41 protein-coding genes are annotated in these 44,091 nt (G+C 66.8%); 28 read left to right on the top strand and 13 right to left on the bottom strand.

Annotated elements, in window-relative coordinates:
• Window positions 1–56: 56 nt before the first annotated feature.
• Window positions 57–476 carry a VOC family protein gene (locus tag APY03_RS21870; RefSeq protein WP_068679981.1) on the top strand — a complete coding sequence of 140 codons (420 nt, stop codon included), beginning with the start codon at window positions 57–59 and terminating at the stop codon, window positions 474–476.
• Complete coding sequence (locus APY03_RS21865) at window positions 473–2,860, top strand: ATP-binding cassette domain-containing protein (protein WP_068679979.1); 2,388 nt, start codon at window positions 473–475, stop codon at window positions 2,858–2,860. Before APY03_RS21870 ends, APY03_RS21865 begins: the two co-directional genes overlap by 4 nt.
• Before the next feature lie 52 nt (window positions 2,861–2,912).
• Here APY03_RS21865 and APY03_RS21860 read toward each other — a convergent pair whose 3' ends face one another.
• Window positions 2,913–3,461 (bottom strand): DUF3455 domain-containing protein, encoded by a 549-nt coding sequence (locus tag APY03_RS21860; RefSeq protein WP_068679977.1) that lies wholly within the window; start codon window positions 3,459–3,461, stop codon window positions 2,913–2,915.
• Window positions 3,462–3,683: 222 nt separating this feature from the next.
• Here APY03_RS21860 and APY03_RS21855 point away from each other — a divergent pair, with 222 nt between their 5' ends.
• Entirely contained in the window at window positions 3,684–4,442 is a 759-nt protein-coding gene (locus APY03_RS21855; RefSeq protein ID WP_068680338.1) for an SGNH/GDSL hydrolase family protein, read from the top strand.
• 26 nt (window positions 4,443–4,468) lie between these two features.
• Here APY03_RS21855 and APY03_RS21850 read toward each other — a convergent pair whose 3' ends face one another.
• On the bottom strand, window positions 4,469–4,978 hold the full coding sequence (locus APY03_RS21850) for an Lrp/AsnC family transcriptional regulator (protein WP_068679975.1): 510 nt from the start codon (window positions 4,976–4,978) through the stop codon (window positions 4,469–4,471).
• 175 nt (window positions 4,979–5,153) lie between these two features.
• Between APY03_RS21850 and APY03_RS21845 the strand changes: the two genes are divergently transcribed.
• Entirely contained in the window at window positions 5,154–6,170 is a 1,017-nt protein-coding gene (locus APY03_RS21845; RefSeq protein WP_068679973.1) for a 1-aminocyclopropane-1-carboxylate deaminase, read from the top strand.
• A gap of 60 nt (window positions 6,171–6,230) precedes the next feature.
• Here the strand turns inward: APY03_RS21845 and opgC are convergent, their stop codons facing one another.
• Complete coding sequence (gene opgC / locus APY03_RS21840) at window positions 6,231–7,370, bottom strand: OpgC domain-containing protein (protein ID WP_068679971.1); 1,140 nt, start codon at window positions 7,368–7,370, stop codon at window positions 6,231–6,233.
• A 40-nt stretch (window positions 7,371–7,410) separates the two neighbouring features.
• Entirely contained in the window at window positions 7,411–8,652 is a 1,242-nt protein-coding gene (locus APY03_RS21835; RefSeq protein WP_068679969.1) for a glycosyltransferase family 4 protein, read from the bottom strand.
• 86 nt (window positions 8,653–8,738) lie between these two features.
• Between APY03_RS21835 and APY03_RS21830 the strand changes: the two genes are divergently transcribed.
• The 9 genes from APY03_RS21830 (at window position 8,739) to APY03_RS21790 (ending at window position 23,237) form a co-directional block, all read left to right on the top strand.
• Window positions 8,739–14,705, top strand: a complete 5,967-nt coding sequence (locus APY03_RS21830) for an alpha-2-macroglobulin family protein (RefSeq protein ID WP_068679967.1) — start codon at window positions 8,739–8,741, stop codon at window positions 14,703–14,705.
• A gap of 371 nt (window positions 14,706–15,076) precedes the next feature.
• Window positions 15,077–16,810 carry a type IV-A pilus assembly ATPase PilB gene (gene pilB / locus APY03_RS21825; protein WP_068679965.1) on the top strand — a complete coding sequence of 578 codons (1,734 nt, stop codon included), beginning with the start codon at window positions 15,077–15,079 and terminating at the stop codon, window positions 16,808–16,810.
• 15 nt (window positions 16,811–16,825) lie between these two features.
• The gene (locus APY03_RS21820; protein ID WP_068679963.1) at window positions 16,826–18,049 is read left to right on the top strand and encodes a type II secretion system F family protein; all 1,224 of its coding nucleotides are present in this window, start codon (window positions 16,826–16,828) and stop codon (window positions 18,047–18,049) included.
• On the top strand, window positions 18,049–19,014 hold the full coding sequence (locus tag APY03_RS21815) for a prepilin peptidase (RefSeq protein ID WP_068679961.1): 966 nt from the start codon (window positions 18,049–18,051) through the stop codon (window positions 19,012–19,014). The genes APY03_RS21820 and APY03_RS21815 overlap by 1 nt, the downstream gene beginning before the upstream one ends.
• Window positions 18,972–19,610 carry a dephospho-CoA kinase gene (coaE, locus tag APY03_RS21810; RefSeq protein WP_068679959.1) on the top strand — a complete coding sequence of 213 codons (639 nt, stop codon included), beginning with the start codon at window positions 18,972–18,974 and terminating at the stop codon, window positions 19,608–19,610. The genes APY03_RS21815 and coaE overlap by 43 nt, the downstream gene beginning before the upstream one ends.
• 87 nt (window positions 19,611–19,697) lie before the next feature.
• Window positions 19,698–21,191 carry an MBOAT family O-acyltransferase gene (locus tag APY03_RS21805; RefSeq protein ID WP_068679957.1) on the top strand — a complete coding sequence of 498 codons (1,494 nt, stop codon included), beginning with the start codon at window positions 19,698–19,700 and terminating at the stop codon, window positions 21,189–21,191.
• A 10-nt stretch (window positions 21,192–21,201) separates the two neighbouring features.
• On the top strand, window positions 21,202–22,218 hold the full coding sequence (locus APY03_RS21800; RefSeq protein WP_068679955.1) for an HAD family hydrolase: 1,017 nt from the start codon (window positions 21,202–21,204) through the stop codon (window positions 22,216–22,218).
• Window positions 22,219–22,255: 37 nt separating this feature from the next.
• The gene (gene zapD, locus APY03_RS21795) at window positions 22,256–23,011 is read left to right on the top strand and encodes a cell division protein ZapD (RefSeq protein ID WP_068679953.1); all 756 of its coding nucleotides are present in this window, start codon (window positions 22,256–22,258) and stop codon (window positions 23,009–23,011) included.
• 10 nt (window positions 23,012–23,021) lie between these two features.
• The gene (locus APY03_RS21790; protein WP_068679951.1) at window positions 23,022–23,237 is read left to right on the top strand and encodes a DNA gyrase inhibitor YacG; all 216 of its coding nucleotides are present in this window, start codon (window positions 23,022–23,024) and stop codon (window positions 23,235–23,237) included.
• Here the strand turns inward: APY03_RS21790 and APY03_RS21785 are convergent.
• The 4 genes from APY03_RS21785 to secA form a co-directional block, all read right to left on the bottom strand.
• Window positions 23,231–23,656: an NUDIX domain-containing protein gene (locus tag APY03_RS21785; RefSeq protein ID WP_068679949.1), complete on the bottom strand. Its 426-nt coding sequence runs from the start codon at window positions 23,654–23,656 to the stop codon at window positions 23,231–23,233. The two genes, APY03_RS21790 and APY03_RS21785, sit on opposite strands and share 7 nt — an antisense overlap.
• An 8-nt stretch (window positions 23,657–23,664) precedes the next feature.
• Window positions 23,665–24,534, bottom strand: coding sequence for an ATP-binding protein (locus tag APY03_RS21780; RefSeq protein WP_068679946.1), 870 nt, complete (start codon window positions 24,532–24,534; stop codon window positions 23,665–23,667).
• A gap of 122 nt (window positions 24,535–24,656) precedes the next feature.
• Entirely contained in the window at window positions 24,657–25,886 is a 1,230-nt protein-coding gene (argJ, locus tag APY03_RS21775; protein WP_068679944.1) for a bifunctional glutamate N-acetyltransferase/amino-acid acetyltransferase ArgJ, read from the bottom strand.
• 23 nt (window positions 25,887–25,909) lie between these two features.
• Window positions 25,910–28,696 carry a preprotein translocase subunit SecA gene (gene secA / locus APY03_RS21770; RefSeq protein ID WP_068679943.1) on the bottom strand — a complete coding sequence of 929 codons (2,787 nt, stop codon included), beginning with the start codon at window positions 28,694–28,696 and terminating at the stop codon, window positions 25,910–25,912.
• Window positions 28,697–28,873: 177 nt separating this feature from the next.
• Here secA and APY03_RS21765 point away from each other — a divergent pair, with 177 nt between their 5' ends.
• From APY03_RS21765 to APY03_RS21755, 3 genes are all read left to right on the top strand, one after another.
• Complete coding sequence (locus APY03_RS21765) at window positions 28,874–29,179, top strand: hypothetical protein (RefSeq protein ID WP_068679941.1); 306 nt, start codon at window positions 28,874–28,876, stop codon at window positions 29,177–29,179.
• Between the two features lie 11 nt (window positions 29,180–29,190).
• Complete coding sequence (locus tag APY03_RS21760) at window positions 29,191–30,024, top strand: alpha/beta hydrolase (RefSeq protein WP_068679939.1); 834 nt, start codon at window positions 29,191–29,193, stop codon at window positions 30,022–30,024.
• 74 nt (window positions 30,025–30,098) lie between these two features.
• Window positions 30,099–30,938 carry a hypothetical protein gene (locus APY03_RS21755; protein WP_068679937.1) on the top strand — a complete coding sequence of 280 codons (840 nt, stop codon included), beginning with the start codon at window positions 30,099–30,101 and terminating at the stop codon, window positions 30,936–30,938.
• Here the strand turns inward: APY03_RS21755 and APY03_RS21750 are convergent.
• Genes APY03_RS21750 through APY03_RS21740 form a run of 3 tightly spaced genes read right to left on the bottom strand, consistent with a single transcriptional unit; the run spans window position 30,829 to window position 33,467 of the window.
• Window positions 30,829–31,488 (bottom strand): hypothetical protein, encoded by a 660-nt coding sequence (locus APY03_RS21750; RefSeq protein ID WP_068679935.1) that lies wholly within the window; start codon window positions 31,486–31,488, stop codon window positions 30,829–30,831. The two genes, APY03_RS21755 and APY03_RS21750, sit on opposite strands and share 110 nt — an antisense overlap.
• A gap of 16 nt (window positions 31,489–31,504) precedes the next feature.
• Window positions 31,505–32,200, bottom strand: a complete 696-nt coding sequence (locus APY03_RS21745; protein ID WP_083944501.1) for a Vgb family protein — start codon at window positions 32,198–32,200, stop codon at window positions 31,505–31,507.
• 46 nt (window positions 32,201–32,246) lie between these two features.
• Window positions 32,247–33,467 (bottom strand): DNA-binding protein, encoded by a 1,221-nt coding sequence (locus APY03_RS21740; RefSeq protein WP_068679933.1) that lies wholly within the window; start codon window positions 33,465–33,467, stop codon window positions 32,247–32,249.
• Window positions 33,468–33,552: 85 nt separating this feature from the next.
• On the opposite strand from APY03_RS21740, the gene APY03_RS21735 reads away from it, so the two are divergent.
• The 12 genes from APY03_RS21735 (at window position 33,553) to APY03_RS21680 (ending at window position 41,090) form a co-directional block, all read left to right on the top strand.
• The gene (locus APY03_RS21735; RefSeq protein ID WP_068679931.1) at window positions 33,553–34,992 is read left to right on the top strand and encodes an MBL fold metallo-hydrolase; all 1,440 of its coding nucleotides are present in this window, start codon (window positions 33,553–33,555) and stop codon (window positions 34,990–34,992) included.
• On the top strand, window positions 34,989–35,519 hold the full coding sequence (locus APY03_RS21730) for a YeeE/YedE thiosulfate transporter family protein (RefSeq protein ID WP_068679929.1): 531 nt from the start codon (window positions 34,989–34,991) through the stop codon (window positions 35,517–35,519). Before APY03_RS21735 ends, APY03_RS21730 begins: the two co-directional genes overlap by 4 nt.
• Window positions 35,519–36,091, top strand: a complete 573-nt coding sequence (locus APY03_RS21725; protein WP_068679927.1) for a DUF6691 family protein — start codon at window positions 35,519–35,521, stop codon at window positions 36,089–36,091. Before APY03_RS21730 ends, APY03_RS21725 begins: the two co-directional genes overlap by 1 nt.
• Window positions 36,092–36,241: 150 nt before the next feature.
• Entirely contained in the window at window positions 36,242–37,459 is a 1,218-nt protein-coding gene (locus APY03_RS21720) for a tyrosine-type recombinase/integrase (protein WP_068679925.1), read from the top strand.
• A 105-nt stretch (window positions 37,460–37,564) separates the two neighbouring features.
• Window positions 37,565–37,768: a hypothetical protein gene (locus tag APY03_RS21715; RefSeq protein ID WP_068679923.1), complete on the top strand. Its 204-nt coding sequence runs from the start codon at window positions 37,565–37,567 to the stop codon at window positions 37,766–37,768.
• A gap of 101 nt (window positions 37,769–37,869) precedes the next feature.
• The gene (locus APY03_RS21710; RefSeq protein WP_146039655.1) at window positions 37,870–38,637 is read left to right on the top strand and encodes a hypothetical protein; all 768 of its coding nucleotides are present in this window, start codon (window positions 37,870–37,872) and stop codon (window positions 38,635–38,637) included.
• A gap of 58 nt (window positions 38,638–38,695) precedes the next feature.
• Window positions 38,696–38,917, top strand: a complete 222-nt coding sequence (locus tag APY03_RS21705; protein ID WP_068679919.1) for a helix-turn-helix transcriptional regulator — start codon at window positions 38,696–38,698, stop codon at window positions 38,915–38,917.
• On the top strand, window positions 38,917–39,336 hold the full coding sequence (locus APY03_RS21700) for a hypothetical protein (protein ID WP_068679917.1): 420 nt from the start codon (window positions 38,917–38,919) through the stop codon (window positions 39,334–39,336). The genes APY03_RS21705 and APY03_RS21700 overlap by 1 nt, the downstream gene beginning before the upstream one ends.
• Window positions 39,336–40,097 (top strand): hypothetical protein, encoded by a 762-nt coding sequence (locus APY03_RS21695; protein WP_068679915.1) that lies wholly within the window; start codon window positions 39,336–39,338, stop codon window positions 40,095–40,097. The genes APY03_RS21700 and APY03_RS21695 overlap by 1 nt, the downstream gene beginning before the upstream one ends.
• Window positions 40,094–40,339 (top strand): hypothetical protein, encoded by a 246-nt coding sequence (locus tag APY03_RS21690; RefSeq protein ID WP_068679913.1) that lies wholly within the window; start codon window positions 40,094–40,096, stop codon window positions 40,337–40,339. Before APY03_RS21695 ends, APY03_RS21690 begins: the two co-directional genes overlap by 4 nt.
• 234 nt (window positions 40,340–40,573) lie before the next feature.
• Complete coding sequence (locus APY03_RS21685; protein WP_068679911.1) at window positions 40,574–40,807, top strand: hypothetical protein; 234 nt, start codon at window positions 40,574–40,576, stop codon at window positions 40,805–40,807.
• Window positions 40,808–40,937: 130 nt separating this feature from the next.
• A complete protein-coding gene (locus APY03_RS21680) occupies window positions 40,938–41,090 on the top strand; it encodes a hypothetical protein (RefSeq protein WP_162487167.1) in 153 nt (50 codons plus the stop codon).
• Window positions 41,091–41,801: 711 nt separating this feature from the next.
• Here the strand turns inward: APY03_RS21680 and APY03_RS21675 are convergent.
• Both APY03_RS21675 and APY03_RS21670 read right to left on the bottom strand, forming a co-directional pair.
• A complete protein-coding gene (locus tag APY03_RS21675; RefSeq protein WP_146039653.1) occupies window positions 41,802–42,272 on the bottom strand; it encodes a hypothetical protein in 471 nt (156 codons plus the stop codon).
• A gap of 514 nt (window positions 42,273–42,786) precedes the next feature.
• On the bottom strand, window positions 42,787–44,091 hold a 1,305-nt coding region (locus APY03_RS21670; RefSeq protein ID WP_232324368.1), incomplete at its 5' end, for a hypothetical protein.

Below are 44,091 nucleotides of genomic sequence, written 5' to 3'. Positions count from 1 at the left end.
GCGAGCCGCCATAGACTGGCGGCCACCAGATACCCTCATGCAAAGAGACTGACGTCATGGACATCACCATCCACTCGAGCTTCCTGCCGCACAACGACCCGGAAGCATCCCTGGCCTTCTATCGCGACACCCTCGGTTTCGAGGTTCGCAACGACGTGGGCTACAACGGCATGCGCTGGATCACGGTGGGCCCCGCAGGGCAGCCCGGCACCTCCATCGTCCTGTACCCGCCGGCTGCCAGCCCCGGCATCACCGACGACGAGCGTCGCACCATCGCCGAGATGATGGCCAAGGGCACCTTCGCCACGCTCCTCCTCGCGACCCACGACCTCGATGGCGCGTTCGAACGGCTGCAGGCCGGCGGCGCAGAGGTCGTCCAGGAACCGGCCGAGCAGCCGTACGGCGTTCGCGACTGCGCCTTCCGCGATCCCGCGGGCAGCCTGGTACGCCTGCAGGAGCTGCGCTCGGCACAATGAGCAGGACCAAGAAAACCGACACCCGGTCTCCTGCGCCACCCGCCGCCGACAGCCACGACCTGATCCGCGTGCACGGCGCGCGCGTGAACAACCTGAAGGACGTCAGCATCGACATCCCGAAGCGGCGGCTCACGGTGTTCACCGGCATTTCCGGCTCGGGCAAGAGCTCACTGGTGTTCGGCACGATCGCCGCGGAATCCCAGCGGCTGATCAACGAGACCTACAGCGTCTTCGTGCAGGGCTTCATGCCGGCGCTGGCGCGGCCAGAGGTCGACGTGCTCGAAGGGCTGACGACCGCGATCATCGTCGACCAGGAGCGGATGGGCGCCAACGCCCGCTCGACGGTCGGCACTGCCACTGACGCCAACGCACTGCTGCGCATCCTCTTCAGCCGGTGCGGGAAGCCGCACGTCGGCTCGCCCAACGCGTTCGCCTTCAACGTCCCCTCGGTCCGGGCAAGCGGCGCGATCACGATCGAGCGCGGTGCCGGCAAGACCGTGAAGCAGAGCTTCAGCCGCACCGGCGGCATGTGTCCGCGCTGCGAGGGCATGGGCTCGGTCACCGACTTCGACATGGCCGCGCTCTACGACGACAGCAAGTCGCTCAACGAGGGCGCGCTCATCATCCCCGGCTACAGCATGGACGGCTGGTACGGCCGCATCTTCCGCGGCTGCGGTTTCTTCGACCCGGACAAGCCGATCCGAAAGTTCACCAGGAGAGAACTGCACGACCTGCTCCACAAGGAGCCGACCAAGATCAAGGTCGACGGCATCAACCTCACCTACCAGGGCGTCATCCCGCAGATCCAGAAGTCCTTCCTGTCCAAGGATGTCGATGCGCTGCAGCCGCACGTCCGCGCATTCGTGGAGCGGGTGGTGACATTCAGCACCTGTCCCGAGTGCGGCGGCACCCGGCTCAGCGAAGCCGCCCGGTCCTCGAGAATCAAGAAGATCAACATCGCCGACGCCTGTGCGATGCAGATCAGCGACCTGGCCGAATGGGTGCGCTGCTTCGACGAGCCTTCGGTGGCGCCACTGCTCGCCGCGCTGGCTCGGACGCTCGACTCGTTCGTGGAAATCGGGCTGGGCTACCTCTCGCTGGACCGGTCGTCGGGCACGCTGTCGGGCGGCGAGGCGCAACGCGTCAAGATGATCCGCCACCTCGGCTCCGCGCTCACCGATGTCACCTACGTCTTCGACGAGCCCACCACGGGCCTGCACCCGCACGACATCCAGCGGATGAACGAGCTGCTGCTGCGGCTGCGCGACAAGGGCAACACGGTGCTCGTCGTGGAGCACAAGCCGGAGACGATCGCGATCGCCGACCACGTCGTCGACCTCGGCCCCGGCGCGGGGACGGCGGGCGGCACCGTGTGCTTCGAAGGCAGTGTCGAGGGGCTGCGGACCAGCGGCACACTCACCGGCCGGCATTTCGACGACCGTGCCTCCCTGAAGCAGAAGGTGCGCAAGCCCACGGGCGTGCTTTCGATCCGCGGCGCGGCGACGCACAACCTGCGCGATGTCGACGTTGACATCCCTCTCGGGGTGCTGGTCGTCGTCACCGGCGTTGCGGGCTCCGGCAAGAGTTCGCTCGTGCACGGGTCGATTCCCGCCGGCGCAGGCGTCGTGACCATCGACCAGGCCCCTATCCGCGGCTCGCGACGCAGCAACCCCGCGACGTACACCGGACTGCTCGACCCGATCCGCACAGCTTTCGCGAAGGCCAACGGCGTGAAGCCGGCGCTGTTCAGCGCCAACTCCGAGGGCGCCTGCCCCAACTGCAACGGCGCCGGCGTCATCTACACCGACCTGGGCGCCATGGCCGGCATCGCCACCCCCTGCGAGGAGTGCGAGGGGAAGCGGTTCCTGGCATCGGTGCTGGAGCACCATCTCGGCGGCCGCGACATCAGCGAGGTGCTCGCGATGCCGGTGGCCGAGGCCAGGCAATTCTTCGGCGCCGGGAAGGCGCGCACGCCAGCCGCGCATGCCATTCTCGAACGGCTGGAGGATGTGGGCCTGGGCTACCTCGGCCTCGGCCAACCGCTGACCGCGCTGTCCGGCGGCGAGCGGCAGCGGCTCAAGCTGGCGACCCACATGGCCGAGAAGGGCGGCATCTACGTGCTCGACGAGCCGACCGCCGGCCTGCACCTCGCCGACGTCGAGCAGCTGCTGGGCCTGCTCGACCGGCTTGTCGATGCCGGCAAGTCGGTCATCGTCGTGGAGCACCACCAGGCGGTCATGGCGCACGCGGACTGGATCGTCGACCTGGGCCCCGGCGCTGGCCACGACGGCGGCCGGATCGTCTTCGAGGGCACGCCGGCCGACCTCGTCGCGGGGCGCTCGACGCTCACCGGCAAGCACCTGGCGGCCTACGTCGCTGGCTGACCGGGGCCGCAGCGCAACCTGCAAAGCGATGCGCGGCGCCGTGCAAAACCGCTCACATCGCGCGATAAAAGATGTAGTCGGCTCGGTACTTCACCACCTGCTTCTGCCCCGCCGACGCGGCGCCGCAAGCCGCGACCGGCGCCGTGCCGCCCTGCGTGGCCACGCGCTGGATGTAGCTCATCCCCTGCATCGCACCGCTGCCCGTCGCCGGGTTGGCCTTCACCAGCTGGTAGGGGATGTTGCCGCTGCCATTGGGCGCGACCGCGACCTGGTTGCCCGTGAGCCTGGAGCCGTCCATGCTTTCCCAGGTAGCCGGCGGGCCGTAGTACCTGCCGACCTGTCTGCCGCCGCGGTCCATGAGACGGGCGTCCGGGCCGACGAAGACCCATTCGTGCTGCCCGGGCGCGTTGGCCTTGGCGCGGCACTCGTAGGTGATGTCGCCGGCGCCGACCGTTTCCAGCGAGACCTGGTGGCCGGCGGGCACCTTGACGGCGTCGGGGAGGCTGGCTTGCGAATACGCCATGGGCTTGTTCATGCCCATGCCGGAGCAAGCGGCGAGGCTGGCGGCGGCTGCGAGGAGGGCGAGGATGCGCAAGGTCATGGTCGGTTCCTTTCGTATGAGTACCGGGTTCAGAAATGTTGGCGGACGCTGCTGTTGACGGAATGGCGACCCCACCTCTGTACGTCGCGCGAACGCAATTGGATTCAGCGAAATGCCGCGGTCATCGGACTCGCTGCAGCGCCGTTAACATCCTGCGACGCGCCGGCCGGGACTCGACCGCACGATGCAATCGAAGCTCTTCCCTCGTATTCCATGGTTGTGATGAACGTTGCTCCCGCCGTCAGGGCGGCTCGCCGGCTCCTGCTGCCGATCGCGCTCTTGATCGCTGCGGGCGCCTCGCAGGCCCAGACCACCGAAGCTGCGCCCTCCCCCGCCTACGTCGCGGCGCAGGCACGCTGGCGGGCCGAGCTCGCGGCCTTCGACGCCGCCGACCGGCAGCAGTGGCCCAGCGAAGGCGGCGTGGTCTTCGTCGGCAGCTCCAGCATCCGCTTCTGGACCGGGCTGGCGCAGGACTTCCGGCAGCTGCCGGTGGTCATCAACCGCGGGTTCGGCGGCTCGACCATGGCCGACTGCAGCTTCTTCGCACCCGAGCTCGTGCTGCGCTACAAGCCGCGCCACGTGCTGGTCTATGCGGGCGACAACGACCTGGCAGAGGGCCGCACGCCCATCGAGGTGCTGGAGAGCTTCGCGCGGTTCGCCAACGCAGTGCGCGAGGCCTTGCCGGAGACCCGCATCAGCTTTATCTCGATCAAGCCGAGTCCTTCGCGCGAGAAGCTTCTGCCGCAGGTGCGAGAGACCAACGACATCGTCGCGGCCTACCTGCGGCGCTTGCCCAACAGCGACTACATCGACGTCTTCACCCCCATGATGGGTGCGGACGGGCGACCGCGCGGCGAACTGTTCCTTCGCGACCAGCTGCATCTGAATGACGAGGGCTACCGGCTGTGGCGGGCGGTCATCGCCGGGCATCTGCCGAGCGCCGTACAGGCGGACATTCGACAAGCGCGGCCCTTCAACTGAGCGGACAGGGCAACTTGCGCCGGTTCCTACAGCGGCAACTGCGTTGTCGACAGCACCTGCTTGAGCACCATGAAGCTGCGAACCTGCCGGACACCGGGCAGGTACAGGAGCTGCTCGGCGTGCAGCCGGTTGTAGCTCTCGTTGTCCTTGGTCCGCACGAGCATGAAGTAGTCGAACTCACCTGTCACCACGTGGCATTCGAGACAGCCTGATACTTTCTGAACCGCCTTCTCGAAGGCCAGGAACGAGTCGGGGGTCGACCGGTCCAGCACCAGTCCGATCAGGACGAGCATGCCCGCGTCGAGGGCCCGCGGATTGAGCAGTGCCACGATGCCCTGGATCAAGCCCATCTTCTTCAGCCGATCCACCCGGCGCAGGCAAGCGGGTGCACTGAGGTTGACCTTGGCCGCCAAGGCCACGTTGGAGATGGATGCATCGCGCTGCAGGGCTTTCAGGATCGCGCGGTCCGTGCGGTCCAGATCCTCCTTGACCGATGGGGCGGGTGCGTTCTTGCGGGTCAGTCTTGTGGTCGCCAATGTGTCCTCCGAGAAGCAAACGTTTATTGCTTCAAACGTCATTTCGACGAAATTCCTCTATTGAATTGTTGCACTTCCTCGATCCGTGAAGCTGAAGAATCCCCTGATTTTGCAATCCTGTTTCCATGCATGATTTCTAGAATCGGTCTCAGCAAACCGCACGGAGCCCTTCAACATGAATCTGCAGAAATTCCCTCGCTATCCACTCACCTTCGGCCCCACGCCCATCCGGCCGCTCAAGCGGCTCAGTGCCCATCTCGGCGGCAAGGTGGACCTCTTCGCAAAACGCGAGGACTGCAACAGCGGCCTTGCCTTCGGCGGCAATAAGACGCGCAAGCTCGAATACATCGTCCCCGAGGCGATCGAGGGCGGGTACGACACCCTGGTTTCCATCGGCGGCATCCAGTCGAACCAGACCCGGCAGGTCGCGGCCGTCGCGGCACACCTCGGGCTCAAGTGCGTGCTGGTCCAGGAGAACTGGGTCAACTACTCCGACGCCGTGTACGACCGGGTCGGCAACATCGAGATGTCGCGCATCATGGGCGCCGATGTCCGCCTGGACACAGCCGGCTTCGACATCGGAATCCGCAAGAGCTGGGAGGACGCGATGGCGCAGGTGCGCGCATCCGGGGGCAAGCCCTTTCCCATCCCGGCCGGTTGCTCGGAGCATCCGAAAGGCGGACCGGGCTTCGTTTCCTTCGCCGAGGAAGTTCGCCAGCAGGAGGCTGAACTCGGCTTCAAGTTCGACTACATCGTGACCTGCTCGGTCACGGGCAGCACGCAGGCCGGCATGGTCGTGGGCTTCGCCGCCGATGGCCGGTCTCGGCGCGTCATCGGCATCGATGCATCGGCCAAGCCCCAGCAGACCTTCGAGCAAGTCTTGCGCATCGCCAGGTCGACGGCTGAGCTCGTCGGACTCGGCCGGCCCATCACGGCAGACGACGTCGTGCTGGACACACGCTTCGGAGGACCCGAATACGGTCTGCCGAACGACGGCACGCTCGAAGCCATCCGCCTGTGCGCGCGGCTGGAAGGCGTGCTGACCGATCCGGTGTACGAGGGCAAGTCCATGCACGGAATGATCGAGAAGGTGCGCCTGGGCGAGTTTCCAGCCGGCTCGAAGGTGCTCTACGCCCACCTCGGGGGCGTCCCGGCCCTCAACGCCTACAGCTTCATCTTCCGCAATGGCTGAGCACCATGGCACCCGAAGCCCGCCTTCAGGTCATGCCGGTGCCGCCATGTCTCCCGCTCATCAAGTCGATTCGACGACACGAGGTCCGCGTTCGCGCGCCACGCGATCCCACCACAGCGCCATTCGTGCGACGCCATAGAGCGCAGCGAACACCACCGCCAGCAGCAGCACATCGCCCCACCACGGCCTTGCGGTCTGGCTGTCCCCGTAGAAGGCCAGCACCAGCAGCACCGCCACCAGGTGCGCACAGAACACAGGCAGCGAGGCCGACCCCATGTCCTCCAGCGCATGCAGTCGCGGCAGGCGCCGAATGAGCGCAGGCCCGAAGCGCACCGCGACGATGCCCAGGACCACCAGGTTGACGATGCGCAGCGGCCCGAGCTGCCACTTGTCGAACAGCAGGTTCAGCGCTTCGTCGCCGCCGAAAGGCGCCTGGCCGTTGATGCCATGGTGCCGCCACCAGAGCCCGTAGAGCGCCGCTCCCACTGCGAGCACCACCAGCCACCTTGGAAAGCGGAAGGGCTCGGCATCGGGCGCATGCCGGCTGGCGCCCATCCACAGGCCCGCGAACCACAGGAACTGCCACGCGAAAGCATTGAACGCACCCATCTCGCGGAACGGAACCGGGAGATTCAGGTAGTGCACCGCCAGTCCGTACAGCCACTCGCTGAAGCCGAACTGGGCCAGCCCCCACAACACGGCGCTCGCCGCCATCACGCCCATCCAGCCATGGCGCAGCGCGAAGGCCAGCACCCAGGGGCTCATCAGCATGAAGAAGATGTACATCGGCAGGATGTCGAGCAGCGCGGGCTCGTACACCAGCAGCAGCGCATAGCCGAAGCCCTCGAGCGGGTGCGCGAGGTAGAAGGACAGCAGGTTCTTCACCGCCGCCTGGTCGATGCGCAAGCCGACGCGGGTGATGATGGTAAAGAGGAAAAGGAGTGTGGCGGCTTGCGCCAGGTAGACCTTGAGCGCGCGCCGCCAGAAGGCCCGGCGCATGGCATCGACGCCCTGGCGGTCGCTGATGCGGGTGTAGACCAGGCCGGCGACAAAGGCCGAGAGCAGCACGAAGCCCTCGGCCGCGGAGACGAAGCCGAAGGGCTGCCCCAGCGGATCGGTGAAGCGCGTGGGCAGGTGCGTGAAGGTCATCAGCACGAGCATGAGCCCGCGCAGTGCGTCGATTTCCCAGTAGCGCTTCATCGGAGCTCGGCACCCGGCATGGACGCGGGTGCATTCGGTGCTACGCCAGCTTGCGGATGGCGTCGATCACGACCTCGCTGTATTTCTTCCAGGTGTAGCTGGCCGCATGCTGCACGGCCGCCTCGCTCATCGCCGGGAGTTCCTGCCGGTTCTGGTTGAACCAGGCGAGCTTCTCCGCGATCTTCTCCGGCGAGCGGATCGGCACCAGGAAGCCGGTCTTGCCCTCGATCACCAGGTCGTCGCCACCGGTGTTGGGCGTGATCACGATCGGCAGGCCCTGGCTCATGGCCTCCTGCATCACCAGCGCGCGTCCTTCGTAGAGCGAGGGCAGGCAGAACACGTCGCAGCTGCGCATCAGGGCCAGCACCTCGGGATGCGGGCGCCCCTTCTCGTGCGTGAAGTCGGCGTACTGGCCGCGGTAGAAGGCGGGCTCGTCGAGCAGCGAGCCCATCACGACCAGTTCGATGTTCTCGCCCTTGAGCAGGTGCATGGCCTGGAACAGGTCGCCCAGCCCCTTGCGCTGCCCCATCGAGCCCACGAAGAGCACGCGCAGCGGCTTCGAGGGGTCGACCGTCTTGCGCGAAGCCGCGGCCGCCGGCAGCGGCGAGCCGAAGGGCGACAGCACCCGCGCCTTCTGCCCGGCCCAGTCCGGCAGCGAATCGGCCACGAAGCGGCTGGGTACTACCACCAGGTCGGCCAGTTCCAGTTCGCGCGCCTTGCGCTCCAGCTTGGCCGGCGAGTCGGACATGCCGCCGCCCATGGCCCCCACCCAGGCCGGCAAGCGCTCCACCTCCTCTTCCATCAGCTTGCGGCCCACTTCCCAATAGGAGATCGGCAGGTCGTACACGCATTTCACGCCCAGGGCCTTGGCGGCCTGGAAGGTGTCGAGAGCGGAGTCCTCGTAGGTGTAGACGGCGCCGATGCCGAAGCGCTGGTGCAGCCGCGGCAGCGCGCGGGCGCTGAAGCGGTCGAAGTCCTGCAGCACGCCGTCGATGGACGCGAAGCCCTCTTCGTGCCGCAGCCAGTAGTTCCAGCCGGCACGGGAGCAGACGGCCCGCGCCAGTTCGCGCCAGGGGTGTTGCAGGATCTTCTCGCGCGGGATGTTGAAGCGGCGACGCAGCAGGTCGCGGCTCAGGCCCTGGGGAACGAGCTTCAGGGCCACGTTGTCCGGCTCGACCGCCACCGTGGTCGCGAAACGCGCGAGCATGCCGGCGGCCTCCAGCCCGTCGAGCATGGCGCGCACGTTCTGGTTGCCCGCGGGGTGGCTGAACAGCAGTTTCATATCGATCGATCATAGTGGACGCCTATGGCGCGCCGGAGTTGCGCTACGCTGCGCCCGCAAAGGAGAAGCTGTTGAAAACGAGAACAATGACGCGGACCTTCGCTGCCATCGCGCTGAGCCTGTGCGCCGTCGGCGCGCATGCGCTGCAGATCGCCAGCCTCACGCCGCAAGGTGAAGTGGCTCGGATCCGCCAGGTGGTCGCGAAGTTCGACCAGCCGGCCGTCAATTTCGGCGATCCCAAGGCGCCCGCGCCGCTGGCGGTGAGCTGCAGCGACGCGCAGGCCGGCAAGGGCAACGGCCGATGGACCGGCGAAAAGCAGTGGGTCTGGGATTTCGAGAACGACCTGCCGCCGGGTGTGCGCTGCACGGTCACGCGGGTTGCAGGCTTCAGGTCGGCCTCGGGCGCCGAGCTTGCCGGGCCCGAGCGCTACCAGTTCTCAAGCGGCGGCCCTTTCGTGCGGGGCTGGCAGCCGAGCTACGGCAAGATCGACGAAGAGCAGCAGTTCATGCTCGAGCTCAACGGCCCGGCCACACTGGAGAGCGTGCGCGCGAACATCTGGTGCCAGGCCGGCGGCGTCGGCGAGCGCATCCCTGTCCGGCTGGTCGAAGGCGAGCAGCGTCAGGCCTTGCTCAGGGCCTTCGGCCGCGACAAGGAGGCCGAGAAGACGCCGCTGCGCTTCGTCACGCTGCAGTGCAACCGGCGGCTGAGCCCGGGCGGGCGCCTGCAGCTGGTCTACGGCAAGGGCGTGGCCACGCCCTCCGGAGTCGCCAACGCCGTCGAGCGGCGCCTGAACTTCGAGGTGCGCGAGCCCTTCGCCGTCTCCTTCAGCTGCGAACGCGAGAACGCGCAGTCGGCCTGCCTGCCGCTCAAGCCGCTGGTGCTGCGGTTCAACTCGCCGGTGGCTCGCAAGCTGGCAGCGCAGATCACGCTGGAGGGTGGCGGCAAGACCATCAAGCCCAAGTTCGACGACGAGAGCACTCCCAGGGACGATGACGCTGTCCTCGATTCGGCGAGCTTCCCGCCGCCCTTCGCAGAGCAGACGCCCTTCACGATCGCGCTGCCGGCCGGGTTCCAGGACGCATCGGGCCGCGCGCTGGCGTCGCCCGACAGTTTTCCGCTGAAGGTCGCGACCGGCGCCATGCCGCCGCTGGCCAAGTTCGCCGCCTCGCCATTCGGTGTGGTCGAGCGCCTGGCCGAGCCGGGCGGCACGGCGCTGATGCCGGTCACGGTGCGCCGCGTCGAGCTGGCACTGCAGGTGCAGGCGCTGACGCCCGGCAAGGTCAGCGACATGAATCCGAGGACCGACGCGGACATCATCGCCTGGTTCCGCAAGGTGCGGCGCTACGACAGCAACTACACGATCCCGCGCACGCAGGCGGCGCACGACGTGAAGGGCGCACTGCCCAAGGCGATCGACAAGGACGATCGCGAGAACGTCCAGACCCGCATGGTGTCGCTGCTCGGCGGCCAGTCCGGCGTGAAGACGCTCGACATGCCCAAGTCCGAAGGCGGTGACCCGCGGCCCTTCGAGGTGATCGGCATCCCGCTCACGCCCGGCTTCCATGTGCTCGAGATCGCCTCGCAGAAGCTGGGCGGCACGCTGCTCGACGAGCGCTACGGCGGCGGCCGCACGATGTACGTGCGCACCACGGCGCTGGCCACCAACCTGGCAGTGCATTTCAAGCTGGGTCGCGAGAACGCGCTGGCCTGGGTCACAACGCTCGACAAGGGCAAGGTGGTTGCCAATGCGGCGGTGCGGGTCTCCGACTGCAACGGCAGGGAGATCGCTGCCGGCGCCACCGACACGCGCGGGCTGGTGCGCCTGGCCGGCATCCCGCCCACCCCGCCGAGCTGCTCCAGCGAGGAAGACTACAGCGGCGATGCCTACTTCGTGAGCGCCCGCGCCAAGGACGAGGCCGGCGTGGAAGACCTCGCCTTCACCTGGAGCGACTGGCAGCGCGGCATCGAGCCCTGGCGCTTCAACGTGCCCACCAGCCTGGAGCCCGAGCCCGACCGCGTGGCCCACACGGTGTTCGACCGCACCCTGCTGCGCGCCGGCGAGACGGTGTCGATGAAGCACCTGATCCGCACCCAGACGAGCGAGGGCTTCGGCCTGCCGAAGACCCTGCCCGACACGCTGGTCGTGACGCATGTGGGCAGCGGCCAGCAGTACACCCAGCCGCTCCCATGGCGCAGGACCACGACCGGCGGGCAGAGCGGTGAGAGCACTTTCGCGATCCCGCCGGCGGCCAAGCTGGGCGTGTACCAGGTCGAGCTGCGCAGCGGCAAGCGCAGCAGCGGCGGCGACAGCGAAGACGGCGGCGAGCGCAGCTACGGCTCCGGGCAGTTCCGGGTCGAGGAGTTCCGCCTGCCGGTGCTCGAGGGCCGCATCGCGCCTGCGGAGAAGAAGCCCCTGGTGGCCGCGAACTCACTGCCCACCGACGTGCAGATCAACTACGTCGCCGGCGGCGGCGCCGTCAACCTGCCGGTGCGCGTGTCGGCGGCGGTGCGGGCCAAGAGCCTGTTCTTCGCCGACTTCGACAGCTTCAGCTTCGCCCCGCCGCGCAAGGAGGGGCTGGCGGCAGGCGATGCCGAGGAATCGGATTCCGCGTCGCACGAGCTGCGTGTGGTGGCCGACAAACTGCCGTTGACGCTCGACAAGGCCGGCGCCGGCAAGCTCACCATCGAGAAGATCCCGCTGGCCAAGGCGACGCCGCGCGAGTTGCTGCTCGAAGCCACCTACGCCGATCCCAACGGCGAGGTGCAGACGCTGCGCAGCGTGCAGACGCTGTGGCCGGCAGCGGTGATCGCCGGGATCAAGACCGAGGGCTGGGTGTCCACCGGCCAGAAGCTGAAGTTCCAGGCCCTCGCCCTGGACCTCGCGGGCAAGCCGCAGGAGGGCGTGACGCTCAACGTGCGCGCCGTCGCGCGCATCACCACCACCAGCCGCAAGCGCATGGTGGGCGGCTTCTACACCTACGACAACAGGACCGAGGTGAAGGAGATCGGCACCGTCTGCAGCGGCAAGAGCGACGCTCGCGGCCTGCTGCTGTGCGAGGCCGAGCTCAAGGAGTCCGGCCAGGTCGAGCTGATCGCCAGCGCCACCGATGCCGAAGGGCGCGACAGCCGCGCAGCGAGCTCGGTCTACGTCACCCGGCAAGGCGAGCTGTGGTTCGGCGGCGAGGACCACGACCGCATCGACGTGCTGCCCGAGAAGAAGAACTACCAGCCTGGCGAGACTGCCCGGTTCCAGGTGCGCAGCCCGTTCCGCTTCGCGACGGCGCTCGTGTCGGTCGAGCGCGAAGGCGTGATCGAGACGCAGGTCGTGCGGCTGGACGGCAAGGACCCGACGGTCACGCTGCAGGTCAAGCCCGAATGGGGACCCAACGCCTACGTGAGCGTGCTCGCACTGCGTGGGCGGCTGCGCGAGGTGCCCTGGTACAGCTTCTTCACCTGGGGCTTCAAGGCGCCGCGCGAATGGTGGACCGCCTTCTGGCACGAGGGCAAGGAATACGTCGCGCCGACGGCGCTGGTCGATCTGAGCAAGCCGGCCTTCCGGCTCGGGCTGGCCGAGATCCGCGTCGGCACGCAGGCCCATCAGCTCGACGTGAAGGTGGCGAGCGACAAGCCCAGCTACCCGGTGCGTGGCCAGGCGCTGGTCACTGTCTCGGCCCGGCTGCCCGACGGCAGGCCCGCCGCCGGCGCCGAGGTGGCGCTGGCCGCGGTCGACCAGGCCCTGCTGGAGCTGATGCCCAACGACAGCTGGAAGCTGCTCGAGGCGATGCTGCAGCGGCGCAGCTGGGGCGTCTCCACGTCAACCGCACAGATGGAAGTCGTGGGCAGGCGGCACTACGGCCGCAAGGCGGTGCCGGCCGGCGGCGGCGGCGGGAAGGGCCAGACACGCGAGCTGCTCGACACCCTGCTCCTGTGGAACCCGGCGCTGGTGCTCGACGCCGAAGGCCGGGCCCAGGTGACGGTGCCCCTCAACGACGCGCTGACCACATTCAGGATCGTCGCGGTGGCGGATGCGGGCACCGGCCTCTTCGGCACCGGCCAGGCGTCGATCCAGGCCACGCAGGACCTGCAGATCATCAGCGGCCTGCCGCCGCTGGTGCGCGAGGAAGACCAGTTCCGCGCCCAGATCACCCTGCGCAACACCACGCAGAAGGCGATGAAGGTGGAGGCGGCGCCGCGCGCCACGCTGTTGACGCTCGAGCCGAAGACGGTCGACATCCCGGGCGGCGAGGCCCGCGAGCTGGCCTGGACGGTGACCGCCCCGGCCCAGCTGGCGCAGACGCGCGCCGAGGCGCTCCTGTGGGAAATCGAGGCGAAGGACCAGATCGGCGGCGCGCGCGATGCGCTCAAGGTGCGCCAGCGCATCGTGCCCGCGGTGCCGCTCACGGTGCAGCAGGCCACGCTGGTGCAGCTCGACGGCCCCTTCACCCTCGACGTCGCGCCGCCGGCCGACGCCCTGCCCGGCCGCGGAGGGCTCAAGCTCTCGCTGCAGCCGCGCCTCGCGGAGGGACTGACGGGCGTGCGCGACTGGTTCGCCGCCTACCCCTACGCCTGCCTGGAGCAGAAGACCAGCAAGTCCATCGGCCTGCGCGACGGCAAGGCCTGGCAGGCCGTGGTCGCGCAGCTGCCCGGCTACCTGGACGGCGACGGCCTGGCCAATTACTTCCCGCCGCGCGATGGCGAGGCCAACCGCGGGAGCGACATCCTGACGGCCCATCTGCTTGCCGCGGCCCACGAGGCGGCCGCGCTCGATCCGGCCTTCGCGCTGCCCGATGCAGCACGCGCGCGGATGGAACAGGGCCTGATCGCCTTCGTCGAAGGCCGCATCCAGCGCGAGTTCTGGAGCCCGCGCAAGGACCTGGACGTGCGCAAGCTCGCGGCCCTGGAAGCGCTCTCGCGCTACGGCAAGGTGCAGGGCCGCATGACCGGCAGCATCGCCATCGCGCCCAACCAGTGGCCGACCAGCGCGGTGGTCGACTGGCTCAACATCCTCAAGCGCGTGCCCGACGTGCCGCAGCGCCAGCAGCGGCTGGAAGAGGCGAACCACGTGCTGAAGGCCCGCCTGAGCTACCAGGGCACGAAGCTGATCTTCAGCACCGAGCGCGACGACTACTGGTGGTGGCTGATGGCCAACGGCGACGTCAACACCGCGCGCCTGCTGCTGACGGTGCTGGACGATCCAGCCTGGAAGGAGGACATCGGGCGGTTGGCCAGCGGCTTCATCGGGCGCCAGCAGAAAGGCGCCTGGCACACGACCACGGCCAATCTGTGGGGCGGCCTGGCGCTCGAGAAGTTCTCCAGGCAGTTCGAGAACACGCCGGTCGCCGGCATCACCGCCGCCAACGTCGGCAATGCCAAGGCGCAGGTGGACTGGAGCAAGGTCGAGCGCGTCAAGACCAGCGACCCGGCCGGCGCGCCGAACCAGACGACCGCCTTCGGCGCCCCCGCCGGCCCCGGCGCCCTGCACAACAACGGCATGTTCCTCCCCTGGCCGGCCGGCACCCCCGCCGCGCGCGACACGCTGCTGGTCACCCAGAGCGGCAGCGGCAAGCCGTGGCTCACGGTGCAGTCGGTCGCGGCGGTCCAGCTCAAGGCGCCTTTCGCCGCCGGCTATGCGATCAGGAAGACCGTGACGCCGGTGGAGCAGGCGGTCAAGGGCGTCTACACGCGCGGCGACGTGCTGCGGGTGAGCCTGGAGGTCAGCGCCAGCGCGGACATGACCTGGGTCGCGATCACCGACCCGGTCCCCGCAGGCGCCATCATCCTGGGCAGTGGCCTGGGCCGCGATTCTCAGATCGCGACGCAGGGCGAGAAGCGTTCCGGCCCCGGCCAGCCAGCCTTCGAGGAGCGCAGCTTCGAGGCCTTCCGCAGCTACTACGAATTCCTGCCCAAGGGCGTGGCGAAGATGGAGTACACGGTGCGGCTGAACAACGCCGGCGACTTCGCGCTGCCGCCCAGCCGCGTCGAGGCTCTCTATGCGCCGGAAATGTTCGGCGAGTTGCCCAACGAGCGCCTGAAGGTGGAAGCAGGCAGGTAGCTCGCATACGGCAATGCGGCGGCCCCGATGCGCCGCCGCCACGGGGCAAGCACCGGCCCCTGCAGAGCGAGGGCTTTGCGCTGTTTGGGCCTAAACTGGCGCCTCGCTCATACGCTGGAAGAAGGTCGGAGATCTGGGAAAGGGGCCCCGAGCGCCTGGTTTCGATTTTCCGGGGAGGCTGCCAGCATCGGCCGTGCCGATCGCACCTTCCCGGAAAATTCAGTCGATCGATCCGATGTGTCGCATTTCGACACGCGCTTCCCGCTGTAAACGCAAAATGCTGCGCGCTCCGGTCCAAATGGAGCGGTTTACAGCCCCGGGGCGATCAGCGATGATCGTTAAGCTTTTTCACGTCTTGTTACATTCACTGAATGGCCGCTGCTGACCCTCTCGCCAAAGAAAGCGCATCGATCGCCCTGCCCGGGCTGGCGCGCGCCTTGATCTCCGCCGGCAAGTTGCCGGCGAAGACCGCGGAGGAGATCTATCAGAAGTCCCTCAGCGGGCGCAGCAGCTTCATCGCCGAGCTGACCGGCACGGGCGCGGTTTCCGCGGCGGATCTCGCCCACACCCTGTCGAGTGCCTTCGGCGCCCCCCTGCTCGACCTCGACGCGGTCGATTCCCAGCGCCTGCCCAAGGACCTGCTCGACTCCAAGCTGTGCCAAGCCTACCGGGTGGTGGTGCTGAGCAAGCGCAACAATCGTCTCATTGTCGCAACAGCCGACCCCTCGGACCAGCAGGCGGCGGAAAAAATAAAGTTCGCGTCGCAGATGGGCGTGGATTGGGTCGTTGCCGAGTACGACAAGCTCTCGCGCATGATCGAGGCAGCGGCGGTGAGCGCCGCCGAAACCATCGACAGCATCGTCGGCGCCGAGTTCGAGTTCGACGACTCCTCGATCGCCGAGACCGCCGACGCGAACGAAGCGGCGATTGCCGAAGTCGAGGACGCGCCGGTCGTCCGCTTCCTGCACAAGATGCTGCTCGACGCCTTCAGCATGCGCGCGTCGGACATCCACTTCGAGCCCTACGAGCACCAGTACCGCGTGCGCTTCCGGATCGACGGCGAGCTGCGCGAGGTCGCCACGCCGCCCACCGTCATCAAGGACAAGCTGGCCTCGCGCATCAAGGTGATTTCGCGGCTGGACATCTCCGAGAAGCGCGTGCCGCAGGACGGCCGCATGAAGCTCAAGATCGGCCCCGACCGGGTGATCGACTTCCGCGTCAGCACCCTGCCCACGCTGTTCGGCGAGAAGATCGTGGTGCGTATCCTCGACCCGAGCAGTGCGCGCCTGGGGATCGATGCGCTTGGCTACGACGCCGACGAGAAAGAGCGGCTGATGCAGGCCATCGGCCGTCCCTACGGCATGGTTCTTGTCACCGGGCCGACGGGCTCGGGCAAGACGGTTTCGCTCTACACCTGCCTGAACCTGCTGAACAAGCCGGGCGTCAACATCGCCACGGCGGAGGACCCGTCCGAAATCAACCTGCCCGGGGTCAACCAGGTCAACGTCAACGACAAGGCGGGGCTGACCTTCGCAACCGCGCTGCGCGCCTTCCTGCGCCAGGACCCGGACATCATCATGGTCGGCGAAATCCGCGACCTTGAAACCGCCGACATCGCGATCAAGGCCGCGCAGACCGGCCACCTGGTGCTGTCGACCCTCCACACCAACGATGCGCCGACCACGCTGACGCGGATGCGCAACATGGGCATCGCGCCCTTCAACATCGCCTCCAGCGTGATCCTGATCACCGCGCAGCGGCTCGCGCGCCGGCTGTGCACCGTGTGCAAGGCGCCGACCGAGGTGCCCAGGGAAGCGCTGCTGGACGCCGGCTTCAAGGACCGCGACATCGACGGCACCTGGAAGCCCTACAGGCCCGTCGGCTGCCCGTCCTGCAACGGCGGCTACAAGGGCCGCGTCGGCATCTACCAGGTGATGCCGATCTCGGAGGAGATCCAGAAGATCATCCTGCGCGACGGAAGCGCACTCGAGATCGCCCGGCAGTCCGAGGCCGAGGGCGTGCGCTCCCTGCGCAGCTCCGGGCTGCGCAAGGTCATGCAGGGCCTGACTTCGCTCGAAGAAGTGCTCGCGGTCACCAACGAATAGAGAAGCGGACATCGAATGGCAACAGCAGCAGCATCCCGAACGACGCTCAAGGAATACGTCTTCGAGTGGGAAGGCAAGGACCGCAACGGCAAGGTGGTGCGCGGCGAGATCCGGGCCGCCGGCGAGAACCAGGTCCAGGCCGCGCTGCGCCGCCAGGGCGTGCTGGCCTCGAAGATCAAGAAGCGGCGCATGCGCTCGGGCAAGGCCATCAAGCCCAAGGACATTGCCATCTTCACGCGCCAGCTGGCGACCATGATGAAGGCCGGCGTCCCGCTGCTGCAGGCCTTCGACATCGTGGGCCGCGGCAATGCCAACCCGAGCGTGGCCAAGCTGCTCAACGACATCCGCAGCGATGTCGAGACCGGCACTTCGCTGTCCGCCGCCTTCCGCAAGTTCCCGAAGTACTTCGACAACCTCTACTGCAACCTGGTCGAGGCCGGCGAGGCCGCCGGTATCCTGGAAGAACTGCTCGACCGCCTGGCCACCTACATGGAGAAGACCGAGGCCATCAAGTCGAAGATCAAGTCGGCGCTGATGTACCCCACGTCCGTGGTCGTGGTGGCCTTCGTGGTGGTGGCGATCATCATGATCTTCGTCATCCCGGCCTTCAAGCAGGTGTTCACCTCCTTCGGCGCCGACCTGCCGGCGCCGACGCTCTTCGTGATGGCCATGAGCGAGTTCTTCGTTGCCTACTGGTGGCTGATCTTCGGCGTGATCGGCGGCGGGCTGTACTTCTTCTTCCAGGCCTGGAAGCGCAACGAGCGCGTCCAGCGCTTCATGGACCGGCTCCTGCTGCGCGTGCCGATCTTCGGCGCCCTGATCGAGAAATCCTGCGTCGCCCGCTGGACCCGCACCCTGGCCACCATGTTCGCGGCGGGCGTGCCCCTCGTGGAGGCCCTCGATTCGGTGGGCGGCGCCTCGGGCAACACGGTGTACGGCGACGCCACGGTCAAGATCCAGCAGGAAGTCTCGACCGGCACCAGCTTGACGATGGCCATGACCAACGCCAACCTGTTCCCCTCGATGGTGCTGCAGATGACTGCCATCGGCGAAGAGTCCGGCTCCATCGACCACATGCTGGGCAAGGCGGCCGATTTCTACGAGTCGGAGGTCGACGACATGGTCGCGGGCCTGTCGAGCCTGATGGAGCCGATCATCATCGTGTTCCTCGGGGTGATCATCGGCGGCATCGTGGTCTCGATGTACCTGCCCATCTTCAAGCTCGGCCAGGTCGTCTGATGCTGGTGTCGCAGGGGGCCGACGCCGCGCTGGCCGGCGTACTGGGGCTGCTCGTCGGCAGCTTCCTCAACGTGGTGATCTACCGCACGCCGATCATGATGTACCGGCAGTGGCTGGGCGAGGCCGTAGGCAACCTGATGAAGGTCGAGGGCGCGCCCTCGTTGTGGAGCCTGGTGTTCGGGCCGAAAGCGAACACGCCTCCCCGGCTCGAAGCAGCCGCGGGCGAAGCGGCCGAGGCGGTCGACGCCCTCCCTCCCTTCACCCTGGCCCGCCCGGCCTCGCGCTGTGGACACTGCGGCCATGCGATCCGCTGGTACGAAAACGTGCCGGTGCTCAGCTACCTCTTGCTGCGCGGACGCTGCAGCGCCTGCAAGACGCAGATCAGCCCGCGCTACCCGCTGGTGGAGCTGGTCACCGCGGCGCTGTTCGCGCTGTGCGCCTGGCGCTACGGGCTGTCGCCGGCCGCCGCGCTGTGGGCCGCCTTCGCGGCGCTGCTGGTCTGCCAGTTCCTGATCGACCTGGACACGCAGTACCTGCCCGACTCGCTCAACTATGCGCTGCTGTGGCTGGGCCTCATCGGCGCGGCAGCAGGCCTGACTGGCGTGCCGCTCGCCTCCGCGGTCTGGGGTGCCGTATTCGGCTACCTGAGCCTCTGGCTGGTCTATCACGCCTACCGGCTCGCCACCGGCAAGGAGGGCATGGGCTACGGCGACTTCAAGCTGCTGGCGGCGCTGGGCGCCTGGCTGGGCGCCGACTATCTCGTCGCGATCGTGCTGGTCTCGTCCCTGGTAGGCGCCATCCTCGGCACCCTCCTGCTGCTGGTCGGCAAGCTGGCCCACAAGGATGTCCCGATCTCCTTCGGCCCCTTCCTGGCAGGCGCCGGGCTCGTGTGCCTCGTCGCCGGGCCCGATACTGTGCGGCAATGGATTCCCTTCGCCTTTCCCCTGGGCGCCCTCACCCGCTGAGCCTGCGCATCGGCCTGACCGGCGGCATCGGCAGCGGCAAGAGCACGGTCGCGTCCATCCTGGTCGCCGGCGGCGCGACGCTGATCGACACCGACGCCATCGCGCGCGCAATCACCCGGCCGCAAGGCGCCGCGATGCCGGCGATCGAGGCCGCCTTCGGGCCCTCGGTGGTCGCCGCGGACGGCAGCATGGACCGTGCACGCATGCGGGAGCTGGTGTTCGCGGACGCCACGGCGAAGCAGCGGCTCGAGGCCATTCTTCACCCCGTCATCGGCGCAGAGTGCGAGGCCCAGGCAGCCGCCGCCGGCCCGGGCCTGATCGTCTTCGACGTGCCCCTGCTGGTCGAATCGAGGCGCTGGCGCGCCCTGGTCGACCGCGTGCTGGTCGTCGACGCCACCGAAGAGACCCAGTTGCGGCGCGTGGTCGCGCGTTCGGGCTGGACCCACGAGGCCGTGCGCGCCGTGATCGCGCAGCAGGCCCCGCGCAGTGCGCGGCGGGCGGCTGCCGACGCGGTGATCTTCAACGAGGCCCTGTCGCTCGATGAACTCGCGCTGGAAGTCCGCGCCTTGCCCTGGCATCCCGCTGCCCAGCGATAATGCAGGGCTTGCTGCCCCCCGGCGGCAGCTCCCCCCATCGAACAGAAGAAGACGGCGCACGAGGCCAGCGCGTCCGCCCCATCCGAGATGCTTTTCAATTCGCACGCGTTTCTCTTCGTCTACTTCCCGATCGTCCTGCTCGGCTTCTTCCTGATCGGCAAACGCAACGCACGCGCTGCCGCCGGCTTCCTGGCCCTCGCCTCGCTGTTCTTCTACGGCTGGTGGAGCGTCAAGGCGATGCCGCTGCTGATCGCCTCGATCTGCATCAACTACTGGTTCGGGCTGCGGCTCACGCCCGGGCCGGGTCGCGACGACGCCCAGCGCAAGCGACTGCTGATCATCGCCCTCGTGGTCAACCTGGGCGTGCTGGCGGTCTTCAAGTACGCGAACTTCTTCGTCTCGAACGTCAACGAGGGGCTGGCTGCCGCGGGCTTCTCGCCCATCTCGATGCTGCACATCGCGCTGCCGATCGGGATCTCGTTCTACACCTTCACGCAGATCGCCTTCCTGGTCGATTGCTGGCAGGGCAAGGTGCACGAGCGCAGCTTCATCCACTACGCGCTGTTCGTCACCTACTTCCCGCACCTGATTGCGGGCCCGGTGCTGCACCACGCGCAGATGATGCCGCAGTTCGCCAACCCGGGGACCTACAAGGCCGACCCGCACAAGATTGCGGTGGGGCTGGCGATCTTCAGCTTCGGGCTGGCCAAGAAGCTGCTCATCGCCGACCCGATGGGCCAGTACTCCGACCTGATGTTCAACGGCGCGCACAACGGCATGACCCCCACGCTCTACACGGCATGGTTCGGCGTGCTCGCCTATACGCTGCAGATCTACTTCGACTTCTCGGGCTACTCGGACATGGCGGTCGGCCTCTCGATGTGCCTTGGGGTGCAGCTGCCGCTCAACTTCCGCTCGCCCTACAAGTCGACCAACATCATCGAGTTCTGGCGCCGCTGGCACATCTCGCTGTCGACCTTCCTGCGCGACTACCTCTACGTGCCGCTGGGCGGCAACCGCAAGGGGCCGGCCCGGCGCTACCTGAACCTGTTCCTCACCATGCTGCTGGGCGGGCTCTGGCACGGCGCCGCCTGGACCTTCGTGATCTGGGGCGCGCTGCACGGCGCCTACCTGATGGTCAACCACCTCTGGAACGCCAAGGTGCGGCGCAACATTCCGGCGGGGCCCGTCGCGCGCGTGTTCGGCTGGCTGCTCACCTTCCTGTGCGTGATGGTGGCGTGGGTGGTCTTCCGCGCCGACGGCATGCACACGGCCGTGGCCGTCTACAAGGGCATGCTGGGGCTGCATGGGGCGCCGCCCACCGCCTTCAGCGAGATGGGCCTGGTGCCCTACCGCAAGTCCGAGTTCTTCAGGACCCTGCTGATCGGCCTGCTCATCTGCGTGGCCTTCCCGCCCACCATCTCGCTCGAGCGCTGGGTGCCCCATCCGCAGGCCGTGGCGGGCAACCGGGTGCTGGCCCTGGGCTCGACCGTGCTGATCGCCGCCGGCAGCTTCGTGATGTTCGCCTGGGCGGTGTCGAAGCTGGGCGGCTACAGCCCCTTCCTGTACTTCCAATTCTGAAAAAAGCGACATGACGCTCGCAAAAGTCTGGCTCCGCATCTTCGTCACCGGCTATGTGGCCGTGTTCGCGATGTGGCTCGTCTCGCTGACCACGCTCCCGCCCTATGGCGACCTGACCCGCATCGGCCACCTGGCGGAAGAGGATTTCGGCTGGACCAAGCCGGCACCGACGGTCGATCCGGCCTACCTCAAGGCGGCGCCGGTCGACCAGGCGGACATCCTGGTCATCGGGGACAGCTTCTCGATGACCCTCTACTGGCAGGCCTCGCTGGTGAAGGCGGGCTACCGCGTCGCCACCACCTACTGGGGCCAGTACGGCACGGTGATGTGCAAGGATTTCGACCAGTGGCTCCAACGCGCGGGTTTCAAGGGCAAGCTCATCATCTTCGAAAGCGTGGAGCGCCTGCTCGATGAGCGCACGGTGGACGGCCAGACCTGCGACAAGGTCGTCAAGCCCTTCGAGTCGAAGCTCGAGCCTTTCGTCCAGCCGGCAGCGCTTCCGGGTCCCGACGCCCTCCCCAACTGGACCGCGCGGTTCGATACCGGCCCGGAGGCCTACTACAACTCGTGGCGCGCAAAGAGGTCGAGCGTCGATCTCCTGTTCAACAAGAACACCTGGGTCCGGTCCTTCCCCGGAGGTTGCAAGTACTTCTCCCACCGCGAGTGCGACAAGCTGCCGGTTTTCATCGATGACGAAGGCAACGGACCGCTGACCACGGGCACCCTGGACCGCATCAAGACCTTTGCCGCGCAGCACCCCGCCATCCCGCAGCTGTGGATGGTGATCCCCAACAAGGCCACCGTGTATCTCAAGCCCGAGTTCTCGAAAGACTTCGTGAGCGGCTTCGTCGAAGCCAGGCTCGGACCCGACCTCTACGCCTTCTCTCGCGAGAAGAGCGCACAGATCCAGGACTTCTATTTCTCGAACGACACCCACCTGTCCATGCATGGACAGATAGCGCTGGGCGAGCACATGCTGGCCGTCGTGCGTGAAGTGCTGCCTGTCCCACAGGCGAAGGCACCGTGAGAGGCTTATCATCCCTCGACCGGAAACCCACACACACGTGATCCTCTACGAATACCCCTTCAACGAGCGCATCCGGACCTACCTGCGGCTGGAGCACCTGTTTCGCCGCCTCGGCGAGCTGGTGCCTGCCGACTCGCCCTTGTCCCACCACTACGCGCTGGTCACGATCTTCGAGATCATGGATGTGGCCGCGCGCGCCGACCTCAAGGCCGACGTGCTGCGCGACCTGGACAAGCACAAGAACGTCTTCAACGGCTACCGCGGCAACCCCGCGATTTCCGAGGCGGTGCTGGACCAGATCGTCGCCAAGCTCGAAAGCAACTTCGCGACGCTCAACACGATTCCCGGCAAGGCCGGCCAGGCGCTGACCGAGAACGAGTGGCTGATGAGCATTCGCAGCCGCGCCAGCATTCCCGGCGGCACCTGCGAGTTCGACCTGCCCGCCTACTACGCCTGGCAGCACCGTCAGGCCCATGAACGCCGCGCCGACCTGGAACGCTGGTCCTCCACGCTTGCGCCGCTGGCCGAATCGATCTACCTGCTGCTGAAGCTGCTGCGGGATGCCGACGTCCCCTACAAGGTGATCGCCACCGGCGGCCAGTTCCAGCAAACGCTGCCGCAGGGCCGGAGCTTCCAGCTGCTGCGGCTGCGCATCGATCCGCGGCTGGGCCTCATCCCCGAGATCAGTGGCAATCGCCTGATGGTGTCGGTGCGGCTGATGCGGCACGAGGCTGACGACCGTCTGCACCAGAGCACGGAAGACACCCCTTTCGAGCTCACGCTCTGCGCTTGAGGACTGCGAGATGGCGACGAGCAAGAAGACTGCCGCCGGCGAGCGCATCGTGCGCTGTCCGGCCTGCGGCAAGGACAGCGTCTACGGGCCGAGCAACCCCTACCGCCCCTTCTGCAGCGCGCGCTGCAAGGGCATCGACCTGGGCGCCTGGGCCACCGAAGAGTTCCGCATGCCGGCGGAGGCCCCGCCCGATGACGAGGCCTTCGGCGACCCCAAGCTTCAGTAGGCGGACCCTGGCAGGCCGCGCTCCTGCGCCAGCCAGTCGAGCACCGGCAACGCACCCGGCAGCACCGGGGTCACCGACAGTGGCAGCTGCTGCCAGCATATGGCCTGGCCTTCGCGCATCTCGAACTCGCCTCGCCACGCGCGCACCTTGCACCAGTGCAGGCGCACCAGCGCGTGCGGGTAGTCGTGCTCGGTCGTCTTCCAGACCTCGGCGGCATCGATGGTGATGCCCAGTTCCTCGTGCAGCTCGCGCCGCAGTGCCTGCTCGATGGACTCGCCGCTCTCGATCTTGCCGCCCGGGAACTCCCAGTAACCGGCATAGGGCTTGCCCTCGGGGCGGGTCGACAGCAGCAATGCCTCGTCCTCCGCGCGGATCAGGATGCCGACCGCCACCTCGGTGTGCTTGCGCTGGTCCGCCATCGCCGCGCTCAGTGCCGGCCCGCGTAGTCGCGCGCGAACTGGTAGGCGACGCGCCCGCTGCGCGAGCCGCGCTCCAGCGCCCACACCAAGGCCTCGGCACGTGCGCCTTCGATGGTCTTCGCATCGACGCCGAAGGAGGACAGCCACTGCGCGACGATCGCGAGGTACTCGTTCTGGCTGAAGGGGTAGAAGCTCACCCACAGGCCGAAGCGCTCCGACAGCGAGATCTTCTCCTCGATCACCTCGCCCGGGTGCACCTCGCCATCCTCGGTGTGGGTGTAGCTGAGGTTGTCCTTCATGTACTCGGGCAGCAGGTGCCGCCGGTTGCTGGTCGCGTAGATCAGCACGTTGGGCGTGGCCGCGGCCACCGAGCCGTCGAGGATGGACTTGAGCGCCTTATAGCCCGGCTCGCCTTCGTCGAAGCTCAGGTCGTCGCTGAAGACGATGAACTTCTCGGGCCGCTGCGACACCACCTCGACGATGTCGGGCAGGTCGGTCAGTTCCGCCTTGTCGACCTCGATCAGGCGCAGCCCCTGCGGCGCATAGGCATGAAGGCACGCACGGATCAACGAAGACTTCCCGGTGCCGCGGGCGCCGGTCAGCAGCACGTTGTTGGCCGGCTTGCCCTCGACGAACTGGCGCGTGTTGCGCTCGATCTTTTCCTTCTGGACGTCGATTTCCTTCAGCGCCTCGAGCGGCATGGGCGCCAGGTGGCGCACCGGCTCCAGCGTGCCATGGCCCGAGCTGCGGCGACGGTAGCGCCAGGCGATCGAGGCGTTCCAATCGGCGGGCGCCGCGAGCGGCTGGGGAAGGATGGATTCGATGCGGCCGATCAACTGCTCGGCGCGCTCGATCAATCTCTCAAACTTCTCATTCATGTCGGCTGGCTATGAGGCTTGTTCGGGGGACACCGCGGAACCGGCTTTGCCGGGCCGCTGGTGTCGCCCTGGCGAGGGGGTTGGCGAAGCGACACGAAGTGCGCTAGGCCTGGGGGAGGACATTACGACCTGTAGTCGGCGTTGATCGACACATAGTCGTGGCTCAGGTCGCAGGTCCACACCGTGTCCGCCGCTTCGCCGCGGCCGAGTGCGATGCGCACGACGATCTCGCTCTGCTTCATCACGCGCTGGCCGTCTTCCTCGCGATAGCTCGGATTGCGTCCGCCCTTGACGGCCACATGCACGTCGTCGAGGTAGAGGTCGATGCCGGTCTGGTCGAGGTCGGCAATGCCCGCGTAGCCGACCGCCGCCAGGATGCGCCCGAGGTTCGGGTCGCTGGCATAGAAAGCGGTCTTTACCAGCGGCGAATGGGCGACCGCGTAGGCCACCTGCCGGCATTCGGCGGCGTCCCGGCCGCCCTCCACCCGCACGGTGATGAACTTGGTCGCACCCTCGCCGTCGCGCACGATGGCCTGGGCCAGCTGGCGGGCGACCGCCTGCATGGCCTCGACCAGCGCGCGGCCGTCGGGAGAATCGAGCGAATCGATCGCGGCATGCGCGGCCTTCTGCGTCGCGATCACCACGAAAGAATCGTTGGTCGAGGTGTCGCCATCGATGGTCACGCGGTTGAAGGAAGCGTCGGCCAGGGCCTTGGCCAGCGGCTGGATCAGCGCCGGTGCGATCTTCGCGTCGGTCGCCATGAAGCCCAGCATGGTCGCCATGTTGGGCCGGATCATCCCCGCGCCCTTGCTGATGCCGGTGATGGTGATGGTCGCGCCGCCGATCTGCCCCTGCCGGCTGAAGGCCTTGGGCACGGTGTCGGTGGTCATGATGCCCTCCGCGGCGCGCGCCCAATGGTCGGGCTGCGCATCGGCCAGCGCGGCCGGCAGGCCGGCCTCGATGCGGTCGATGGGCAGCGGCTCCATGATCACACCGGTCGAGAAGGGCAGGATCTGCTCGGGCGCCACCTCGAGCTTGCGGGCCAGCGCGATGCAGGTGGCGCGGGTGCGCGCCAGCCCGTCCTCGCCGGTGCCGGCATTCGCGTTGCCGGTGTTGATCAGCATTGCGCGGATGCCGAAATCCTTCTCGAGGTGCTCGCGGCAGACCTGGACCGGCGCGGCGCAGAAGCGGTTCTGCGTGAACACGCCGCCGACCGCGGCGCCCTCGTCGATCAGCACGACCGTCAGGTCCTTTCGGTTGGCCTTGCGCACGCCCGCTTCGGCCACGCCGATGCGAATGCCGGGCACCGCGTGCAGAGCGGCAGGGTCGGGGGCAGAGAGATTCACGGGCATGGGATTTCCCTCGATGATGCGGCTCAGCTGAGCTTGCCGTGGCAGTGCTTGAATTTCTTGCCGCTTCCGCAAGGGCAGGGGTCGTTGCGGCCCACGCGCGCGAAGGCAGCGGCGCCGGCCGGCAGGCCGCCGGTGGCGATCGCCGCCAGGCGGCGCTGGCTTTCCTCGTCGACGCGGACCTCCACCTCGCCGGTCTCGGTCGGCGCGCTGTAGGTGATGTTGGCCAGGTTCTCGCCGCGGCTTTCCATGGCCTCGGCGGCCTGCTCCAGCTGCTCGGTGGACTGCACGCGAACGGTCATCAGCTGGCGCGTGACTTCGTTCTTGACCGAATCGAGCAGTTGGCCGAAGAGCTCGAAGGCCTCGCGCTTGTATTCCTGCTTGGGCTGCTTCTGCGCATAGCCGCGCAGGTGGATGCCCTGGCGCAGGTAGTCCAGCGAGGCCAGGTGTTCGCGCCAGTGGGTATCGATGCTCTGCAGCAGCACCATCCGCTCGAACTGCGTGAAGTTCTCCTGCCCGATCAGGGCCACCTTGGCGTTGAAGGCCTCGTTGGCCGCGGCGATCACCCTCTCGACGATGTCCTCGTCGCCCATGGCGGTGGCGGCTTCCACTTCCTTCTGCAGCGGGATGTCGATGCCCCACTCGCTCGCGAGCGTCTTCTCGAGGCCGGCCAGGTCCCACTGCTCCTCGACCGATTCGGCCGGCACGTACTGGCGCACCAGGTCGGTGAAGCAGCCTTCGCGCAGGCCCTCGATCTGCGCCGTGAGGTCGCCGGCATCGAGGATGTCGTTGCGCTGCTGGTAGATCACCTTGCGCTGGTCGTTCGAGACGTCGTCGTACTCGAGCAGCTGCTTGCGGATGTCGAAGTTGCGCGCCTCGACCTTGCGCTGCGCGCTCTCGATGCTGCGGGTGACGATGCCGGCCTCGATCGCCTCGCCGTCCGGCATCTTGAGGCGGTCCATGATGGCCTTGACGCGTTCGCCAGCGAAGATGCGCATCAGCGGGTCGTCGAGGCTCAGGTAGAAGCGCGAGGAGCCGGGGTCGCCCTGGCGGCCCGAGCGGCCGCGCAGTTGGTTGTCGATGCGCCGCGACTCGTGGCGCTCGGTGGCGATGATGCGCAGGCCGCCGAGCGATTTGATGAACTCGTGGTCCTTCTCCCAGTCGGAGCGCAGGCGCGCGATCTCGGACGCCTTGGTGGCAGGGTCCATCACCTCGTCGATCTCTACCGCCTCGATCGCCTTGTCGACGTTGCCGCCGAGCACGATGTCGGTGCCGCGACCGGCCATGTTGGTCGCGATGGTGATCATCTTGGTACGCCCCGCCTGCGCCACGATCTCGGCCTCGCGCGCGTGCTGCTTGGCGTTGAGGACCTGGTGCGGCAGGCCGGCCTGGGTGAGCAGCCCGTCGATGATCTCGGAGTTCTCGATGGAAGAGGTGCCCACCAGCACCGGCTGGCCGCGCTCGTAGCACTCGCGGATGTCCTCGATGGCGGCGTCGTACTTCTCGCGCGTGGTCTTGTAGACGCGGTCGAGCTGGTCCTCGCGCCTGCTCGGGCGGTTGGGCGGGATGATCACGGTCTCCAGGCCATAGATCTCCTGGAACTCGTAGGCCTCGGTGTCGGCCGTGCCGGTCATGCCAGCGAGCTTGGCGTAGAGGCGGAAGTAGTTCTGGAAGGTGATCGAGGCGAGGGTCTGGTTCTCCGCCTGGATCTCCACGCCTTCCTTGGCTTCCACGGCCTGGTGCAGGCCGTCGCTCCAGCGGCGGCCGGTCATCAGGCGGCCGGTGAACTCGTCGACGATCACCACCTCGCCCTGCTGCACCACGTAGTGCTGGTCACGATGGTAGAGGTGCCGCGCGCGCAGCGCCGCATTGAGGTGATGCATCAGCGTGATGTTGGCCGGGTCGTAGAGCGAGGCGCCCTCGGGCAGCAGCTTGAACTCGGAGAGGACCCGCTCGGCCTTCTCGTGGCCGTCCTCGGTCAGGAACACCTGGTGCGTCTTCTCGTCCACCGTGAAGTCGCCCGGCTTGGTGACGCCTTCGCCGGTACGCGGGTCGGCCTCGCCTTCCTGGCGGGTGAGCAGCGGCACGACCTTGTTGATCGCCAGATAGAGCTCGGTGTGGTCCTCGGCCTGGCCGCTGATGATCAGCGGGGTTCGGGCCTCGTCGATCAGGATCGAGTCCACCTCGTCGACGATGGCGTAGTTCAGCCCGCGCTGCACACGGTCCTGCGTCTCGTAGACCATGTTGTCGCGCAGGTAGTCGAACCCGTACTCGTTGTTGGTGCCGTAGGTGATGTCGCTGCCGTAGGCCTGCTGCTTTTCCTCGCGCGGCATCTGCGGCAGGTTGATGCCGACGGTGAGACCGAGGAAGTTGTAGAGGCGGCCCATCCAGCGTGCATCGCGATTGGCGAGGTAGTCGTTCACCGTCACCACGTGCACGCCCTTGCCGGTCAGCGCATTCAGGTACACCGGCAGCGTGGCCGTGAGGGTCTTGCCCTCCCCGGTGCGCATCTCGGCGATCTTGCCGAAATGCAGCGCCATGCCGCCCAGCAACTGCACGTCGAAGTGGCGCATCTTCATCACGCGCTTGGAGCCTTCGCGCACGACGGCAAAGGCTTCGGGCAGGAGGTCGTCCACGGTCTCGCCGCGTCCCAGCCGGTCCTTGAACTCCTGGGTCTTGGCACGCAGTGCGTCGTCGCTGAGCTTCTCGAGAGTCGGCTCGAGCGCATTGATGCGATCGACCGTCTTGCGATACTGCTTGAGGAGCCGGTCGTTGCGACTGCCGAAGATCTGGGTCAGGAAGTTGGTGGCCATGCGAGCGGGTCGACAGCGACCCCATGGCATGCGGGTCCGCGACCGAAATTCCTAAGAAAGTGAAAGCAGGTGGGCGCGCCTGGCGCAAAATCAACACGCCAAATGGGACGGACCCCGCCGGCACGAGTGCCGGCAAACCGGGCATTTTAGCCGCGTTGCCATTACAGCCGCCTTGTCATGAATCGTCGTCTCCACCCCCTCACCTTGCAGCAAGCCGCCGAGGATTCGCCCACGCTGGCGAGCCTGATGGCGCGCGCGCGCGACGCCTCTGAACGGCTGCAGGCCATTCAGGAGCTGATCCCGCCCGAGATGCGCTCCGCCGTCCAGGCCGGACCGGTGGACGGCAACAGCTGGTGCCTGCTGGTGCGGGGCAGCGCGGCGGCGGCCAAGCTGCGGCAACTGGTGCCTGCGCTGCAGGCGCGGCTGAAATCAAGGGGCTGGGCCGACGTCACCCTGCGGCTGAAGGTCCACACCCGCCACTGAGAAGCAAAACCTTGTCGTCCAGAGCCTTTCGCATAGCACTCTCGGCTTCGGCCGCTGCCATCGGCAGCATCGCGGCCTACTGGGCTCTCCTGGCGGCACGCCAGGGGCACATCCTGTTCAATGCCCGCAAGCACCCCGTCGTCCACCTTTCCGACGACTTTTCCACGTACTCCCACACCGTGCCGGGCGGGATGGTGCGCGGGTACATCTACCACCCTCATGGGGAGGAAGCGCTGCAGGACCTGTTCATCTACTTCGCGGGGCGCGGCGAGGATGTCCGCGCCACGGCGCAGGGGCTGCACTGGCTTCCGGAAGGCTTCGGATTCGCGGCGATCAACTATCGCGGGGTGGCCGACTCCGAGGGGCACCCCTCCGAGCTGGCCTCCGTGCAGGACGCGAGCCAGTTTGCCAATCACCTGCGACGGGCCCTGCCGCACGCGCGCCTGCATGTGGTCGGTCGAAGCCTGGGGACGGGAGTGGCCATTCAGCTGGTGGCGCGGCAGGAGTTCGCGAGCCTGCAACTCGTCACGCCCTACGACTCGATGCTGGAGGTCGCGAAGAAGCGCTTCCCGCTCGTTCCGCTTTCGCTGTTGCTGCGGCACCAGTTCAATTCCCTGACGCACTGCAAGGAAGTCGCCGCGAAAACCCAGGTCCTCCTGGCCGAGCAGGACGACGTGGTGCTGCCGGAGCGCTCGCAGAAGCTCATCGCGGCCTGGCCGACGCCCGTCAGCGTGCAGACGATCGCCGGGTCGGACCACCACAGCATCATGCGCCTCGAAGCGACCTGGCTCCATCTCGTCGACTTCGCCTTGACGGCCATCCTCCCGGAGCCGAAGGCGGCATGAGACGCCAGGCCGCTCCCATGTCGAACAGCACCGCAGCCGAAGGTCTCCAATGAGCGCGGTCCGGGAGTTCCACCATGGTCCTGCCATCCCTCTCCCATCGCGAATATGCACTGCTGGTCTTCTTCGCTTCGCTGTTGGTGACCGCTTTCGCCGGGCCCGCCCTGCCATCGCCTGAACTCGGCGGCGCACCCTTTGCCGACAGCCGTGCCTGGCACGGACTGCCGAACGCAATGGACGTGCTGAGCAACCTTCCCTTCGCGGCGATCGGCATCTGGGGCCTGGCACGGCTGCTCCGGCTCGACCGGGCACGGGAAGCCGCTCAGCCCGCCGCGCCGCCGCCATCGGCGTCGAAGCAGCCCGGCAACGCACTCGGCTGTGCCCGGATGTTCTTCGCGGGACTGATCCTCACCGCCGCGGGGTCGGCCTTCTACCACCTTCACCCCGACAGCCTGAGGCTGGCCGCCGATCGTGCCGGCATGGCCGTCGCATTCGCCGGCATCGTCGGCGTGGCGGTCTGCGATCGGGCAAGCCCGCGCGCCGGCTGGCCGGCAGCCTGGCTCACGCTGGCCGGCGGATTGCTGGCAGTGGGCGTCTTTCTCGAGACCGGCAATGTGCTGCCTTGGGCGCTGGTCCAGTTCGGCGGCATGGCGGTGCTCCTGGCGCTGGCCCTCGCCAGACCGATGGACAGCGGTACCGGGTTCAAGCCTGCTTGGGTGATCCTTCTCTACGGCATGGCCAAGCTGTTCGAGTTGTCGGACCACGCAATCTTCGCTGCCACGCACGAACTGGTGTCGGGTCACACGCTCAAGCATCTGGCTGCGGCGCTCGCGGCCCTTCCGGTGCTGCATGCGGTCCGGGCGATGGGAAGGCAGGCCCTGCGACAGGATCCGGGTACACCCGCCATGACGGCCTGAGGAGCCAGCGGGTGCCGGCGTCGAAGCCCCGGCAGATCCCGGTGGCGATCAAGCCGGTGACGGCGAGCATGGCCGCGGTATGGACGCCGACCGCGGCGAGCGCCAGCATGAGCGAGTCCGATGTGCTGGCTTCCCGGGCCGACGCGCCTGCGAAACAAAGCGGGACCAGCGCGGGAACCAGCATCAATCCGGCGCCGTGCGCAGTGGACATCATGAAGGACCAGAGGGCCAGCCCGGCATGCCCCGCCGGAGCACGTGCCCGCTGCGGCGTGCGGTCCCACAGGTGAAGCAACGCGACAACCACCAGCAGCCCGGCCGCCACGGCTTGCATCACCAGGCGATCCATCGACAAGCCGAATGCCACAGCGGCGGCCACGAACGCGATGGATGAGGCGTGCCCCATCGCGATCGGCACCAATGCCCGCAGCGCCTGCGCCCGATCGCCCGAGCGCACGCCCCAGGCGGCAGCCCACATCCAGCCAGTGGCGGGGTTCAGCCCGTGAAGCGCACCGAACCCTGCGATTGCCAGCCAGGGCCAAAGGCTTGCCATGACGTAGCTCCGGGATTCAAGACGTGCTCCCTTCGCGGTTCGATGTGTCTCTGGGACGGCGCACGGCGCGGACCTTTCCGCTTCCTCCGCCGCCTGCATAGAAGAGGTCGGCGCCATCCGATTCGAGCCCGCTGACGCCGGTGCCGCGCGGCATCTCCAGCCGCTCGAGCACATCGCCGCTTTGCGGATCGATCCGGCGGATATCGCTGTCGTCCCCTTCCCAGGTTCCGTGCCACAGCTCGCCATCGACCCAGGTCACGCCCGTCACGAAGCGGTTGGACTCGATGGTGCGAACAACGGCGCCGGTGGCGGGATCGACCTGGTGAATCCTGCGATCGCGGTACTGCCCCACCCACAGGCTGCCCTCGGCCCAGGTGAGCCCCGAGTCGCCCCCGTTGCCGGGCGCCGGGATCGACGCCACTACCTGGCCGCTGGCCGGATCGATCTTGTCGATGCGCGATTCGGCGATCTGGTAGAGGTGCGTGCCGTCGAAGGCGGTGCCGGCGTCGCCGACACAGTCCAGGGCGTTCGTGGTCTGGCCGCTCTCCGGGTCGAACGCGACCAGTCCGGCGCTCGTGGCAGCCCAGACGCGCTGGCCGTCGTGAGTCACGCCGTGCACGCTGTCGGCGCCGGCGAAGGGCCCGTACTCGCGCACGATCTCGGCCGCGTGCACCGCAGCCTGGGGTCTGTTCTTGAGGGTCTTGCTGGTCACCGCTTGCTCCTTGTGATGCGCCTCGGATCGACGCCTGGAGTCAACTCTAGTCAAGCGCGAGCGCAGCGGGGAGTAACAAGATCGTCGTGAATCCGGCCAGCGGTGGCGACAGCCAGCGCTGCGCCCGGGCGCGCCCTATCGAGCGCACGCGACCCTCTGCCTCGAGCTCGGCGAGTGCGCGCTGGACGGTGCGCTGGCTGGCCCCCAGGGCCAAGGCCAGGGCCGACGTCGACCAGGCCGCGCCATCGGAAAGCAGCGCCGCCAGAGAGGCCTGCTCGCCATCGATGGGCGGCGCCAGCACGACAACGGTGCGCTCGTCGCGCGGCCTCAGGGCGAAGCCCCGCCCGGTGGCCTCGATGCGGGCCAGCGCCGTGACGAGCGCGCGCAGCCGGCCGATCTCGACCCGCAGGCGCGCTCGATGCGTCTCGTCGGGATCGCGGGTGCGGAATGCGCAGGCGATCAAGGCTTCCCGATCGACATCGCCGGGCCACGCCTCGGCCAGGGCGCGCGCCAACGCGAACAGCACCGGTCGCCGCGCCAGCGGCCGCCACTGCGCATCGAAGCCCAGACCGCGGCGGCAGGCGTCGACCACCAGCGCGCCGGAGTTCAGCAGGGCTGCGACCTCGCCGAGGCGCAGCGGCTGCTCGCCGCCGGCGCGGAGGCGCCGGGCGGCTGGACGATCGAGCAATGAGCGCGTCTCCCCCACCTCCGCGATTAGCGCCGGCACTCGGGCGCGATGGGCCGCGTCGTCGGCACGGGCGAGCGCCTCCCGGGCCGCATCGATGCGCAGCGAGCGCAGCGCGAGTTCTGCCGTTGTCAACGCGGCCACGGCCTCGAGCGACGGCGGCTGGCCGCGTGCATCGAGGTGTGCCAGCGCGGCCGCGGCCTCTTCGAGGCGGCCGAGCAGCAGCAGCCGGCGCGCTGCGATCAGCCGCGCCTGCAGCGCGTTGGCGCGGTCGCCGCGCGCCTCGAGGGTGGCCGACGCCGCCGCCAGCAAGTGTGGCGAACCGCCGAGGTCGCGCATGGCGAGCGCCACCTCGGCTTCGGCAACGATGCAACGCGCGCGTGCCAGCTGCTCGTGGACACCAAAGCCGCGCGCGGCGCTGCGCAGGAGTTCGCGGGCGCGCGCGTGCTCGCCGAGCTGCGCCATGGCAATGCCGCGCAAGGCCAGCGCCGGCGGGTCGTCGCGCAGGGCGACGCGCTTGAGGGCGCCGAGCGCATCGCCGGCGGCAAGGACGCGCGCGGAGGCGGCGATCAGGGAGTCCATGGCGATAGGCTACCCCCATGCAGGACGTCCCTGCATGCGGCTCCATCCTACGAAGAGGTGGACCCGGCTGTCTCATCATGATTTCATGATCCTCGAGCGCATCAAGACACCCGGAATCGCCCACGTGGCTTACCTGATCGGTAACGAGGGCCAGGCGGCGGTGGTGGATCCGCGCCGGGACGTCAACGAGTACGTGACGCTCGCGCGCAAGCACAAGCTGACGATCAAATACTCGATCGAGACCCACCGCCAGGAGGACTTCGTGATGGGCTCGGCCGAGCTGGCGAGCCAGTGTGGGGCGAAGATCGTCAACGGGCGACACAAGGGCTTCGGCCATGGCGACATCCGGCTCGACGATGGCGAAGGGTTCGAAGTCGCCCAGGGCATCCGGATCGTTGCTCTCCACACGCCCGGCCACACACCGGAGAGCATGTGCTATGCGGTCTACCTCGAAGACGCGCCCGACCATGCGTGGGCGGTGTTCACCGGCGACACGCTCTTCATCGGCGAGGCCGGCCGGACTGACCTGACAGATCCCTCGCAGACTGCCGAGCACGCGGGCCAACTCTACGATGCAGTGCATGCAAAGCTTCTTCCGCTGGGAGACCAGGCCATCCTGCTCCCGGCGCACGGCTCGGGCTCGGTCTGCGGGGGGAACATCGCGGAACGTGATGATTCGACGATCGGACTGGAACGCCAGTACAACCCGGTGTTCGTACGTTCGCGAGAGGCCTTCGTGCAAGGCAAGCTGGACGAGCGAATTCCGCGCCCGCCCTACTTCCGGCACATGGAACAGGTGAATTCGAAGGGTGGGATGGGGCCACTGACCTCGTCCAGCGCCGTGCGGGTGTTGCAGCCCAAGGACTTCCAGGCGGAAAGCCGTCGCGGAGTCGTGTTCGATCTACGCCGGCCGGAGGCGTTCGCCGGCGGTCACGTGCCGGGCTCGTACAGCATCTGGTCCGACGGGCTGCCTGTGTTCGCAGGCTGGGTCGCCGAGGCCGGCACGTCGATCTATCTGGTGCTCGACGACGCGGACGAGGCATTGGACGATGCGGTGAAGGCGCTCGGGCGGGTTGGCTTCGACCACGTTGAAGGAGTGCTCGCTGGCAGCTTCGAAGGTTGGCGCGACCACGGACTGCCGATGGCGGGCGTCGGCACGGTCGAACCTGGCCGCATCGAAGTCGATCCTGCGCAGCGCGACCTGCGTGTGATCGACGTGCGTGACGACGGCGAGTTCGAGACCGAGGGGCACATTCCCGGCGCATCACACCTGTACGTGGGCTACGTCGAAAGAGAGCTCGATCGACTGCAGCCGTCATTCGATTCCGAAGCCGCGGTGGTCGTTACCTGTGCCGTCGGCCATCGCGCGAGCCTGGCGGCCAGCATGCTGTTGCGCCGCGGCGCGCGCGACGTGCGCAACCTGCTCGGCGGCATGGAGGCGTGGAAGAAGATGGAGCGACGCGTGGACGTCGGCGCTTCGGAGCAGTCAGTCACGACACCAGACGTGGAGGGCCCGCGCCAATGAGTACACATCATCACCATTCCGGACCGTCGCCCTACTTGATCGGGGCGGCGATCGGGCTGCTCAACATCTGCGCGTTCGCGGCTTTCCGCAAGGGGATTGGCGTCAGTGGGGCCTACGAAAGCTCGGCAGCGCTCGCCGCGCGCCGGGTGGCGCCCGACGCCGCGCACGTGAACGAGTACGTCAAGGCACGCAGGGAGCCTCCCAAGTTCAATTGGGAGTCGTGGCTGGTCCTCGGGACGATCCTCGGCGGCATGGCGGCCGCGCGAACGTTCGGCGGCAACGATGCTTCACGGGCCGACAACCATCGGGTTGGCGCGCCGAAGCGCTCGCCCCTCGCCAGTGCCGCCGGCGGCGCGATGCTGATGTTCGGGGCCCGCATGGCCGACGGCTGCACCAGCGGACATGCACTGTCGGGGACCGCGCAGGGTGCGGGATCGAGCTGGCTGTTCACGCCTGTGATGTTCGGTGTCGGATCGCTGCTGGCGCGGCGCGCGCGCGGCGCAAGGCAGCAGGTCGAGGAGGTCTGATGGCGGAGATGAGCGAAAGCACACGCAACGTGCTCGGCTTGGCGACCGGAATCGCCTTTGGCGCGCTGTTGCAACGCGGCGGGCTGGCCGATTCGCGGACGATCGTCGGCCAATTGACCGGCGACGATGCACGCGTCGCGAAGACGATGGGCACGGCCGTCGCAGTTGGTGCGCTCGGCCACCGCTGGCTCAAGCGCCGCGGGGTCACGACCGTCGAGCCCAAGCCGATGAACCCGGTCGGCCTGATCGGCGGCGCGGTTCTGTTCGGGGCCGGGATGGCACTCTCCGGCTATTGCCCCGGCACGGCGGCAGCGGCCGCGGGCAGTGGGCGCCGCGAAGGGGTATGGGCGATGGCCGGCATGCTGGCTGCGGCGACAGTTTTCATCGCCACCTATCCACGACTGAAGAAAGTGCTGGAGGCCGGGAGCCTCGGACGTGTCACCCTCGCGGGGGGCACCCCTGCCAGGGTTTCCAGCGAACCGCTCGACGTCGTGGTTCGCCCTCGCGCCGCGGCCCTGCATGAGCCGGTTTCGCAGAGCGCGGAAGCGATGGCTACACATCCATCGCATTAGAAGAAAGCCCGGAAGGTCTTGGACTCCGGGCTTATTTGTGGTGCGCTTGTCTGACTCGAACATAGCCCGCAAACCCGCATGAATGCTTGATGTCGTCAGAGTCGGGGCAGAATATGCCCCCGTTTGTGCCCCCACCCATCAAGGGAAGCCATGAAACTGACCGACGCAAAGCTCCGCAACCTCACCACGCCAGGCAGGCATTTTGACGGCGGCGGCCTCTACCTGGAGATCACGACGGCCGGCGGCCGGTACTGGCGGATGAAGTACCGATTCGCCGGCAAGGAGAAGCGCCTGGCCTTCGGCGTCTATCCCGACGTTGCGCTGAAGGAGGCCCGCGCCAAGCGCGAAGCGGCCAAGCTGATGCTGGGTCGCGGCGAAGACCCTGGCGCCGCGAAGAAGGCGGCCAAGGCCCGAGTTGCCGTCGAGGCCGCCAACAGCTTCCAGGCCGTGGCCTTGGACTGGCACAAGGCCAACGCCAAGCGGTGGGCCGAGGTGACAGCGGCGAAGATGCTCAAGCACCTGGAGGCCGATGTGTTCCCGGTGATCGGCTCCCGCCCGATTGCATCGATCACTGCGCCGGAGCTGCTGGCGATGCTGCGCAAAGTGGAGGCGCGTGGCGCGGCCTACACCGCCACCCGGCTGCGCGAGGTGTGCGGCCAAGTCTTCCGCTACGGGATTGCCACGGGCCGGGCAACGTACAACCCCGCGGGCGACCTGGAGCGTGCCATCCTCACCCCGGACACGAAGCACCGGCCCGCCATCACCGACCGGCGCGAGTTCGGCGTTTTCCTGCGCGACCTGAAGAGCTACCAGGCCGCCGACCCGCTCACGCTGCTGGCAACCCGGATGGCGCTGCTGACCTTCTTGCGGTCGCAGGAGCTGCGGCTGGCGCGCTGGAATGAAATCGACTTCGACGCGTGCGAGTGGCGCGTCCCGGCCGCGCGCATGAAGATGGGCAAGGGGCTCAACCAAGCGCACGTCGTGCCGCTGTCCCAGCCCGCGCTCGACACTCTACGCGAGCTGCACGCCCTGACCGGCGACACGCCGAGCCTGTTTCCGAATCGCGACGGCGCGGACGGCTTCATGAGCGAGAACACCATCGGCCGCATGCTGATCCGCATGGGCCATCAGGGCCGGCAGACCCTCCACGGGTTCCGCGCGTCTGCGCGCAGCCTGTTGTCCGAGCGCGGCTGGACCGTCGCCGCGCTGGAGCGCCAGCTCGATCACGCCGAACGCAGCAAGGTGGTGGCGGCTTACGCCCGCAGCGAGCACCTGGAGGAGCGCCGCCGCATCATGGACGACTGGGGCGCCATCGTCGTCGCCCTGGAGTCCGGGGAGAACGTCGTGCCGCTGCGTCGCGCCGCCTGAGGTACCGCGAAGCCCCGGCGCGGTCTTGACCGGGGCAACAAGGCGGCGGCTCGGGTGCAGGAACACCACGGGCCGCCTGACCGCCACACCTGAAGGATTCCAGACATGGCAGCTACCCTGAATCATTCAACTCTCGCCACCGCTGAGGACCGCATTGAGGCGGTGTTCGAGGTGCAATCCCTGCTTCGCAGCATCGTCGCCGGCCTGGACCGCACCGACGCCGAGCAGCCGGAGATTGACGCTGCCCGCCTGGCTCGCATGGCCGAGAGCCGATTGGAAGGGCTGGCAGCCAGCCTAGATGCGGCGTAGGCCCAGCATCATCTCTGTTTCGCCGGCCCTAGGCTGATCCCCGAAAACCCGCTTCCCTGGCGTGGCTGGGCCGGCATCCCAATCAGGGGCGCGAGGGGCGCGTGGACAAGAAAGACTTACTGCGTGATGCACTCAACCGTGCGAAAGACCTGTGTGCATGGTTCACGAGCACTTTGTCAGACTACGAAGGTAGGTCTGACGACGCCGTTGCACGAGCAGTCTCATTTGCAGCGAAGGAATGGTCCGGCAGTGAATCAGCGTGGCGCGATAGCGCCCACTGGGTTTGGGAGACGACGTTCCATGACTTGAATGTCAGCAACTTGAAGGGAGAGGTTGACAGCCTGAAAATCGCCTCCGACTTGCTGGGAGCTGCCGAACCCGCATGGACGCCTTGGGAGGTGCCGCTCATCGTGGGCCTCATGCTCGCCGACTTTGCGGCCAAGGGATTCCGGTCAGCCAACGAAGTGAGGCGGCTTCAGGCCGGCTTGCTGCTAGCCGATGCGGTCGAGGCAAAGCGTGCATGGGTGTTCTTCCGCGGAATTGGAAAGTCTCGAACCCCTGATGAATCCCTCGTTCGTTTCGAGGGCGCGATCAGCGATGCGGAAGAGCGAGTCGCTCGCCAAGCGTTCGCGCGCAGTGGCGGTACCGAGCGCCAAAGCAAGTACGCCCTAGCAAGGGACTGGATCGTCCAAGAATGGGCCGAGCACTGTGGAAGCTACGACAACAACAAATCAGCTTTTGCTCGCGACTACATGCGCATGGTCAAGCGACAGCACGGGGTCGATGTGAAGGAGAAGACTATCCGCGAGGTGTGGCTGAGACACACCCCGGCAGCAAGCAAACGGGCACGTCAGCAAGCAGGCGGGTAATGACTGCGCGCCGATGGCGCGAGAGCATCGCTGAATCCAAATAGCAACGGAGTACAGCGTGACACCGCATTGTGAATCCATCCCCACCAGAGCCGGCCGGCGCCTTGCGCGCGCCGCAAAGGCAGCAGCCCACTTCGACATCGCCAAGTCCACGCTGTGGCACTGGGCAGCGACCAGGCACGACTTCCCGAAGCCGCTGCGGGTGGGCAAACGGCTGACCCTCTTCGACCTGGACGCCATCGAGGCGTATATCGTCGAGGCCAGCGAGAAGGCCGCGTGATGCGCGCACCGAAGACCGAGCGCACCGGGAAGCTGCGCAAATCACCTTCCGCGACCAATCCCGGCCGCTGGCCGGTCGCCCCGTATGAGCAGCGCGCAATCGAGGCGCTGCTCGATGGACCAAAGATGCGGCACGACCTGGATGCCATCGTCGGCTGCGAGAACTCGCCGGACGTAATCATGCGTGCCTGCCGCGAGTTGGGGTTCAGCATCGCGTGCGAGAGGGTGCGCATGCTGAACCGTGATCGCCGCCCGTGCTATCCCGGCCGCTACTACCTCACGCCCGAGCAGCGAGACCGCGCGCTGGCGCTGCGCCGCGAGGCCCAGGAGGCGCCGAAGCTGCGCCAGGCCACCATCTCCCAGCCCGCCCACGGAAAGCCCGTCAGCGGGCCGCAGGGCAAGCGCACAGGGGTGCAATGATGGGCCGGGACCACAGGCCCAAGGTGGGCGATCCTCGCGGCCACAGCGCGCGCATCTACGATGAAATCTACGACAGCGATGCGTTTCGCGCGCTGTCGCCGCATGACGTGCTGGCCTATCTGGCACTCCTGCGTGATCTGCGCGCCACGAACAACGGCGACCTCTCTCTACCGCTATCCAAGGCGAAGCATCGGGGCATCAAGCACAAGACGACCCTGGCGCGCTCGCTGCGTGCGTTGCGCGCGGTCGGCCTCATCGCCTTGACGAGTACGGGCGGCAGAGACAAGGACGGACATCGGTTGCCGAACCTCTACCGCGTGACCGATGTTCAATCCTATGCCTTCCCCAAGAAGTTCATCGAGGCCAGACCGGCGACGAATGAATGGAAGCGCGTGACCAGCATCGCACAGGCCCGCGCCCTGATCGCCCAGGCCGAAGCCGAGGCTAAGGCCGATGCCAAAGCCCAGCCCGATGCCGAAGCCCTCGTGGAAAAAACGAAAGCCCAGGGGCACGCCATGACCCGTACCGGGTCACGCGGTGACCAAAAACTGCCGCAGCCTGGGGTACGCCGTGAACCTTGGGTCGATGCCCTGGGGCACGCCGTGAACCTTTGCGAAGCGGCCGAAAACCGAGTCATGGCGCGGGTTCCCGGCCGATTTGTCGATGCATGCGAAGAGCGAATCCATAGCTCACCCGGTAGCCCTCCTTTTGCATTACTGCCATCCCATGCCGATTTCGTGCCGGTGGAGGAGGACGCATGACTGCCGCCGAAGCCTTCCTCTTCCTGGACCGCGAGGGCCTCACGGTCTGCATCGAGCAGGGCCGATTGGTCGTATGGCCTGCGACCCTCGCGAGGCCAGATTTGTGCGCGCTGGCTCGGCAACACCACGCTGAGCTTCTGGCGCTGGCCCGTGACGCCGAAGAGCGCGCCGCGCTGGTCGTGGAGACCGCAAGGCGCAAGGCTCGCGAGGTGCAGCGCCTCCGCCCGGAGGCTCGACCATGACCGCATGGTTGCGCAGCCTGCTGTGCGGCGACGCAGAGGTGATCGCCCAGGTGTCGGCCCGATCCACACCCGGCCGCATTCACCTCCTCGATGTCGCCGACGATGAGCCCGCCGAACTGACCGGCGGAGACGGCAAGGCGCAAGGCCTCTGCGGTGCGACGCCTGCATCCAGCTGGCGGACGAAGACCGCGCAGACAACGAACAGGAACGCCGGCCTAGGCTACAGTCGCGGGCATGAATCGTGGGAACTTCGAAGTCGGCGTGCAGCGGCTCTACTACGTCGTGTGGACTGTTTGGTCGACCGGCTGGGTCGCCGCTTTGATGTTGAACTTCTACGAGGACGGGTTCGACATGGACCGCGTGGTACTGCGCGGAGGCATCTGGCTAGGCATCATTGCGCCGCCGCTCATCATGTTCGCGGTCCGCTGGATCTATCGCGGTTTTTTCCCCAAGGCCGACGCAGCCTAGGCCGGTGGCGAAGCGCCTGGCGCGAGCCAGGCGGTAACCGGAGCACATCGTGAGGGAGAGACTCGACCCCAACGTCAGGACCGCCGTGAATCGCATTGCTCACGACCTGACCCGACCCGTGGTGACAGCAATGTCAATCAAGCTGCGGGCGAGAGCCCAGGAGCTGTCCGCTCAGGGACTGGAGGCCGAGGAGATCATCGACATCGTTTCGCGAGAGGCGATGAAGGCACTGGTCCACCGGCCCATCGGCTTCTCCCGGAAGACAATGCATCGAGATGCCTGAGCGGAGAAACGTCCAGTACATGGGTGCGCGCCCGCGCGCGCGAGAGCGCGGCGGCTAGGCGCCTAGCGCGAGAGGCGGTACCGCTTGCCGTTTCTGTGCTCGCACCAATCTTGCCCGTGGCCGCCCCCATTGCTGGCACGGTCGTCCCTCATGGCACAGCGAGTGTCGCGGTGGAGCTACTCGTGGCCGTTTTGTCCACGACGACGAAAAGCCCCCGAAAGGCCTCCCCCTCTGGCCCAGACGGACCTATGAGCGTTCCAGTGTAGGGGCCGTCTAGTCAAGGCGTCCGTCGAACGGCGGCCTGCGCCTTCGGGCACGAGCGTTGCGACCTTGGGCGCAATGCCGAAGGCTGCCAGGGACATGGCCGCTGCTACGGCGATGGACAGTTGTTTCACGCGCATACTTTTCCTCCTGGGCTCACGCGAGCCAGATGGTAGCGACGGCGGCCCGGCGAAGCCAACTCGATTACAGCGAATGCTCCGGACGAAGCGACGGCGTTCAGACCGATGGCGCTCGACGGCGCCCCAGCTCACCGGCCATTGTCTTGTCGTACCTGGAGCGCGGGGCTGGGTTCACTGGCCGGGTCCGCGCGCGATGGCCGGCCACAAGTCACTGAGACCGGGCAGCTCATCGGCTACTCGGCTTCTCAGGGATCGGGCGACGGCAGACTCTTCGCCTCCGAAGAGCGAGCCTTAAACCGCTCATTGTTGGTCACTCTTCGCGATGAAGTTCGTAGAGATACAAGGCGTAGAACTGGTTGCAAATACTGCTTTCCGGTATTCCCAACAAATTTTTATTGTGCATGCCGCGCAAGATCATGTCCATTGCGGCGGCTCTTGGATCGACTTTAAAGTAGCGATCCTCTGATGTTAGGCACCTATCTCCGCGCCTGGGAGACATGTGCTTGGCCGCGTTCCTCGCGTAGTTTTGGCTATTGAAGAATGCTTTCCTGTCTGGTGGCAAAAACTTCATACCCTCAATTGCGCGGAACCTGGCTGAGAAGCGACGAGCTAGAGCGGGTTCTTCATTTCGCGCTGATACGGCACTCCCCAGAATCTCCTCGGCGGCGCCAGCTAGGGTAAGAGCCGACACATAGCTTCGTTCCGCAACGAACAGCTCGGCCGCGACATCCAATTGCTCGCACGCGAGCATCAGGCGAGACGGCAGCGCAGCGGGCTTCATTTCGGCGAGCTAGGTTTGACGTGAGCGATGGAAAAGATCACGCGAAGCGTCGTCTTGTCCGTCCGCTCGAAGAAATGACTAGGCGCCCCCATGCTTTGCTACCGCCAGGATGTACGAGGCGTGATAGGTAATTGCTTGATACTCACCGGGAGCCCATGCCTTCGACTCCGCAAGCTGGGACAGCACCCGTTCCGTTTTTCGCGGGTCCGCGCGACGACGCTTGCCGGACGAGTGCGGAACGAAGTAGACGGTACTACCCTCGACCTCGACGGTGAACGGTTTTGCGTGCGTGCCAGTGTGAAGGACATGACCTTCGAGGGTTTGACAGCGCCTAAGAAATGACTCGAAAGAAAAAAGCATTGTCATAACCGATGAATAGAAAGCATGAGAATGATAGTGCGACGCAAGCAGTCCATTCAGTGGGGAACACACAGAACATCGGATGACCAACAAGATGGCCCACCGCGAGGCGCATCGCCGGTATGCGGTCCTGGCATCGGAGCCGATATCTTGCTCAACGCCATTGACCCCAGCGCAAGAAGAAGAGAAGGTACGGGTCTCGAATGTCGAGCAGATCACGCTCGCTGTCCCACTCAATTACTTGTCGGCCTTCAGATTCGTTAGCGATCGACACGATATGACCGCAAGAGTTGACGATGCTCCCACTACCCGGCTGCTCACCAATGCACAGACCTTGAACGCGCGTTGTCAGCTCGTTGGCTTTAAGCGTCAGCCTAGGAGGGTCGCATGCAACGCCACGGAGGATGAGCGGATACACATCCAAAGCCGCGTTGCTACTACGCAAGACATATGAATTGCGCTCCCTTCCCCGTACTTTGGGGCCATCCTTCATTGCCGCAACAGTCGACGAGTAGTCGTTGTTTGCAGTGGTGCGGCGACATACTCTCGCGATCAAGTCCATATCAGCGCCAATCGTGACCTGTTCGTCGGGTCGCATTTCGCGGCCAATGTCGAAACAGAGATTGAGGCAGAGCGTCTGCATAAGCTGAGGCGATCCCGCCGCCTCGCTCGCAAGCGCGTCAATGACTGCGCCCGATACGTTGAGATTCATCGCCGCAAAGCCAACATGCGCAATTTTGGCGAGTTCAGCGTGATCCCAATAGTCGAAGTCGACTTTGTAGGCGCGTCCTCGCAGATCAGCGTTTGCTAGCAACACATCGTCAGAACGATATGGTACAGACGCACAGACGAACTGCACCTTACCTTCAATTCCTTCCTTGATCTGCTCCGCAATCTCCTGCTGTAGGTCAGGATCGATGTAGTGAAAGTCGTCAACGAACACGATGTATCCGGTCCCGCCCAGCTCTTCGACCAGCAGGGCAACGTAGTCAACAGAAATTTCAGTCGCTGCTGCCTCCTTTGAGCCCCAACTTCCCTCAGTGGACACTTCGCCCTTAGCAAGTAGCGGCACACTGCCCTCAATCTTGGCGCCGAAAGTAGAGGTATTGTTCTTCTCTTTTGTTTCGACGACCTTTATTGGTGTGCCTATGACAGCAAACACTTTCAGCCACAATGCGGCCGCAGACTTCACTCCCGCGCCATTCACCTTGACCAAGTTGTCCCGGCCGAGCGTCTTCTCAATGAAAACCGTCTTCCCGGACTTCGATGGGCCGGAAAGAGAAACAACGCAAGGGCCTGCGGAGAGGTCTTGACGCAGGCGTTTACCCTTTTCGATGAGATGGTCGTCAACGTAGGTAACGCCGGGCTCACCTTTTGGCGTGAAGACTTCAGTAGCGCGCATATTTTCCTTCGTTCGGGTAGCTACTTTCCGGCGCAAAAAGCGGCGGCCGCTTTCGAG

The sequence above is a fragment of the Variovorax sp. WDL1 genome (assembly GCF_001541225.1).
Lineage (GTDB): Bacteria > Pseudomonadota > Gammaproteobacteria > Burkholderiales > Burkholderiaceae_C > Variovorax.
Note: the sequence above shows the minus strand (reverse complement) of the source record. Positions and strands in the feature narration are given on the sequence as shown.

Excerpts from the sequence above, each read along its gene's own strand:
- APY03_RS21815 (WP_068679961.1), top strand. The coding sequence starts at position 18,049 with ATGCTGGTGTCGCAGGGGGCCGACGCCGCGCTGGCCGGCGTACTGGGG.
- APY03_RS21725 (WP_068679927.1), top strand. The coding sequence starts at position 35,519 with ATGGCGGAGATGAGCGAAAGCACACGCAACGTGCTCGGCTTGGCGACC.
- APY03_RS21865 (WP_068679979.1), top strand. The coding sequence starts at position 473 with ATGAGCAGGACCAAGAAAACCGACACCCGGTCTCCTGCGCCACCCGCC.
- APY03_RS21730 (WP_068679929.1), top strand. The coding sequence starts at position 34,989 with ATGAGTACACATCATCACCATTCCGGACCGTCGCCCTACTTGATCGGG.
- APY03_RS21720 (WP_068679925.1), top strand. The coding sequence starts at position 36,242 with ATGAAACTGACCGACGCAAAGCTCCGCAACCTCACCACGCCAGGCAGG.
- pilB (WP_068679965.1), top strand. The coding sequence starts at position 15,077 with ATGGCCGCTGCTGACCCTCTCGCCAAAGAAAGCGCATCGATCGCCCTG.
- argJ (WP_068679944.1), bottom strand. The coding sequence starts at position 25,886 with ATGCCCGTGAATCTCTCTGCCCCCGACCCTGCCGCTCTGCACGCGGTG.
- APY03_RS21805 (WP_068679957.1), top strand. The coding sequence starts at position 19,698 with ATGCTTTTCAATTCGCACGCGTTTCTCTTCGTCTACTTCCCGATCGTC.
- APY03_RS21695 (WP_068679915.1), top strand. The coding sequence starts at position 39,336 with ATGGGCCGGGACCACAGGCCCAAGGTGGGCGATCCTCGCGGCCACAGC.
- APY03_RS21790 (WP_068679951.1), top strand. The coding sequence starts at position 23,022 with ATGGCGACGAGCAAGAAGACTGCCGCCGGCGAGCGCATCGTGCGCTGT.
- APY03_RS21750 (WP_068679935.1), bottom strand. The coding sequence starts at position 31,488 with ATGGCAAGCCTTTGGCCCTGGCTGGCAATCGCAGGGTTCGGTGCGCTT.
- APY03_RS21830 (WP_068679967.1), top strand. The coding sequence starts at position 8,739 with ATGACGCGGACCTTCGCTGCCATCGCGCTGAGCCTGTGCGCCGTCGGC.
- APY03_RS21820 (WP_068679963.1), top strand. The coding sequence starts at position 16,826 with ATGGCAACAGCAGCAGCATCCCGAACGACGCTCAAGGAATACGTCTTC.
- APY03_RS21755 (WP_068679937.1), top strand. The coding sequence starts at position 30,099 with ATGGTCCTGCCATCCCTCTCCCATCGCGAATATGCACTGCTGGTCTTC.
- APY03_RS21835 (WP_068679969.1), bottom strand. The coding sequence starts at position 8,652 with ATGAAACTGCTGTTCAGCCACCCCGCGGGCAACCAGAACGTGCGCGCC.
- opgC (WP_068679971.1), bottom strand. The coding sequence starts at position 7,370 with ATGAAGCGCTACTGGGAAATCGACGCACTGCGCGGGCTCATGCTCGTG.
- APY03_RS21855 (WP_068680338.1), top strand. The coding sequence starts at position 3,684 with ATGAACGTTGCTCCCGCCGTCAGGGCGGCTCGCCGGCTCCTGCTGCCG.
- APY03_RS21700 (WP_068679917.1), top strand. The coding sequence starts at position 38,917 with ATGCGCGCACCGAAGACCGAGCGCACCGGGAAGCTGCGCAAATCACCT.
- APY03_RS21735 (WP_068679931.1), top strand. The coding sequence starts at position 33,553 with ATGATCCTCGAGCGCATCAAGACACCCGGAATCGCCCACGTGGCTTAC.
- APY03_RS21800 (WP_068679955.1), top strand. The coding sequence starts at position 21,202 with ATGACGCTCGCAAAAGTCTGGCTCCGCATCTTCGTCACCGGCTATGTG.
- APY03_RS21870 (WP_068679981.1), top strand. The coding sequence starts at position 57 with ATGGACATCACCATCCACTCGAGCTTCCTGCCGCACAACGACCCGGAA.
- coaE (WP_068679959.1), top strand. The coding sequence starts at position 18,972 with ATGGATTCCCTTCGCCTTTCCCCTGGGCGCCCTCACCCGCTGAGCCTG.
- APY03_RS21785 (WP_068679949.1), bottom strand. The coding sequence starts at position 23,656 with ATGGCGGACCAGCGCAAGCACACCGAGGTGGCGGTCGGCATCCTGATC.
- APY03_RS21685 (WP_068679911.1), top strand. The coding sequence starts at position 40,574 with ATGAATCGTGGGAACTTCGAAGTCGGCGTGCAGCGGCTCTACTACGTC.
- secA (WP_068679943.1), bottom strand. The coding sequence starts at position 28,696 with ATGGCCACCAACTTCCTGACCCAGATCTTCGGCAGTCGCAACGACCGG.
- APY03_RS21675 (WP_146039653.1), bottom strand. The coding sequence starts at position 42,272 with ATGAAGCCCGCTGCGCTGCCGTCTCGCCTGATGCTCGCGTGCGAGCAA.
- APY03_RS21845 (WP_068679973.1), top strand. The coding sequence starts at position 5,154 with ATGAATCTGCAGAAATTCCCTCGCTATCCACTCACCTTCGGCCCCACG.
- APY03_RS21715 (WP_068679923.1), top strand. The coding sequence starts at position 37,565 with ATGGCAGCTACCCTGAATCATTCAACTCTCGCCACCGCTGAGGACCGC.
- APY03_RS21860 (WP_068679977.1), bottom strand. The coding sequence starts at position 3,461 with ATGACCTTGCGCATCCTCGCCCTCCTCGCAGCCGCCGCCAGCCTCGCC.
- APY03_RS21680 (WP_162487167.1), top strand. The coding sequence starts at position 40,938 with ATGTCAATCAAGCTGCGGGCGAGAGCCCAGGAGCTGTCCGCTCAGGGA.
- APY03_RS21765 (WP_068679941.1), top strand. The coding sequence starts at position 28,874 with ATGAATCGTCGTCTCCACCCCCTCACCTTGCAGCAAGCCGCCGAGGAT.
- APY03_RS21780 (WP_068679946.1), bottom strand. The coding sequence starts at position 24,534 with ATGAATGAGAAGTTTGAGAGATTGATCGAGCGCGCCGAGCAGTTGATC.
- APY03_RS21690 (WP_068679913.1), top strand. The coding sequence starts at position 40,094 with ATGACTGCCGCCGAAGCCTTCCTCTTCCTGGACCGCGAGGGCCTCACG.
- APY03_RS21740 (WP_068679933.1), bottom strand. The coding sequence starts at position 33,467 with ATGGACTCCCTGATCGCCGCCTCCGCGCGCGTCCTTGCCGCCGGCGAT.